This is a genomic window from Methylobacterium amylolyticum (genome assembly GCF_030700245.1).
Classification (GTDB): domain Bacteria; phylum Pseudomonadota; class Alphaproteobacteria; order Rhizobiales; family Beijerinckiaceae; genus Methylobacterium.
This window is the reverse complement of the sequence record NZ_JAUYZI010000032.1, coordinates 1-55,191: the sequence shown is the minus strand read 5'-3', so window position 1 is coordinate 55,191 and position 55,191 is coordinate 1. Positions and strand designations below refer to the sequence as shown.

Below are 55,191 nucleotides of genomic sequence, written 5' to 3'. Positions count from 1 at the left end.
GGCCGGCGGAGCCGAGCGTGGCGGTGAGGCGCGTCATGGCTTGAGAACGGCCGGCCAAGCTGTCCGTTCCGAAATCCTGTGGAGCGCGGGTGCGGGCGGGTTGCGCGGGCGGCCGGGGCCGGCCGGGCGCCGCCGTCACGGCAGCCGCGGCAGAGGCTTGACCGTGATGAACAGCGCCGTCGGCGCCGTATCGTAATTCCAGATCGTGCGGACATGCGCCCCGCGTCCATCGGGCGTCGGCATCAATCCGTCGTAGGCGAGCCTCCGCTCGCTGATCCGTCCCGCCTGGTACGCGAAGGTGTGCGCCGTGCGCGGTTGCTGCATCAGGGCGCGGGCCAGCTCTTCGGGTCTCTCGACGGTGAAGCCGAACGCCGTGAAGAACCTGTATCTGCCCTTGTTGTCCCGGGCGTCGGATTTCAGGAGAAAATCCGTGATCTTCCGGCTGTCGCACGACCACGTCTTCACGTCGGGGCGCGCGTCGCTCACGCCGCGGCGTCGCCCACCGACCGGAGTTCGTGAGGCAGGAGCGTCGCCAGCCCGTCGACGGGCTCCGAGAACTCCACCGCGTAGGCGGCCCCGCGCTTGATGACGTCGACGACTGTGCCCTCCGAGCCGGCCGGGATCGTCTCGCCGGCGTCGGTCACGGCCGCGCAGGTGGTCGCGACCCGCTCCAGGTCCCGGAACCGGGTCAGCGGCTCGCTCTCCTCGACGTAGCGGAATGCTTCGCGCGACATGGCTTCAATATGCGCGGGCGGGGCGGCGTTGCAATCCGGAGCCTGCGCGTGCAGGGGGCTGCCCTACCCCGCGACCAGCGCCCGCGCCGCCCGGACGAGCAGCCCGTCCGGCCGGCGCAGGGCGTCGAGGACGGAGAAGTGCTCGGCCCCCGGCACCGGCAGCAGGGCGCCCGGGGCGTGGGCGGCGGCGCGCAGGGCGTGGAGGTTGCGCGCGTCGCGCACCAGGGCCGGCAGCTCGCGGCTGCCGTAGGCGATGCAGAGCGGCTTCTCCACCACCGGCAGGCGCAGGGGCGAGAGGCCGGCGATCTCCGCTTCCGTCAGCCGCAACTTGGCGTCGAGATAGGTGTCGCGGATCGGCGCGAGGTCGTAGACCCCGGAGATCGCGAGCCCCGCCGCCACCGCGGGGTGGCCGAGATGCAGCGCCGCGAGGTGCCCGCCCGCCGACCAGCCCGACAGCACCACCGGGCCACTGATCCCGTGCGCCGGCCCCTCCGCCGCGATCCAGTCGAGCGCCGCGCCGATCTCCGCGGCGATCTCCGTCAGGCTCGCCTCCGGGGCGAGCGTGTAGCCCGGCAGCGCCACCGACCAGCCGGCGGCGTTCAGCCCCTCCGCGACGCAGGCGAAGGCTTCCCGGGCGTTGCGCTGCCAGTAGCCGCCGTGGACGAAGACGAAGCAAGGGGCGCCAGGTCTCGCGCCGGGCCGCGCGCCGGGAAAGAGGTCGAGGGCGTTGCGGGGGCGCGGGCCGTAGCGGAGGTCGAGCGTCTGCGGCCGCGCGGCGCGGTAGGCCGCCGAGGCGGCGTCGCGGGCGGCGATCTGCGCGGCGCTGTCGGCCACCGCCCGGGTGTTGTCGTAGGCCGCGTCCCGGGCGTCCGGGTCGAGCCGGGCCCAGTCCCGGCGCGGGTCGGGCGGGGTCGGGTCGTCGATGCGAAAGCTCACGTCCATCCCGGGTCAGGCTCCTGCGCGGCGGGCCCGAGCATGGCAGGGGCGGGGGGCGGGGTCGAGACGCGCGCGGGGTGCCGTCACAGCGCCGCGAGCAGGTCGCGCAGGGTGGTGATGGTCGAGGCGTCGGCCACGCCGTCGACCCGGGCCTGCCGGAAATGGCGCTGGAAGGCGGTGACCACCGCCCGGGTCCGCGCGTCGAACCGGCCGGTCACGGGCAGGTCGTAGCCGTAGAGGGCGAACAGGGACTGGAGCGCCTCGATCGGCTGGCCGGCATCGCCCTCGGCAAAGAACCGGCCGTCGGAGAGGGGGGCGGGCGGCACGTGGTGGCCGACGCCCGCGCGCGCCAACGCCGCCCACGGAAAAGTCTCGCCCGGGTCCTCCTTGCGCTCCGGGGCGATGTCGGAATGGCCGAGCACCCGCTCCGGCGGGATCGCCCAGCGCCCGCACACGTCCCGCGCCAGCGCGATCACCGCGGCGACCTGCGCGGGCGGGTAGGGGGGTAGGTCGGCGTGAGGGCCGGCACGATGGCCGGGATGGACGATCTCGATCCCGACCGAGCGGGAGTTGACGTCGGTGACGCCCTTCCAGGCGCCGGCGCCCGCGTGCCACGCCCGGCGCGCCTCGGGCACCATCTGCACCGTCTCCCCGTCCTCGAACACGAGGTAGTGGGCCGAGACCTCGGAGAGCGGGTCGCGCAGCCGCGCCAGCGCCGCCGCGCCGCTCTCCATGCCGGTGTAGTGCAGGATCAGCATGTCGGGCCGCGCCGCCCGCCGCGCGCCGTGGTTCGGCGAGGGGGCGACGCGGCGGGCCAGCGGCGTGTCGGGCGTGAGGCTGGGCGGGCTCATGCCGCCTCATGCCACGGATCGCGGCCCCGCGCGCGGGGCCGCGGGCGGCTCCTTCCGGCGGCTACTTGCTGCCGCCGCTGCCGGTGGAGCCCATGCGCGAGGGCTGGCCCTCGTTGCCGGCGGCGGCCGAGTCGACCGCGATCCCGTCCGCAGCGCGGCCGGTGGGCGAGTAGGTGCCGGCGCCCTCGGCGCCGGTCGAGCCGGCCTGCCGGGTCACGACGCCCGGGGCGCCCGGGGGCACGACGACGGCCGTGGCGGTGGGCGTCTCGATCACCGCCTGCGCCAGGGCGGGGGTCGCGAGGCCAGTCGCGAGGCCGGTGGCGAGGCAAGCGGCGAGAGCTGCGGCGCGCGCCGTCGCCGGAACGGTCTTGGTCATCGGGTACACCCTTGTCGGATCGATCGGGCAGGATACTCCTGGTTGCAGATCAACACCGATTGCGCGCAAGCGATCCAGCTCCGACGCAAGTGCGAACCGCGGTGTGCGGCAGCGCACAACGCCGGGTGCGATCGATCCGGCCCGCCGAACGTGCGGCGGCGCGGCGGGCGTCGCAGACCTGGACGTCCGGGGGGCGGCGGGCCGGGGGGGCTCGTCAGTGCTCGTGGCCGCAACCGCAACCCGGGCCGTGGTGGTGGTGGCCGTGCGCGTGCGCGTTCGCGTGCTCATGGCCGTGCTCATGGCCGTGACCATGCTCGTGCTGGTCGTGCTGGTCGTGCGCGTGGTGGTCGTGCGACCCGTGCGCATGGTCGTGATGGTCGTGCTCGTGGTGGGCGTGACCTTGGTGGGCATGGTCGTGATGGGCGTGGCCGTGCCCGTGGTCGTGCCCGCAGGTGCTGTGGTCGTGGGCCGCCCGCTCGGGCCGGAACGGGCGGGTGACGGGGCTCGCGGTGCAGCCCTGGCCGCGGACCAGCTCGGCGGTGGCGGGCGAGGCCGGGACGTGGAGCGCGTCGGCGCCGATCTCGGCGGGGACGTGGCTGCCGCCGAGCTGCCAGGCGAGCCGCATCAGCCGGGCCGGGTTCTCGGCGCGGACCTCCAGCAGCGCCTCCGGCGCCGCCCGCACCGCCACGAGTCGGCCGTCGTCGAGGCGCAGGGCGTCGCCGTCCTCCAGCGCCGCGGCCTTGGTCAGCGCCACGTCGAAGCCGAGGCCGCCCGCGGCGACCAGGGGGCCCGCGGCCGCGGCCCGGCCGGCATGGTCGAGCTCCACCGTGTCGGCGACGCGGTCGGGGCGCACCGCCGCCCGGCGGACGATCGTGGTGGCTGTCGGCATGGGATGGGGTCCCCTGATGGACGTCGCGGGAGGCGCCGCGCCGGCCGCGGCGCCGCTGGCATAGGGCCGGAGGGGCGCGGGGCGCAACTCGGGCGCCGCCGGGCGCGGAACCTTGGCCTTACGGCCGGCGTTGTTTTGCTGTTAAGCTTGGGGACCGCTCCGGACACAGAAGCAGCCCGGCCCGGGCCGGAACCGGACGCACGAGGGAGTGACGAGATCATGAAGAAGCTGACCCTGGCCGCCGTGGCCGGCCTCACCGCGCTGTCGCTCGGCGCCTGCAACACGCCCCAGGACCGGGCGCTCGGCGGCGCCGGCCTCGGCGCGCTGACCGGCGCGGCGATCGGCGCGGCCGCCACCGGCCGGGCGGGCGGCGCGCTCGCCGGCGCGGCGATCGGCGGCGCGGGCGGGGCCATCGTCGGCGCCGCCACCGCCCCGGCCTGCCCCTACGGCACCTACCGCGACGCCTACGGCAACGTGTACTGCCGCTAGTCCCGGGTTTCGAAAGGGCGAGCCCTTTCGCGGGCTGCGGGGCAGCGCCCCGCAGCCTTCGGGGCTCCGCCCCGAGACCCCGCCGAAGGGACCCGTCCCTTCGGGATCCCCGTTCCTCACTGCGGGACCGGCCGGGGCGCGACGCCCCGGCCCTTCCGCGGGCGGGGCGGAGCGGCTATCCCGGCGCTCCGCCGCCCGACCGGCGCACGACCCCCGCGCCGATGACCGCTGAGCCCACAGGATCCACCCCCTCCACCACCGGCGCGCGCCGGGCGAGCCCGGGCATCTGGGGCAAGATCGGCGGCGCCGGGTTCGGCCTCGCGGTCGGGGGGCCGCTCGGCGCGTTGATCGGCGGGGTCGCCGGCCACTTCCTCGTCGACCGGGTCGGCGCCCTGTTCGGACCGACCCCGCGGGAGGTGGTGTTCACCACCGGCCTCGTGGCGCTCGCCGCCAAGATGGCGAAGTCCGACGGCGTGGTGCACCCCTCCGAGGTCGAGGTGTTCGGCCGCGTCGTGCGGGTCGAGCCGGCCGAGCGGCCGGGGGTGGAGCGCCTGTTCGACCTCGCCAAGAAGACCACCGACGGGTTCGAGGCCTACGCCCGCCAGCTCGCGGCGACCTTCGGCGACGAGCCGGCGCTCCTGGAGGACGTGCTCGACGGCCTGTTCCAGATCGCCGGCGCCGACGGGGCGCTGCACGAGGCCGAGGAGCGGTATCTCCGCGCCGTCTCCGGCATCTTCGGCTTCGACGAGGCCGCCTTCGCGCGCATCGCCGCCCGGCACGTGCGGCTGCCGGACGACCCCTACGGCGTCCTCGGCCTCGACCGGGACGCCGACGACGCGGCGGTGAAGGCCCGCCACCGGGCGCTCGTGGCCGAGCACCACCCCGACCGGGCGCTCGCCCGCGGCCTGCCCGCCGAGGCGGTGGCGATCGCCACGCAGCGCCTCGCCGCGATCAACGCCGCCTACGACCGGGTCGCCGGGGAGCGGGGGCTGCGGTAGGGGCGGCCGGTCTCGACCCAGCGCAGACCATAGGAACGTCTGCGTGCCGGCCTCCGGTGACGCGGCGTCGGGCCACCGGACCGGGTGGTTTCGCGATGGTCCGCTTCGCGCCGGCAGAGCAGTAGAGCCGACGTCCAAGAAGCCGAATGCCCTGGCGGGGGGCTCGTCATCGTGACGAAGCTTGGTCTAAAGCTGCATCCGGGTCGGCGTCCGACTGAAGGCGCTGCAGAGTGTACGGGGAGCCAACTTGGCCGACGACGCAACGCTGCGCCTGCTGCTTGCTGGGATCGGCCGCGGGGAGGCGGACAGGCTTGCCGAACTCTACGACCTGACGAGCCCGAAACTTTTCGGTCTGATCCTGCGTATCCAACGCGACCGGGGCTTGGCCGAGGACGTGCTCCAGGACGTCTACATGCGGATCTGGCAGGCGGCGGGCACCTACAGGCCGGAGGCCGGGCCGCCGATGCCCTGGCTCGTGACCGTCGCGCGCCATCGCGCCATCGACAGCGTGCGCCGGAAGACCGAGGCGCAGGGACCGGAGTCGGAGCGTGGCGAGGATTGGGTGGCACGGCTGATCGATCCGCGTGACGGGGCGGCGGCGCTCATGGACCGCGAGGCTCTCCTGGCCTGCCTCGGCCGGCTCGACCCCGCGCACCGGGACTGCGTGGTGCTCGCCTATTGCGAGGGTCTCTCGCGGGAAGAGCTGGCCGCGCGCTTCGGCCGGCCGGTCAACACGATCAAGACCTGGCTGCACAGGGCGCTGGCGGGTCTCAAGACCTGCCTGGAGACCGTGTCGTGAGCGGCGGTGATCCCGGCCCGACGCCGGACCCGGATCTGCGCGCGGCCGAGTACGTTCTCGGCACCCTCGAAGCCGGGGAGCGGGCGGTGATGGCCCGGGAAGCGGAGCGGGACCCCGCGCTGGACGGGCGTATCCGGGCCTGGGAGGCGCGTCTCGCGCCTCTGGCGGCGGCCGTCGCCCCGGTGGCGCCGCCGACGCGGGTCCGCGATGCGCTCCTGCAATCCCTGCGCGGCCGGCGCGAGGGCGCACCGGACCCGGTCGGCCGTCTCCGGCGGCAGGTCCGGCGCTGGCAGGGGATCGCGGCGGGTGCCGGGCTGCTGGCCGCGGGACTCGCACTCTTCATAACCGTCGGGCCGTCGACGGGGCCGGGCGATGGCCGCTACATCGCCGTGGTCCAGGGCGGGGGCGCTCTGCCGGCGCTGATCGTGCGCGTCGATACCCGCAGCGGCACCGCGCAGGTCAGACCGGTCGGCGCCGATGCGCCCGCGGGCCGGAGCCTGGAACTGTGGTATGTCGGGGCGGCGGGGGCGAAGCCCCTCGGGCTCGTGGGCACAACCCCGAGCCGGGTGACGCTGCCACCGGGGGCATCGCAGGACGGTGTGATCGCCGTCTCGGTCGAGCCACCGGGCGGCTCGCCCAGCGGCCAGCCGACGGGACCGGTGATCTACACGGGCAAGCTGATCGCCGAGTGACCGGCCGGTCGTTCCCCGCGGGACACCCGGACGGGCCTGGCCCGCGGCCGCACCTGGACCGCGGGCCAGGCCCTGATCGGATCAGGGCATCAGCACGCCGTTGACGACGTGGATGACACCGTTCGACTGCATCACGTTCGGGATCGTCACCGTGGCCGTGTTGCCCTTCACATCGGTCACGAACACCTTCTTGCCCTGCACCTCGACGGCCAGCGGCTGGCCCGCGACGGTGGTGAGCGTGGCCGAACCGCCGCCCTGCTTGGCGAGGGCGGTCAGATCCTTGGCGGTGTAGAGGCCCGGGACGACGTGATAGGTCAGGATCTTGGTCAGCGTCGCCTTGTTCGCGGGCTGGACGAGGCTCTCCACCGTGCCCGGCGGCAGCTTGGCGAAGGCGGCGTTGGTGGGCGCGAAGACCGTGAACGGGCCCGGACCGTTCAGCGTGTCGACGAGGCCGGCCGCTTTCACGGCGGCCACCAGGGTGGTGTGATCCTTCGAGTTGACCGCATTCTCGACGATCGTCTTGTTGGCGTACATCGGCGCACCGCCGACCATCGGATTCTTGGCGTAGGCAGCGCCGCTCGCGCCGAGGCCGAGCGCGAGGGTCAGGGCGAGCGCCTTGGCCGTGCGGCGGCCGGTGTTCATGGAGAGCATCGTGTTTCCTTCCGTCCGAACCCCGACGAGCGGGGCAGCGCGGGCCCTTACGAGGCCATCGGAGAGAAAGTTTCGTCGGGCCGACGCGAATGCGCCGAGGCGCGACGGCCGCTGCACGCATCACGTCTGAACTGACGCGGCATCGCGACGGGCTGCCCTGGTTTCGACGTCCGCGTTCGAGCGCGGCTCGAACGCGACGTTCCGACGGAGTCGGGTCGGAGGCGGAACGTCCGGTTTCGGCCGTGGGGTCGAAAACCGCGCCCCACTCCCGTCAGCCGGCGGCGAACGGGGTCAGGCTCCAGTAGGTCGGATCGCCCTGCAGGTAGCTTCTCAGGTTCTTGGGCAGGGTCCGCTTCGCGTCGAGCTTGATGAAGTGCCGGTCGCCTTCCGCCTCGCAGGCGAGCTGGTAGGTGAGGACCACGGCTTCCGAACAGACGACGTTCTTCAGGACCTGCTGATCCAGGGTCATCCGCGAGCGGTACTTGGCCAGCCGTTCCCGCGCGCCGTCGGTGAAGCTGTTCGATCCGAAGCCGGTGACGAAGAAGGCGCGCGTCGTGCCGTAGCTCGTACCGGCCTGAAAGATCCTCTCGGCCACCGTGTGGAGCTTGTCGCGAAGCTCGGGCTTGAGATCCTTGGGCCGATAGACGTCGGCCTTCAGCGACCAATCCCCCATGTCGTCGATCTTCATGCCGGCCGACGTCGCGTGGAAGATCCGCAGCCGCGGCATCTTGCTCTTGTCGTTGCCGATCACGATCGCGCAGTGCGAGACGACGTTCGAGCTCTTCGTGATCAGGATGTCACCGATCTCAGCATTCTGTCTGTTGTAGCTGGTCATGACATCGTCCCCGGTCGCACGGTGTTCTGAAATCGATCGTCATGCGAACACGCGAGGCTATCGACGTCAATTGAATCTCGGAAGAGCGGTAAATTACCGATCCGGCCGGAGATTCGGAAACACATCTGTGCTCACCGTCTCGGAGACGGGGCAATCCCGGGCCGCGCCCGTGACCGGTGACGGCGATGGTGATCGATCGGTGACGAGGATCCGTGTCCTCGCGAAGCTGCGGGCGGCCGCCGCGCGGCCCGCGGGGCGGCGCGTGCCGGATCCCGTCTCCGAGCCCGGCGCTCCGGACGTCCGGCCGCGTCAGGCCTTGCCGCGTCAGGCCTTCGCGTCAGGCCTTCGCGTCAGGCCTTGCCGAGTTCCGCCGCGACCGCCGCGATCACCCGCGGGTCGGCCGGCTCGACCGACGTGCCGAAGGCCGCCGCGAGGCTGCCGTCGCGGGCGACGAGGTACTTGTGGAAGTTCCAGCGCGGCGTCTCGGCCGGCTTCTGCTCGGCCGCCCAGGCGTAGAACGGGTGGGCGCGCGGCATCTTCACGCGGGTCTTGGCGGTCAGCGGGAAGGTGACGCCGTGATTCCGGCGCGCCGCCTCGGCGATGGCCGGCCCGTCGAGCGGCTCCTGGTTGCCGAAATCCGGCGAGGGCACGCCGATCACGGCGAGGCCGCGATCCTCGAACCGGGTCCACAGCGCCTGCAAGCCGTTGAGCTGCCCGGCGAAGCCGCAGGCGGTGGCCGTGTTGACGATCAGCATCGGCCGGCCCGCGAAGGCGGACAGCGGCATCGGGCCGCCCTCGGGCGTCTCGAAGGCGAACGCGGTGGCGGTCCCGGTCGCGGCCCGGGCGCCTCCGATCCCGGCGCCCGCGGCCAGGGCCGCGCCGATCCGGACGAGAGCCTCGCGGCGCGCAACACTCATGGCAGAACTCCCGGCATGGCTCCTGGCCTGGCTCCCGGACGGCGAACGCGCGGTTCGCGACGTGCTCCGCCGGGATGTAGCGCCGCCGCGGTCGCAGTCCACGCGGCGGCGCGCGCGGGCCCGGTCCCGGGCGGGTTCGGTCCCGGGCCGTCAGGGGCCGTCCTCCGGCTCGCGCACCCGCCCGACCCACACGCCGCGCTTGGCCAGATCGGTGGCGATCGTCACGATCATCTCCCCCGCCACCCGGGCGGCGCGGCTGACCGGCCGGTCGGCGGGGTAGGCGACCACGAGTTCGCGCGTCGGCGCCGGGTCGGTGAGCGGCGTCGCCGACAGGTCCCCCGCCTCGACCAGCGCGTGGATCGGGGCCAGCGGCAGGATCGTCGCGCCCGCGCCCGCGCGCACGAGGCTGATCAGCGTCTGGAAGGAATCGGCCTCGATCGGGGTCCGCAGCCGGATCCCGGCGCGCTGCGCGCAGGCGTCGGCGATGTCGCGCAGCATGTGGCCGGGGCTCGGCAGCACCAGGTCCGCCTGCGCCAGCGCGGCGAAGGGCACGCTGCCCCCCGCGGCCCGGCGTTCCGCGGTCACGAGGAGCAGGCTCTCCAGCATGATCGGCACGCTGCGCACGGTGTGGAGCGGCGGCGGGTTGTAGGTCACCGCGAGGTCGATCTGGCCGCGGTGCAGCCAGTCGAGCAGGTGGCCGCTATAGGCCGAGGACAGGCGCAGGGTCAGGTCGGGGTGCAGCGCCCGCATCCGCGTCGCCAGGGGCACGGTGACGATCTCGGCCACCGTCGGCGTCGTGCCGATCGCCAGAGCGCCGCGCAGCGCCGTGTGCCCCGCGGCCGCCGCGTCGCGGATCGCGTCCATCTCCGCCAGGATCCGGGCGGCGTGGGCGAGGATCTCGCGGCCGAGATCGGTCACCACCATGCCGCGGCCGTGGCGCGCGAACAGCGCCGCGCCGAGTTCCTGCTCGAGCGCGCGGATCTGCCGGCTGAGCGCCGGCTGGGCGACGTTCAGCCGGTCGGCCGCCCGGCTGACGCTGCCGAGCTCGGCGACGTGGATCAGGGTCCTGAGCTGGGCGATGTCCACGGCGCGTCCCCGTCCGGATGGAGCGGGGACCATAGAGCGCGCGCCGCCGAAGTGGATGCCGGTTCGGCGTCAGCGCGCGCGGCCTTCAGAAGCGCGCGCGCCGCCGAAGTGGATGCCGGTTCGGCGTCGGCGCGCGCGGCGTCTCGGAAGGTCGCGCGCCGCCGAAGGGGATGCCGGGTCGCTGGACGCGCGCGTCAGAACGGCCGCATCAGCGCCGAGGCGATCATCAGGGTGGCGCTGCCGCTGGCCTTGTTGACCGTGCACTCGACGCGCAGGACCTTCGTCTCGACGGTGGCGCTCTCCTCCGGGTCGCGCCGGGCGGCGGCGGCGCAGCGCTGGGCGGCGGCGCGGATCACGGGCGGTTTCAGGTCGAGGGTCGCGGCGGCCGCCGTCGCGGCGAGGGCGAAGTAGGCCGGCGGCGGGGCCGCGCCCGCGTAGGACACGAACACGCCGGGGCCCTTGCGCGGGTTCGGGCTGCGGCATTGCAGGGCGAAGTCCAGGGCGTCCGGGTGGCTGAAGTGGACGTACACGTCGCTGCCGACCGTGCGCCGCACGATCGTCGCCCCCGTCGCCTCGGCGATCCGCCGCCCGACGTCGCCGCACCCGTCGGCGCGGGCGGGGGCCGGCGGCAGCGGGGCCGTCGCCGGCAGCAGGGCGAGCGCCGCGATCCACCGCCTCATCCCTCACATCCCCCGCCTCGCGTCGGCGGCGGTGATAGGGCATCGGGCGCGTAGGCGGAACCCGCCTCGGGGCCGGCCGATCGCCAAGTCCCCCGAGATTGCCGAGAGCGCCGAAGATTGCCAAGTCCGCCGGATCGGTCCCAGGATGCGCCCCCGGGGCGCGATCCCCGGGTGCGATTTCAGGCGCGGGACGGCGGTGCGAGGCGGCGATGTCGGGTGCGGTGACGGAAGAGGTGCGGCGGCGCAACGCGCAGGCCTCGGCCGACAAGGTCCTCGACGCCCTCGGCTCCGCCCTGCGCGACGCCCTCGACGCGCTGGCCGAGAGCCGCGGGGACGCGGCGCTCGACGCGTTCCTCGACCGGCGCCTCGCGATGGTCGAGTCCCTGCGCGCCGCGCGGTCCTGGGAGCCCGCCGCGCTGGCGACGGCCCGCGCCCGGGACGCGGCCGCCGTCGAGGCCGCCCTGCGGGCGGTGGTTCAGGCCGTGCGGGACGACCGGGCCGACGCGCGGGGCTGAGGCGGCTCGGACTCGCTCCGGCGCGGGCGTCCGCGGGTGCGGGGCCGGTAGCGGGCCTGCCGCAGGATCGGGTCGCGCAACGCCGCGCGGCAGACCATCGCCACGGGCGCCGGCACCGGGTGTGTGCCGGCCTTGTAGGTGTTCCAGGCGCTGAGCGAGATGCCCAGGAACTCCGCCGCCTCCTGGTTGGAGAGCCCGAGTTCGGCCTGCCACGCGGCGAGGTCGCCGCAACTGAAGGCGCGCTGCTCGGCCGCGATCCACCACAGGTGCGTCGCCTCGATGGCGAGGTCCCCCCAGGTCACGCGGGCCCCGTTCCCCTCGACCCGCGCCGCGGCGAACAGGCGGCGGTCCTTCAGGGGCTCCAGGGCCCCCCCGCCGCTGGCGATCCAGCCGGCGAGTTCGACGCAGACGCACCGGCCGTCCCGCCACGTCACGGCGAGACTGGTGCGGCCGATGCAACTCACACAGGCGATGGCGGCAGGCTCTGGCATCGGATGTCCCCTCGCTCGACCGGCGGGCCTCGGCGCCGCCGTCATGCCCCCGTGTTAAGTCCGTCCGCGGACTGCACGGGTGCGGGCGGACACGCCGATCCGGGCTCCGCGGCCCCGGGCGGCGGGTGCGGGTGCGGACCCGCACGGGGAGGCCGGTCCGGCCCGGGACGCGCCCCGCCGGGACGCCCCCGCTCCGGGCTCGGGACGAGCGGGGACACGAAGACTTAACCCTGTGCAGCGCCCCGGGGGTGGCCGGGGATCCAAGTCGGCCGGCGCGCCCGCGAAGATCCGGTCCGCGCCTTGCGCCGCGCAAGCGAGTCTTGTGCCGCCGCGACGGCCGCCGAAATCTGTCGTCGATCGCGCGGATCGGGCGGCGAAAAGCGCTGGCGCGGATCCGGGTCTTTCCCTAACCTGACTCGTCTGCGATGGGGATGGCGAGGCGCGGGTGGATTGGCGTCCGATGCTGATCGGCACGGCGGCGAGCGTGTCGTTCATGACCCTGGCCCTGGCCGGGGCCTTCGCGATGGTCGGCCTGTCGCCGCCCGCCCGCCCGCTTCAGCCGCCCGTGCGGGCGCTTCCCCCCGTGCCCGCGCCGGTCCGGCTCGACGCGCAGGTGCCGGAGGCGGTGCGGACCGTGCCGGCCGAACCGGCACCGCAGGTCTCCCTGCCGATCTCCCTGCCGATCGCCTCGGCGATCCCGCCGCCCGCTCCCGTCACGGCCCGCCCGGCGCCGCCCGCCGCCGAGCGCCCGAGACGGGAGGCGCCGGTGCGGGTCGCCGCCCTGGCCCCGGTTCACACGCCGGCGCACGCTCCGGCCCCCGTCGCCCGCCCCGAGGTGCGGCCGCAGCCGGCGGTGCTCGCCGCGCCGCGGATCCGCCCCGAGCGCGAGGGCGCGGCCGAGGGGGTGGTGACGTCCGGGCGTCTGCGCCGGTTCCGCGCCGCCCTGCGCCTCACCCCCGAGCAGGAGCCGCTGTGGCGCCCGGTCGAGCAGGCGCTGCGCCGGATCGGCGACGAGCAGGCGGCGCTGATCCGGGCCGGGCAGGACCCGCGCGACGCCTTCGGGTTCGTCGCCGCGATGCGCATCTACGCGGTCGCCCGCCCGTTCCTCGACGCCCTGCGCGAGGACCAGCGCGGTCAGGTCCGCGCGCATGCCCGCGGCATGGGCTTCGGCTCGGTCGCCGCGCAGATCTGACGGCCGCCCGGCGGCGCCTCCGGGCCGCTGCCGGTAGACGCCGCCGTTGCCTTGGCCGCGCCGGGCTGTACAGCTCGGGGCCGCACCCCGTGCCGTGCGACCGGACCCGCGTGCCGCCCCGTCCGGGCGGCGCCCGCGCCCCGGAGGGAGCGTTTCAGGATGTCGAGCCTCAGCGAGCGCACCGCACGCAACCAGCGGCTGATGGGCCCGCTGCTCTGCGTCTCGATCCTGCTCGGGCTGGCCGGCCTGCCGCTCGCCGCCTGGCTCGACCTGCGCAACCTCTCCGAGCGGATGCTGGAGGCCCAGGCCCGGGAGACCGGCCGTGTCATCGACCAGATGCGCAGCCTCTACGCCAGCGACGTGGTGCAGGCGGTCAACACCGCCACCGGCCGGATCGTGACGCGGCACGACTACAAGGGCATCCCGAACGCGATCCCGATCCCGGCGACGCTCTCCCTCGAACTCGGCGAGCGGATCGGCGGCGAGGACGGCGCGATCAAGTACCGCTTCATCTCCGACCTGCCGTTCAAGGACCGCAAGGCGCACGATCTCGACGCGTTCGAGCGCACCGCGCTCGCCGGGCTGCGGGCCGACCCGCGGGCGGGCTCGGCGCTCGACGTCAGCGGCTCGATCTTCGACCGGCAGGTGCGCATCGCCGCCCCGATCGTCATGGAATCGGCCTGCGTGCGCTGCCACAACAGCCACCCCCTGAGCCCGAAGACCGACTGGAAGGTCGGGGACGTGCGCGGCATCCAGGAGATCGTGCTCCATCAGGCGATCGCCGCCAACGTCTTCGCCTTCAAGTACCTGATGGGCTACTTCGTCCTCGCCGCGCTCGCCGGGACCACGCTGCTGGTCCTCCAGGGCCGCCAGACCCGCCTCATCGACCGCATGAACCGCGAGCTGACCGAGTCGAACGGCTTCCTCGCCTCGATCTCGGTGCAGATCGCCAAGTACATCTCGCCGCAGGTCTACAAGAGCATCTTCAGCGGCGAGCGGGACGTCTCCGTGGCGACCGAGCGCAAGAAGCTGACGATCTTCTTCTCGGACATCAAGGACTTCACCGCGACGACCGAGCGGTTGCAGCCGGAGGAGCTGACGGCGCTGCTCAACGAGTACCTGACCGAGATGACCGCCATCGCCCACCGCCACGGCGGGACGGTCGACAAGTATATCGGCGACGCGATCCTGGTGTTCTTCGGCGATCCGGAGACGAAGGGCGTGCGCGAGGACGCGGCGGCCTGCGTGCGCATGGCCGTGGCCATGCAGCGCCGCCTCGCCGAGCTCAACGCCCGCTGGCGCCGCGCCGGCATCGAGCGCCCGTTCCAGGCGCGCATGGGCATCAACACCGGCTACTGCAACGTCGGCAATTTCGGCTCGGACGAGCGGCTGGACTACACGATCATCGGGGCCGAGGCGAACCTCGCCGCCCGCCTGCAATCGAGCGCGACGCCGGGCGGGATCATGATGAGCTACGAGACCTACGCGCTCGTCGGCGACATCGTGCAGGCGAGCCCGCAGGACCCCATCCGGATGAAGGGCATCAGCCGGGAGGTGGTGCCCTACGCGGTCGAGGGAAACCTCGACGCGGCGGTGCCGGAATCGGTGTTCTGCGAGCACGGGCGCGGCATCGACTTCTACATCGACGTGGACGCCCTGGAGGCCGAGGGCGCCGCGCGCCTGCGCAAGCGCCTCGCCGAGGCGCTCGCGGCGGTCGAGCGCCGCGCGAAGACGGCGCCCGCCGTCCCGAGCGACAGCCTCGTCCGGCTCTGACGGCCGTGCGCCCGGGGACGGGGGCCGGGGGGCCCGGCGGTCCGTCCGCAGGTGGGTCCGTCGCCCCGCACGAAGCCTCGCACGACCTGCCCCTTGCGGATCTGCCCCCCGAGGACCTGCGCCGGGCCGAGGCGGCCGGCTGCCGGCTGACCGGCCTGCGCGCGGCCTCGCGCCACGCCCGCGTCCACGGCGCCCGGGCCGGCGGCCGCCCGGCGGTGCTCAAGGTGCGCGCCGGGGCCGACGACCCGGTCGGGCGCGCCCGCTTCGCCCGGGAGGGCCGCGCCGGCCTCGCCCTGCGCCACCCGGGCCTCGTCGAGACCCTGCGCTGCGGCCCGGACTGGATCCTGCTCGGCGATCTCGGCGTGGCGGGCGGCCCGGCCGAGAGCCTGCACGACCGAGTGCGCGCGGCGGGGCCGGACCCGGCCTGGGCGGGGCGGCTCGGCGGCGTCGCCGCGGCGCTGGCGCACCTGCACGCCCGCGGGATCGTCCACCGGGACGTGAAGCCCGGCAACGTCCTGCTCGGCCCGGACGGGCCGGTGCTGATCGACCTCGGCGCCGCGGGGTTCGCGGCCGGCGACGACCTCGGCGCCGGGGAGATTGTCGGCTCCCCGGCCTGGATGGCGCCCGAGCAGATCCGCGGCCACCCGCCCCGGGCGAGCGCCGACGTCTGGTCCTTCGCCCTGGTCCTCGTCCACGCCGCGTCCGGGGTCCCGGCCTTCGCCGGGGGCGCCGATGCCGTGCTCGCGCATCGCCGGGGCGGCGGGGCGCCGGGGGCCGGGTTCCTGGGGGCCGGGTTCCTGGGGGCGGTCGAGGGTCTCGACCCGGGCCTGCGGCGCCTCGTCCGGGCGGCGCTGTCCGAGGACCCCGCGGGGCGCCCGCCGGTGGAGGCCTTCGCGCGGCCCGCCGCCGCACCGCGCCTGCAACCTTGACGCCCGCTCGGGAAACGGCACAGGAGGCGGGCGCACGAGCCCGCATGGGAGAGCCGGAGCCGACATGAGCGAGGCAGGGAGCGAGACGCGGAGCGACACGGGGGCGCCCGGCCCGCTGACCGATCTGGTCCGCTCCCACCCGGCCTTCGCCCCCCTCGACGGCGGGGCGCTCGACGTCCTCCTCGCCGACAGCCGGGTGGTCTGGTTCTCCGCGGGCGAGACCCTGGTCCACCAGGGCGACGAGAGCGACTGCGCGCTGGTGCTGCTGGAGGGCACGGTCGCCGTCGTGGCCCAGACCGAGTTCGGCCTCGCGACCCTGTCCGAGCTGTCGGGCGTGCAACTCCTCGGCGAGGTCGGCGTCTATGCCGGGCTCCCGCGCTCGGCGACGCTGCTCGCGCGCACGCCGGCCCGGGCGCTGCGCATCGGCCGGGCGGCGATGATGCGCCTGTGCTACGACGCCCCCGAGATCCCACTGCACGTGATCCAGCAGCTCGGCGCCCGGCTCAACGCCTTCAACCAGGCGATCGCCACCTACGCCGACGCGCTGGCCGCCCTCGACGCGGACCAGGGCGATCCCGCGATCGTCGAGACGCTGCTCAACCCGCCGCCGGAGCTGACCAACTTCGCCACCGCCTTCCGCAAGATGGCGCAGTTCATCGCCCAGCAGCGCCAGCAGCGCGAGGAGATGGCGAGCGCCGCCGCGATCCAGACCGCGCTGCTGCCGTTCCCGCTCCCGGTGGACCCGCGCGGGCGCTTCCGCCTCGACGCGCAGATCAAGCCGGCCCGGCACGTGGGCGGCGACTTCTTCGACGCGCTCATGGTCGAGCCCGACGCCGTGGTGGTGACGATGGGCGACGTCTCGGGCAAGGGCGTGCCGGCCTCGCTGTTTGCCACCGTCTGCCAGATGGTGATGCGCCTCGTGCTCGCCGACGGCGCGGATCTCGGCGCCGCGCTCACCCGGGCCAACGCCCTGATCGCCTCGGCCAACCGCGAGGGCATGTTCGCGACCTTCTTCGTCGCGCGCCTCGACCTCGCCACCGGCGAGCTGCGGTTCTGCAACGCCGGCCACGTCTGGCCGACGCTCCAGCGCGCCGACGGCACCTGCGAGGAATTGCGCGGCAACGACCTGCCGCTGGCCGTGCTGGACGATGCCGCCTACGGCGAGCGCCGGGCGCGGCTGGAGCCCGGCGACCGGCTGATCCTGTGCACCGACGGCGTCACCGAGGCGATCGACGCCGCGGGCGAAGAGTTCGGGCAGGCCCGGCTGGTGGCGGCCCTCGACGCCCTGCACGGCCGGGCGGACGACCCCGCGGCGGCGATCGTCGCGGCCGTGGACGCCTTCTCGGAGGGCCTGGAGCCGTTCGACGACACCGCCTGCCTCGTCCTGCACCGCTGCGCGTGAGGGCGGGCCCGGGCGAGCGGCCGCTCGTGTGCGAGGCTCGCGATCGACCCGGGCGGGAGCCGGTCCGGCACGACGGTTGAATTCAATGATAGATACAACTTCAGAGATGAATTATTATAAATCGGGAGCGATGGGGCCGTATTAAGCCGTCATCAATCGACGGACAGTATGGATGTGCCATGCAATCGGCGTTCCTCCGGCCTTTCGCGGGACGCCCGCCTCAGCGTCGCGCGCCGGAGGCGCCTCTCCGGGGGGCGGGCGCTTCGCGAGGCGCTCACGGGTCCCCATCGAGGTGTTCCGCGCATGAGTTCGTTCTTCCGGCGCAGAGCCGCCTCGCCCGCACCGCTCACGGCGCTGTTCGATGCCGCGGCTGCGGAGCGCGGGGATCGGGAGGCAGAGGTGATCGCCTGCCTCGACAGGCTGAAGGCGGGGGACCTGACGGCGCGCACGGGGCGTGACGATCCGCTGTCGCGCGCCGTCGACGCGCTGGCCGAGCGCTTGGCCGCGGACGCATCCCGTGACCTGGACCGCGCCGTATCGCTCAGCATCCAGAGCAGCGAGACGGCGATCACCGCGGCCAGGATGATCAAGGCCGCTCAGGAGATCGACGAGCGCACGCACCTGCTCTCGGACACCGGGACGTCGCTGACGGGCTCGATCGCCCAGGTCAGCGACGCGGCGACCGCGACGACCGCCGATGCGGCCGAGATGCGGGCGTCCGTCGCGGCGGGCAGCACGTCGGTCGGCGTCGCGGTCGCGGCGATGTCCGAGATCGCGGCGTCGGTCGCGGCCGTGTCCGCCCGCATCGTCGGGCTCAAGGCGGAATCGGACACCATCGACGTCATCGTCGGCTCGATCGACGCCGTCGCGCGCCAGACCAACCTGCTCGCGCTCAACGCCACCATCGAGGCGGCCCGGGCCGGGGAGGCGGGCCGCGGCTTCGCGGTGGTCGCGGCCGAGGTCAAGAGCCTCGCGCAGCAGACCGGACAGGCGACGGACGACATCCGCCAGCGGATCGGCCGCTTGCAGGCGGAGATCGACGGCATCGTCGGCCTCGTCGCGGGGGGCGAGACCGCGTCCCGGAACGGCTTGCGGATGATCGAGGATTTGGGCGACCGGATGCGGGCCGTCACGCGCTGCGTGGACCACGTCGCCACCCGGATGGACAGCCTGTCGCGGATCGTCGCGGAACAGACGGAGTCCGCGCGCAGGATGTCGGAGGGCACCGGCGACATCACCGAGGTGACGGCGCGGAACGCGGCCGAGGTGCGGACCCTCTCCGACCTCATGGACCGGGGGCAGGCCCTGGTGGGCGAGCAGCTCCAGACCCTCTCGCTGGCGACCTTCACCGACAAGGTCCCGCGCCTCGCCAAAGCCGACCACGTGACGTGGAAGAAGCGTCTGGCCGACATGGCGGTCGGCCGCATCGCCCTGAACGCGGACGAGCTGAGCGACCACCATTCCTGCCGTCTCGGCAAGTGGTACTACGGTGACGCCTCGTTGCCGTACCGCGACAATCCCGCCTTCCAGGCCCTCGATGCGCCGCACGAGCGCGTGCACGTGCACGGGAAGGAGGCGGCCCGCCTGTTCGCCGCGGGCGACCTGCGCGGCGCCCTCCAGGCGATCGGCCGCGTGGACGAGGCCTCCCGGCAGGTGCTCGGCCTCCTCGACGATCTCACCGCGCGGGGGTGACCCGGCCGGCAGGGTTCGGATCGGGCGGGATCACGGATCCGGCACGAACTCGTCGGGCTTCGGATTGTTGGTGAGGCTCTCGCGGGTGAACCACGCGGTCTTGGGGCGGGCGGTGTTCGTGCCGACGATGCGCATCTCGTAGACCTGCGTCATCATCTCGGGGGTGTCGACGAGCTGGACGCGGGTCGCCACCGGCAGGCGCAGGCAGTCCGAGAAGAACCCGCCGCCCGCCCGCGCGGCGGCGGCGCTGCCGCAGGCCAGCCCGCCCTTGCGGGCCCAGACCTTGCTGCCGAGCACGTCCACGAACTCGTCGGCCCGCGCCGGGGCGGCGAGGGCGAGGAGGACGAGCGCCGCGCGCAGCCGGGCTCCGGGCATCAGAACTCCGGACACTTGAAGCTCGTCATCTGCCGCAGGTCGAAGGGGTTCTTCAGGGTCGGGGTCGTCACCTTCAGGCGGACCCCCCGGCGCCCGACCTCGAAGGCGAGCAGCATCGCGTCGCCCGACGGCGCGAACCGCCCCTGCGCGACGAGGCGGAACAGCCCCCAGGGCCCGTCGCCGACCAGGGCGTTGACCGTCCCGTCCATCTCCGGCCGCAGCGACAGGGTGGCGGGGGCGTTGGGGATCGGCGGCGGCCACTGGCCGGTGAACGGCACCTCCGGCCCGTGCGCGTAGGTCAGGCTCGCGCCGCCGATGTCGAACTGCATCGTGTCGGCCTTCGGGTCGAGGCGCACCGGCTCCAGGGTGAACCGCACCGCGGGCCGGTCGCCCTCGGCGAAGAAGGCGGCGGTGATCGCCTCCGCCTGCTCGAACATCGCCAGCGTCGGGTCCGGCGGGTCGGAGGGCAGGGCGCGGCCCTCGCGCCAGCGCCAGGGCCGGCTGCTGGTGTCGACGAGGTTGGCGAGCTGGGTCCGGCGGAAGCCGGCGATCAGCCCGTTGGGGGAGAACAGGCGGGTGAAGTCGGCGAGCGGCACCTCGGCCTTGGCCCTGAGGTCGAACGGGAACGCCTTCGTCACGATCGCCTGGCAGGCGGGGCGGACGTTGGCCGCCCAGGCCTGGGCGGCGCGCCCGCGCACGTCGTACTTCACCAGGGCGGCGGCGTCGGCGGCGAGCCGGGTAAAGTAGGGGCGGATCGCGACCGGCAGGCGGTTGATCGCCGCCTGGGTCATCACCGCCCCCGGCGGAGCGATCGGCGCGTCCGGCTGGGACGCCCCGGCCGCGACGATCAGGAGCTGCTTGTAGAGCGGGTCGAGGCTCTTGAGCACCGCGTCGACCTCCGAGTCCTGGCCCTCCTTCGGCCGGGTCACCGCCTCGCGCAAGGGCGCGAACTGGCGGGAGATGAGCTGGCGCGGGCCGGTCATCAGCGCGGCGACCGAGGTCTTCGGCAGCAGGGCCGCGGTGATCGGCGAGGTGGCGATCGGTGACGCGGCCAGCGACGAGGCCCCGGCCTGGAGCTTGATGCCCTGGATCACCCCGTCGCTCACCTCCCGGTCGAGGCTGGTCTCGGCGACCACGGCGGTGAGGAGCTGCACGATCGGCGAGGCGGGGCCGTTGAGGATCGCGAGCAGGTCGGCGGCGGCGGCCGCCGTCGGCAGCGGCGGCACCGTCAGGTCGGCGAGCAGCGTCTCCCAGGCGCGGACGTAGTCGGCCCGGTAGAGGTCGAGGATGCCGGACTGGATCGCCCGCGGGGCGAGGTTCGGCTGGTCGGCGGCCTCCGGCCCGAACACCCAGGCATCGGCGGCGAGCGCCTCGCCGATGGCGCCCGCGGCGGGGCTCGCCTCCGACAGGCCGGCGGCGGTGTAGAGGCCGCGCACGCCCTCGGCCAGCGAGGCGCCCGACGCCCGGGCGACCGCGCGGGGCCCGAGGCTGCCGGCGTGGTCCACCGGGCGCCAGGGCCGCAGCGCCCGCAAGGCGGGCTGCTGGCGCAGGATCTCGTAGCCGATCTGCGCCACCGTGGTCCCGGTCAGGCGGCGGCGCGTCTGTGCGACGAGGGCGTCATCGATCGCCTGGGGCGGCACGGACACGTCGGACAGGGCGACGAGGTGGCCGACGGCGCGCTGGAGCGACACCGGATCCTCGGCCGGTCCCAGCCAGTCGCCGGCCAGCACCGGTCCGAGTTCGGCCATCAGCGCGGCCGGCGGGCGGCGGCCGGCGCCGAGCAGCAGGTAGAGCTTCAGGCACTGGAAGCGCAGGGCGGCCGGGCTCGCCGGGTCGGTGAGCCGCGCCTCCAGGGCGCGCAAGGTCAGGGGCACGAGCAGGCGCGTCAGCCCGCCGCGATAGGCTTCGGCCGCCGCCGGACGGATCTCGGCGACGTTGACGAGGCTGTCCGGCGCGGGGGCGGCGGCGGCCGCGTCGAGGCCGCCGAGGTCGTTCAGCGCCGCGAGCGTCGGCGCGAAGCCGGCGGCCGGCTGCGGCGCCTTGGCCCCGGGGCTGAGCCGGGCGAGGCTCGCCCGCGACAGGTCGGCGGCGGCGATCACCTGCGTGACGTAGAAGCCCGCATCCTGGTAGGCCGACCAGAGCAGCAGGCCGCCCGCGGTGACGATGCCGGCCGCCGCGGCGCGCACGCCGTAGGTCCGCAGGCGCAGGGCGAGGCGCGCGCGGCGCGACAGGCCGCCGCTGCCGGCCTCGCCGGGGATGATTTCGCCGAACAGGCGCTTGAGGAAGTAGCCGCGCCGCCGCATCCGGGCCTCGCCCGGCCGCGCGGCGATCGCGGCCGGGGACACGGCGAAGGCCTGCGCCAGCGGCCCGCCGATCGCGTCGACGGCCGCGCCGTCCTGGAGGGCGCTCGACAGGAACACGCCGCGCAGCAGCGGCGGCTCGTCGAAGCGGTTCTGCCGGGCCAGATCCTCCAGGAACGCGGTCAGCCGGTCGCGCAGGCTGGCGAGCTGGGCCGGGAACTCGAAGGCCAGGGTCCGGCGCAGCGCGTCCGGCTCGGCGTGGAGGAAGCTGAGCTGGCGGGTCGCGGCGCGCCGCACGAGGTCGTCGAAATCGTGCCCGAAGCGCACCCGCGCCGCCTCCCGCGCGGAGACCGCGTCGAGGGGCTTCAGGGCCACGCCCCAGATCTGGGCCCGCTCCTCGGCGCCGAGGTTCTCGAAGAACTCCGCGAAGCCGGGCACACGGTCGAGCTTCGACAGGAGCACGTAGACGGGCGTGCGCACGCGCAGGCGGTGGGTGACCTCGTCGAGGCGGGCGCGCAGCGCCCGGGCGAGCTCCGCCCGCTCCTCGTCGCCCAGCGCCGCCAGCTCGGTGGCCGAGATCACGAGGAGCACCCCGTTGACCGGCTGCCCCGGCCGGGCGGCGCGCAGCAGGTCGAGGAGCCGCGGCCACAGCCCCGCCCAGGCCGGCCGGGCGCCGAGCACGAGGTCGCCCGCCGCGTCCACGAACACCGCGCCGTCGCTGACGAGGAAGCGGCAGGGGGGATCGCCCGCCTCCAGCTCCGCCGCGCGGGCGTCGTAGGGCAGGTTGAGGTCGGCCGCCGCCAGCATGCTGGACTTGCCCGAGCCGGGCGGACCGATCACGAGGTAGCGCGGCAGCGCCCGCCGCCGCCCGAGCAGGATATCGGCGAGCCGGCGCCCGCGCAGGCGCCGCAGCGCCCGCCTCGCGGCGAGGCGGATCTCGGCGAAGGCCGCCTCCGAGGCCTGCTTGTCGGCGTCGACCCGGACGCGGGCCTCGAACTCCTGCCGGTCGAGGGCGTCGAGGCGCGCCTGGTCGGCGCTGTTGCGGCCCGCGCGCAGCAGCGCGTTGAGCACGCCCCAGCCGACGACGATCAGCAGGATCACGACGAGCCGCGCGGCCTCCCCCTCGAACGGGCGGAAGCCGCCGAAGGCGACGAGCGGCAGCACGAACCACGCGAGCAGGGCGAGGCCCACGGCCGACAGCGCCGAGAGGACGAGGATCAGGACGAGCCAGCGGGGATCGCTGCGGCCGAAGGTCAGGAGGCTCATCGCGCCGGCGTCCTGCTCTCCAGCACGGCCCGCGCGTAGTCCGCGTAGGCGGTCTCGACCCCCGGGACGGCGCCGAGCCGCAGGGCCGCCTCGCCGTGCCGCAGGAGCGGCGCTTGCGCCTCCACGGCCAAGCCCTCGGCCTCGCCGCGCAGCCACCGCCGGTAGGCGTCGGCGTCCGTCCGTCCCGCCGTGGCCGCCAGCGCCCCGCGCAGGGCCGCGTCGGAGGCCTGGGTCCGGACGAGGTCGCGGGCCAGCCGCTGGTTGAGGTGGGGGGCGAGGCTGACCGTGAGCCCCTGCCCGTAGAGCCCCTCGCCGCCCTCGGCGATCAGCGCCTCGGCGTAGCGGTCCAGCGGCAGGACCGGGGGCGGGAAGGCGGCGGCGCCGGGGCCGCGCAGGGCGTCGAGGGTGTCCAGGCCGGACAGGACGACGGGCAGCTCGGCCGGGTCGCTCGCCGAGAGCTTCGGGCCCAGCGCGGCGGCCGCCTCGTTGACGCCGGCGATGCGCGCGATGCCGTCCTGGTAGGAGAGGGCGCAGGCGAGGCCGAGGCCGGCGCAGGCCACCACCGTCGCGGCGGTCAGCGCCCAGCCGCGGATCGCCGCGCGCCGCGCGCCCCGGTGGCCCCGCTGGGCGAGCCCCGCCTCGGGCAGGATCACCCGCCGGACCGTGCCGGCCACGAAGTAGCCGAGGGTCTCGTCGTCGCGCCCGAGGTCGGGCGGCATCGTGCCGGTGCGCGGCAGGCCGAAGCGCTTGGCCATGTCCGGCAGCAGCGCGTCGATCGCCAGGGCGTCCTGCTGCGTGCTGGTGAGGTAGACCCCGCGCAGCCACGCCCCCGCCCAGCGCCGGTCGTCGGCGGGCATCAGCGGCTCGACGATCGGCTTCAGGATCGCCTCCAGCGCCGCGACCTGCGCGCCGAAGCCGACGATGCGGGCGCTCTGGACGGGATCGGTCTCCGGGGAGATCCACTGGGTGACGCGGGCGCGGATCGCGTCGAGGAGCCGGCGGAAGCCCGCCCGGTAGGCCGCCGCGAGGTCGCCCGGCTCCCGCCCGGCCGGCTCCGGCGCCCGCGGCGCCTCCGGGTCTCCGCGCCCCGAAGCTCCGCGTCCCACATCTCCGCGTCCCGTGCCGTCCTCCGGCTCGGGACGCGCGGGCGCCACCGCGGGGCGCGGGGCCTCCAGCCCGGGCCCGAGATCGACCGGCAGGGTGAAGCCCCAGGGCTGCTCGCGCTCGGCCGGCTCCAGCCGGTCGAAGAACTCGGAGAAGCCCGGCGTCAGGTCGAGCTTCGACACCACGACGTAGAGCGGCGGCGCGTAGCCGAACCGGGCCTCGAACGCCTGGAGGAAGCGGCTGACGGCGGCGCTCATCTCGGTGCGCTCGGCCACGTCGGCCAGGGTGAGGTCGGCGGGGCTGAGGACGAGGATGATCCCGCTCACCGGGATCGCCGGCCGCAGGGCGCGCAGCAGCGGCAGGACCGGGTGGCCGCCGTCGGGGCCGGGCTCCTGCTGCACCACCTCGACGAACAGGGCGTCCTCGCCGATCCACCAGCTCGACGAGGCGAGCTCCAGCGGCCGGTCGAGGGCGAGGCCGGAGCGCCGCAGCAGCTCGGACTTGCCCATCCCGGGGGGGCCGACCACGAGGTAGGCGGGGATCCGGTCGCGGGCGCGCCTCCGGTGCAGGCGCCGGTAGCGCAGGGCGGCGAGCACCTGGGCGGCCTCACCGGGTCCGTCCCCGCCGGACCGGCCGATGCGCAGGCCCCGGATCACGGCCGTCCCGCTCCGGCGGGCGCCGCCCCCGCCGGAGCGGGGGCGGGGGCGGGGGCCGTCGCGGGGGCCGGGGGCATCGCCGGCGCGGAGGCCGGGGCGCCGCGGCCGATCAGGGTCTCCTCGGCGGGGATCTGGATCTCCACGCGCCGGTTGCGCGCCCGGCCCTCGGCGGTGGCGTTCGAGGCGATCGGATCCGCGTCGCCGCGCCCGACGACCTCGACCCGGCTCGGGTCGTTGAGGAAGGCTTGCAGCGTCGCGGCCACCGAGGCGGCGCGCGCCCTGGACAGGTCGACGTTGGTGCGGAACGTGCCGGTGGCGGCGATCGGCACGTTGTCGGTGTAGCCGGTCACCCGGATCGACCCCGGCTCGCGGTTGAGGGCGGTGGCGATGCGCTCGATCAGCGGCGTGTCGGAGGCCGGCAGCGCGGCGCTCGCCGAGGCGAACGAGGCGGTGGGCAGGCGCACCGCGACGATCGTCGGCGTGCCCACCACCTCGACGCGGTGCTCGGCGATCTCGCGCTGGAGCACCGCGGAGATGCGCTGCACCTGGGTCAGCGCCGCGGGCTTGCGCGGGGCGGGGGGGATGTCGGGCTTCGCCACGGGGATCGGCGCGGCCGGCACCAGGGCGGCGATGCGCTGCATCGCGATGTCGACCCGGTTGGCGAGGCTCAGGCGCAGCACGAGGTAGAACCCGGCGAGCATCAGCAGCGCGCACAGGATCGGCACCCAGAAGCGCAGGGCGCTCGGGGGCGCCCGGTAGGGCACCGCCGCCCCCTGCCACGCGGGGGCGAGGTCGCGCTCGTAGGAGCCGCGCACCCGGCGGATGATCCGGTAGAGTTCGGCGCGCAGGCGGTTGAGGAGGTTCTGGCCGTCCTCCATCACCCGGTACTTGCCGACGAAGCCGATCGCGAGGCACACCGCCTGGAGTTCGAGGACGTCGATGTTCTCGTCCGGCGCGTGGACGAGCTGCTGGAGCAGTTCGAAGAAGCGCTCGCCGCCCCAGGTCTCGCCGTAGAGCAGGCTGACGAGGCTGCCGGTGGCCCAATGGGCGTGGCCCGCCCAGGCGGTGTTCAGGATGATGTCGTCGATCGTCGCGCACAGGGCGTAGCGGGCCACCAGCATCGCGCGGTTCGGCACGCCCTTGGCCATGGCCGCCGCCTCGAAGCGCCGGATCTCGTCGAGGATCCGGTCGCGGAAGGTGCGCACGTCGGCGGGGGCGGCGCTCTCGTTGAGCCGGGCGGCGAGCCACAGCAGCGGCGAGGCCACGCTCACCAGCGGGTTCAGCGCGGCGGCGTCGAAGGCCGCGTCGACGAAGGCGTCGGCGCGCCGGGCCGCCGGGCTCAGGGCGTCGGGCCGGCGCGCGCCGGGCTCCGGGGCGAGCACCGCGGCGAGGTCGGCCAGCGGACCGCTGCCCCCCGCCCCTCCGAATCCGCCGCGGCCGAACGCCTCCTGCCCGAAACCGCCCTGCCCGAAGCCGCCCTGTCCGAGGCCGCCCTGTCCGAGGCCGCCTTGTCCGAGCCCGCCCCGGCCGAACGCGTCCGGCTCGAAGCCCCCGTGCCCGAGCGGGCTCGGGCCGAGGCCGGCTTGTCCCAGCCCCGTTTGCCCCAGTCCCGCTTGCCCCAGACCGCCCTGTCCAAGCCCCCCCTGTCCCAACCCGGTTTGCCCGAAGCCGCCCTGTCTCGGCCCGCCCCCGCCGAGCGGCGCCCCGGGGCCCCGCCCGAACGGGCCCGGGTCGCCCGCCCCCGGGGCGCCGTGGGGGCTCCCGCCGCCGAGCGGGCCGCCGAGGATGTCGAACGGGTCGGCCGGCGCCGCGCGGTCGTCGCGCCGCGGCCGGCCGCCGACCGGCGGGACGCCCTGGAGGGGCCGCCGGACGGTGTCGTTCGCACCCTCGTCCCGGTCGGGGAGGGGGTTGATCCTCTGCATGGCGCGGGCCCCGTATCCGTCCCCGATCAGTCCTTGATCGCCCAGAGTTCGAGTTCGAGGCCGGGAAACTCGCCCGCGACCTGAATCGCGAGGCCGCTCGATGCGGCGATATGCTTCCACGACCCGTCGTTGCGGTCGAGTTCGAAGTAGGCTTTCCCGGTGTGGAACGGGATCTGACGGGGTGCCACGGGCAGGCTGCGCACCGGGATGCCCGGCAGCGCCGAGTTGATCAGCTCGTGGATCTGCTCGACCGAGCCGACCTTGGTCTGGGCCGGCAGGGAGCGGGTGAGCAGCGAGGCGGGCACGCCGGCCTTCACCGCCAGGAAGAAGTTGTAGCGGGTGAAGATCGACCGGTCGGGCACCTGCGCGACGCGGATGCCGTAGCGGTGCTCGGTCATCGGGATGATCATCGCGCCGCGGTCGAGCACGGCGTTGAGCGCCTGCCGCAGGGCGGCGGCCACGGGCACGTAGCAGAGCTGGAGGTCGTCGTGCTTGTAGGTGGGGAAGGATTGCGGGCGCCGCCCCGCCGTCGTGAAGGTGGCGAGTTCCCCCGCCAGGGCGACCAGGAACCGGTAGACGTCCTCGGCGTGGACGGTGGCGGCGCCCGCGAGGTGCTCGCAGAGCGGCTGCGCGCGGTTGATCGCCTGGAGCATCATCAGGTCGGTGAGGTCGCCCGCCGTGCCGGTGTCGCCGGCCGAGAGCCGGGCGGCGATCGCCGCGCCCCGGTGGTTGAGCAGGCCGACGAGCTCGGTGAGCAGGCCCGCCACGAACGGCGAGATCCGCACGTCGAGCGCGGGCGGGATGTAGTTGTCGTCGAGCACGACGCTGTTGTCGGAGCGGACCTCGACGATCCGGGCGAGGCCGATGCAGAGCAGCCCGCGCCGGTCGGCGGTCTCCAGCACGTAGCGCAGGCGCAGGCGCCCGACGGTGATCGCGGCGGTGCTCGCCTGCCCGAGATTGGCGTCGGGCACGTCGAAGTCGGAGGCGACGTAGCGCGTGGCCGCCCCGGGCTCGGATCCGCCGACCGTGTCGTCCCCGGGCTGGTAGACGGACAGGGCGAGGTAGACGACGCAGTCGCGCAGGTTCTGGCCGAGTTCGAGGGGCGGCGGGTGGTCGGCGGAGTCCGGCAGGGCGAAGGGCGTGCCGTCCTCGAACGCGCCGACCGCGCGCTCCAGCGCGAAGCGCCCGGTGGCGAGCAGGCCGCGGTTGAGCCGCAGCTCCGTCAGCCCCCAGGCGTTGCCGCGCAGGCCCGCGATGCGGTTGCGCAACAGGTGCTCGAAATATCGCGCTTCCTGCTGGAAGTGCTGGGGACGGATGAACATCCCCTCCGTCCAGACGACGCGATCGTCGAAGGCCATCGTGGCAATCCCGTAGAGTCCAGGCCGTCCGGCTATTCCTGCGGAACCACGGCCACCGATTTCGTCGTGATCTGGACTTTGACTTTGAGCGTCCGGTCGCCGACGAAGGGGACGAGAGCACGCCACTTGGCGGCGCGATAGTCCCGGAAACCCACAGTCACGCCGATCAGCGCGGTCCCGTCGACCAGCTTGGCGGCGATGTGCCGGACGCCGCTCGGTGGCAGCACGGTCTCGTAGCGGCTGAGCGAGGCGGAGCCGAGCGTCGCCTCGTCCTTTTCCCAGAGCTGGAAGAAGTTGGCGTTCACGAACGCGGTCTGCGAGGCGAGCAGGTAGATCCGCACCACCACCGGGGCGGGGTTGTTCTCCGCGTCGGGATTGATCAGCGGCGAGGCCTCGATCAGGAAATCGACCGTCTGGCCGGCCGCCGGCTTGATGTCGATCTCGAGCGGCGGCGGCTCCTTCTTCTCCATGCAGGAGGTCAGCAGGGTTCCGAGCCCGGCCATGCCGACCAGCAGTTCCCGTCTCCTGATCAGACCGGTCCGCACGATTCCACCGCGATCGTTAAGCACATGTTGACCAGTCGGTTAGATGGGAGTCTTGGTTAACAGGATGCTAATTTTCTCGTGAAGCTCCTGCCGGACCTGCGGGCCCAGGGCCGGTCCCGCGGCGTCGAGGGCGGCATCGAGCGCGGCGGCAAGGCGGCGGGCGGAGAGGTCGGGCCGCGCCTCGACCAGGGCCACGAGGCTGGGCGCCTGCGGGCCGGGCACCGCGCGCAGGTGCGGGGCGGGGTCCGCGGGCCCGGCCTCCCCGAGGGCGGGCACCCCCGGCCGCAGCGGCAGGACCACCGACGCCGCCCGGTCCTGGTGGTTGTCCTGATAGCCCTCTTGCCGGTTCTCTTGCCGGCTCTCCTGGCGCGGCGCGAACGGCGCCTCGGCCGGTGCCGCGACGGGCTCGTTCATCCAGTTCGCGTCGATGAGCCCCCGCGCAGCCGGTGCCGGGGCCGCGGGGAGGGCGGCGGCGGGGAGGGGAGCGGACAGGCCCGCCCCCGGACCGGCCGTGCCCGAGGGGCTACCGATGGGGACGCCGATCGGGCCACCGATGGAGCCACCGAACGGGCCGCCGAACGGGTCGCGCGACGCGGCCGGCGCCGCGATCTGGGCGGCGAAGGCGTCCGCGTCGAGGGCGAAGCGCCCGCCCGCGGCGGCGCCGGCCGTGGGCGCCCCGGCGGCCGGCTGGCCGGCCTCGACCGTCACGGCGATCTGCGCCTCGCCGATCCGCAGCCGGTCGCCGTCGCGCAGGCTGACCGAGGCGCCGTAGCCGACCGGCTCGTCGCTGCCGTTCACGTAGACGCCGTTGGCGGAGGTGTCGGTCAGGACGAAGGCCCCGTGGCTCGCGTCGACGCGCAGGTGCAGGCGCGAGATCAGCCGGTCGGTGTCCGAGATCGTCCAGTCGGCCTCCGGGGAGCGCCCGACCGAGAGGCTGCCGGCGCGCAGTTCGACCCGCTGCCGGGCGCCCATCAGGCGCGGTGGGCCGAGGAGGTCGAGGACGAGCTTCATGCCGGCGCCTGCGCGGGGGATCGCTCGGGGTCGGCGCGGCGGCGCGCGACGGCGAGATGGGCGCGATAGCAGACGCGCGCGCGCTCGTGCAGGCGCACGTGCCACGGCACCTCGCCGGTGCGGACTTCGTGCAACGCGCCGCTCTCCGCCATGAGCCGCGCCAGGGCGGGCTCGGGCTCGCTCTCGCCGCGGGAGCGGCCGCCGAGCCACGCCGCGTGGGGGGTCACGTTGCCCGACCAGTCGAAGGGCGTGCACAGCACCGCCCCGCCCCCGGGGGCCAGGGCGGCGGTGATCGCGGCGAGCCCGGCCCGGGGGTCGGTGAGGCAGTCGACGACGTTGAGGCCCGCGGCCAGCGCGAAGGTCCCCGGCCGGAAGGGCAGGGCGAGGAGGTCGCACAGCCAGACGTCGGCGGCGCCCTCGGGCCAGGACAATCCCCCGGGCTGCCCGATCGCGAACCGGCGGCGGTCGTAGGCGAGACCGACCCGGCGGCGGTCGTAAGCGATCCGCCGCGCGAGGAGGGCGCCCCGGGCGAAGCGGGCCAGGGGCACGGACAGGTCGATGCCCAGCACCGGGCGCCCGGTGCGCGCGGCGAGTTCGGCCACCGAGCGGCCGGTGCCGCAGCCGAGGTCGAGCACCGGCCCGTCGGGCAGGTCCGGCCCGAGCAGGTCGAAGCCGGCCGCGAGCGCCCGGGCCACGGCCCCCGGCCGGCCGTCCCCGTCCTCTCCGGCACGGCCCTCGGCGGGATCGTGGTCGCCCCAATGGTCCCAGACGTAGGTGGAGAGGTGCTGCCGGATCGCGTCGAAGGCGGTGCCCGGGCCGGTCGCGTCCCCGATCAGCCCCGCGACGGCGGCCGGGATCTCGGGCCGGGCGAGCAGGTAGAACAGGTTGTCGCCCGCGTAGCGCGGGAGGTCGGGCACGATGACCGGCAGGCCGTCGAGGATCGGGTACTCGGCGCCGCAGCCCCCGCAGGCGAGGATCCCCGCCTCGACGTCGCCGCCGCGCTCGGCCTCGACCACCGCCAGCGCCAGGGGCGTCTCCGTCCCCGCGGCCCGGCAGGCGGGGCAGACGGGGGCGAGCCGCTCGAAATGGCCGATCAGCACGGGGGGGCCCAAGCCGGACGGGCGATGGCGCCGCGCACGCTCAGCCCCCGATCATCACGGTGGTGCAGCAGGGCGGCAGGATCTTGCCCGTCGGCGCGGGGATCGGCGCGACGCAGGCGGGGTGCGAGGTCATGTCGCCCATCCGCGCCGCGGGCAGGGCGCCGACCAGCACCGTGGCCGAGCCCATCGCGATCATCCCCGGGCCGCCGGGCACGCAGGCCGCCAGCACGCAGGGCTGCGACAGGTCCGTGACACGGGCCGCCGGCAGGCCGCCGATCAGCACGTTCGGCTGGCCCTTGACGATGGCCAGCGGCATCGCCGGGTGGGCCGAGGGCGTCGGCACCGGCGCGGCCGGGTGGATGGGGGCGTGGCAATGGGGGTTGTCCTGGAGGATCAGGTCGGTGACGCGCGCGGCGGGCTTCATCGGGTCTCCCTCGCGATCATCCGGGACTCGGGCCGGGACTCGGGCTCGGGCGCCGACGCGCGCGACAGCGTCAGCACGTTCCAGCCCCGGGCGCGGCTGTAGGCCACGGTGTCGAACAGCGTGCGCACGAAGTGCAGGCCCAGCCCGCCGATCGGCCGGTCGTCGAGATCGGCGTCGAGGGCGGCGGGCGCCGCGGCCGCGGTCGGATCGAAGGGCAGACCGTCGTCCCGGACCTCCACCGTCAGGCCGGTCCGGTCCGCCTCGACCCGGACGACGATCTCGTGCGCCTGGCCATCCCCGTACGCGTAGAGGACGATATTCGTGAGCACCTCGTCGAGCGCCACGTCCAGGCCGGCCAGCGCCTCCGGCCGCACGCCCTCGGCGAGGAGGTACTCCTCGACCTCCGCGAGCAGCGGGCCGATCTCGGCGACGTCGTTGGACAGCACGAAGACCCGACCGCGCGCCGGGCGCAGGTCCCGCAGCGCGACCGCCGCCGCGACCGCGCCGGCCCGGCCGGCGAGCGCCGCGCGCACCCTGTCCGCCGCGTCCCGGTCCCCGTCGCCGACGGGGCGGGGGCAATCGCCGATCGAGAGCCAGCACAGGTCGCCGACGGCGAGCTGCGCCCGGGGCCCCGCCCCCCGCTCCGCGCCCTCCGCCTCGAGGTGCAGCGCCAGCCCCGCGCCGTGCGCGGCGAGCATCGCCGCGCCGGTGCCCGGGGACAGGCAGGTCACGGCGGCGTCGACGGGCGCCTCGGACCCCGTCTCGCGGAAGGCGCGCAGGCTGAGATCGAGGGCCCGGTCGGCCGGGTAGACCCGCAGGGCGGCCCGCAGCAGCGCGCGCAGCGCGTGGGCGCCGAGCCGGCCCCGGGTGCCCCCGCCGATCCGGACGACGAAGCAGGCGAAACGGTCGCGCCGCGCCCAGAAGGCGTCGTGGAACAGGGTGGCGTCCGGGCCGGCGGAGGGGCCGAGGCAGGCGAAATCGATGTCGCGCCGCGGCGGAAACTGGGCCGGGATCAGGCCCCGCTGCGTGGCCCGGACGAGGCGTCTGATCTCCGCTGCCTCGGACGCCATATCACAAGCTCTCGACCGCGACCGAAATCTGCCATGAAATCTGCCATGGCGGTCCGTCAACGGTCGAGCTATAGCGCGTCTCCGTCCCTTCGCAAGAGCCCGGCGATGCAGATTCAGGAAACACGGCAGGACGGATATCTAGTCGTCGAACCGGTGGGCCGGCTCGACAGCGGCACCTCGCGAATCCTCGATCGCAGCCTGACCAGCGCTGTCCAGCGCGGGGACGTGCGGATCATCTTGGACATGGGCCGGCTCGACTACATCGGTAGTATGGGCTTGTCGGCGTTGCTTGCCGCGGCCAAGCGAATCAAGGCTGCGCAGGGGGAGCTCCTGCTCCGCGGCATGAACGAGCGTGTAAAACTCGTCTTCGAGATGAGCGGCTTTTTGCGGCTATTCAACATCCGCGACGCGTGAGTGCGCAGCCTGCTTGACAGTATGCGGGCAGCAGCCTTAGACGAGATGCCGCCCGCTACCTCAGACAACGCGGTCGGCCGGACAGAATTAACAAGATGCGATAAGCACAATAATAAATTAGATTGTCCTTAACCTGAAGGTTGGGACAAAGAAGATCTGTGAATCTTCACGTGGGGGTGGGGCGTGGTCGCTGGTGAGCTGCAAACCCTGATCGGCCGCCTCAATCCGAGCTGCCGTCAGGCGCTCGAGGGTGCCGTCGCGCTGACGCTGAGCCGCCAGCACTACAACGTCGAGATCGAGCACTGGCTGCTGAAGCTCGCGGAGGCGCCAAACAACGACGTCGCGGCGATCCTGCGGCACTTCTCCGCCGATCCCGCGCGGCTCGTGGCCGACCTGACCCGGGTGCTCGACCGGTTCAAGACCGGCAACAGCCGCACCCCGGCGCTCGCCCCGAACGTCACGCGGCTGGTGCGCGAGGCGTGGCTGTTCGCCTCGATCCAGTGCGGCGAGGCCGCGGTGCGCAGCGGCCACCTGCTCGCGGCCTTCCTGACCGACGACTCGCTCGGCGCCATCGCCCGCGAGGATTCCCGCCAGCTCGGCCACATCAAGGGCGACGAGCTGCGCGCCAAGTTCGCCGAGGCGACGGCGGGCAGCACCGAGGCGGGCGGCGGCGCGGCGGCGTCGGCCGGCTCCGCCGAGGCCGGCCGGGCCGAGGGGGGCGCCCCCGCCCCCGGCGCCCCGTCGGGCAAGTCGGCCCTCGACCAGTTCACCACCAACCTGACCCAGCGCGCCCGCGACGGCCACATCGACCCGGTGCTCGGCCGCGACGCCGAGATCCGCCAGATCGTCGACGTGCTGACCCGGCGGCGCCAGAACAACCCGATCCTCACCGGCGAGGCCGGCGTCGGCAAGACCGCCGTGGTCGAGGGCTTCGCCCTCAAGGTCGCCCAGGGCGACGTGCCGGCGATGCTGAAGGACGTCGAGATCCTCTCCCTCGACCTCGGCCTGCTCCAGGCCGGCGCCTCGATGAAGGGCGAGTTCGAGGGCCGGCTCAAGGCGGTGATCGACGCGGTGAAATCCTCGCCGAAGCCGATCATCACCTTCATCGACGAGGCCCACACGCTGATCGGCGCGGGCGGGGCGGCCGGCACGGGGGATGCCGCCAACCTCCTCAAGCCGGCGCTGGCGCGGGGCGAGATGCGCACCATCGCCGCCACGACCTGGGCCGAGTACAAGAAGTACTTCGAGAAGGACCCGGCGCTGACCCGCCGCTTCCAGGTGGTCAAGGTCGAGGAGCCGGGCGACGAGGCGGCCATCGCGATGATGCGCGGGGTGGTGCCGTCGCTGGAGAAGCACCACGGCGTGCGCATCCTCGCCGAGGCGGCGGAGGAGGCGGTGCGCCTGTCCCGGCGCTACATCCCGAGCCGGCAGCTCCCCGACAAGGCGGTGAGCCTGCTCGACACCGCCGCCGGCCGCGTCGCGGTCGGCCACCAGGCGACGCCCGCGATGGTCGAGGACCGGCAGCGGCGCATCGAACTCCTCGACCACCGCCTCGGCGTGTTCGAGCGCGAGGGGAAGGCGGGGGGCGACTACGCCGAGCGCATCGCCGAGACGCGCGAGGAGCGCGAGCGGGTCGCGGCCGAGCTCGCCGAGCTGGAGACGCAGTGGGCGGCCGAGCGCGACCTCGTCGACCGGCTGCGGGCGTTGCGCGCCGAGGCGGAGGCCGACGCCCCCTCTGACGGGCAGCCGGCGCCCCGGGACGCGGCGGAGATCCGGGCCGAGTTCGCCAAGCTCGACCGGGAACTCGTCGATCTCCAGGGCGACCGGCCGCTGATGCGGGTGGCGGTCGACGGTCAGGCCATCGCCGAGGTCGTGGCCAACTGGACCGGCATCCCGGTCGGGCGGATGCAGTCCGACCAGATCAAGACGATGATGAACCTGGAGGACCAGCTCCGGAAGCGGGTCATCGGCCAGCCGCAGGCGCTCGCCGCGCTCGCCGAGACGGTGCGGACGTCGCGCGCCAAGCTCGCCGACCCGCGCAAGCCGATCGGCGTGTTCCTGATGGTCGGCACGTCGGGCGTCGGCAAGACCGAGACGGCGCTGGCGCTCGCCGAACTGCTCTACGGCGGCGAGCAGAACATGACCGTCATCAACATGTCGGAGTTCAAGGAGGAGCATAAGGTCAGCACCCTGATGGGCTCGCCGCCCGGCTACGTCGGCTACGGCGAGGGCGGCGTGCTGACCGAGGCGGTGCGGCGGCGGCCCTACTCGGTGGTGCTGCTCGACGAGGTCGAGAAGGCCCATCCCGGCGTCCAGGACGTGTTCTACCAAGTGTTCGACAAGGGCATGCTCCGCGACGGCGAGGGCCGCGACATCGACTTCAAGAACACGATCGTGATCCTGACCTCGAACGCCGGCACCGACCTGATCCACCGCCTGTGCAAGGACGAGGCGACCCGGCCGAGCCCGGAGGCGCTGGCCGAGGCGCTGCGGCCGGAGCTGCTCAAGTCGTTCAAGCCGGCCTTCCTCGGGCGCTGCTCGGTGGTGCCGTACTTCCCGCTCTCCGATACCGTCATCCGCCAGATCGTCGAATTGCAGCTCAACCGCATCCGCACGCGGTTCCGCGACAACTACAAGGCGGAGCTGAGCTGGGGACCGGACCTCGTCGAGGCGATCGCCGCGCGCTGCACCGAGGTGGAGAGCGGGGCGCGCAACATCGAGTACATCCTCTCGCACAGCCTCTTGCCCGACCTCTCGGGCCAGATCCTGCGCCGTCTCGCCGACGGCGAGACCATCCCGAGCCTGACGATCGGCCTCGGGGAGGGCGGCGCCTTCCGCATCAGCGACACAGCTCCGGTTACCTCCCCGTCGGGCGCGGGAGAGGATCTCGCCGCCGCCGGGTGAGCGGCGCGACAGGACCAAGCCCGCTCACCCCAACCGTTCAGCCACCCAGAGAAGGACTGAGACATGTCGATCTTCGTGAAGTTCGAGGGCATCGATGGCGATGCCACCGAGGACGGCCACAAGAAGTGGATCGCCGTCGACTCCTTCCAGTTCGGCGTCGGTCGCGGCATCAGCACGCCGGTGGGCGACGCGGCCCGCCGCGAGACCAGCAAGCCCAGCATCTCGGAGGTCGTGTTCACGAAGCGGATGGATGCCGCCTCGCTCAAGCTGTGGGAATCCTCGCTGGTCGAGAACAAGGGCAAGAAGGTCGAGGTCCACTTCACCCGCACCGGCGATTCGGGCAAGCTCGACGTCTACGCGCAGTACGAGCTGACCAACTCCCTGATCTCCGGCTACTCGGTGTCGTCGGGCGGCGAGTCCCCGAGCGAGTCGGTTAGCCTCAACTTCACGAAGGTCATGTACAAGTGGGTCGGCGCGGGCGCCGACAACACCGACGGCTCGGGCGGGAGCAACACCTTCGACCTCGCCTCGGCCAAGATGGGCTGACGCGCGCGGCGTCGCGAGGGCGGACCGGTCGCATGCAGGACGATGATCCCGAGCGGCGGGCGACGGCCGGCACGGCCGGGCGCTGGTTCGACTTCGAGACGCCGCTCGGCAAGGACGCCCTCGTCGCCACCGCCATGGTCGGCGAGGAGGGCGTCTCCCGCCTGTTCCGCTTCGAGGTCACGGCCGTGTCCGCGCGGCAGAGCATCGCCCCCGAGGATCTCCTGGGCAAATCCGTCACGCTGTCGCTCGACTGCGACGCGGGCGGGACGAACGTGGTCTCGGACCGTCGGGACGAGCCCGACGACGGGCGCGACCGCGACCGGGAGCGGGAGACCTCCGGCGGCGGCGGCGGCGGGGGCGAGCCCCGGCGCTACGTCCACGGCCTCGTCACCCGCTTCTGGTCGGGCCGGATCCTCCAGCAGGGCCTGCGCGAGTACCGTGTCGAGATCGCCCCGAAGCTGTGGGTTCTCCAGCGCACCGCGCGCTACAAGGTCTATCAGGCGCAGAGCGCCAAGGACATCGTCCTCCAACTCCTCAAGGACGCCAACGTCGAGTATCAGTCCAAGCTGACGCTCACCTACACGGCGCGCGAGTACTGCGTTCAGTACGGGGAGACCGATTTCGACTTCATGTCCCGGCTCATGCACGAGGAAGGGATCTTCTACACCTTCGAGCATGCGAAGGACAAACACACCCTGATGCTGTACGACAGCAAGACCTGGTCGTCGGCGCAGCCGAAATCCATCGCCTACCATCCCGGGAACCAGCAATTCTCGGACACGGTGAACACGTTCGAGTACGGTCCGGAGCTGACCGACTACAAGTGGCTCGCCACCGATTACGAGTTCAAGACGGCGGACACGGTCGTCGAGAGCACGCAGACCTCGAGCAAGCCGCCCTCGTCGGTCAAGTCGGCGTGGCAGCAGCACGTCCACGGGATGGGCCTCGTCAAGTCGAACGGCGACGACAGCAAGATCGAGACGGCGAGCGTCGAGCGGACCGCCAAGATCGGCGCGGACCACGCGGACGGGGCTTACGAGACCGGCCGCGGCAACGCCTCGGATCCGCGCTTCGTGCCGGGCCTGACCTTCAAGGTCCAGGGGCACGCCGACACGGCGCTGGCCGACCGCAGCTTCGTGCTGACCGAGGTCCGGCACGACGCGATCGAGCCGCCGATCCACACGCAGCCCGGCGAGACCGTCCGGCGCGATCCCTACCGCAGCACCTTCGTCTGCGTGCCGGCCGAGGTGCCGATCCCGCTGCCGCCGCCGCCGCAGAAGCCGATCGCCCGGGGCCCGGTGACCGGCCTCGTCGTCGGCCCGAGCGGCTCCGAGATCCACACCGACAAGCACGGCCGCGTCCGGGTGCAGTTCTACTGGGACCGGATCGGGACCAAGGACGAGAAGAGTTCCTGCTTCATCCGCGTCGCCCAGGCCTGGGCCGGCAAGAGCTGGGGCGCCGTGTTCATCCCGCGGGTGGGGATGGAGGTGGTGGTGCAGTTCCTCGACGGCGACCCGGACCGGCCGCTCGTCACCGGGACGGTCTACAACGGCACCAACACGCCGCCCTGGACCCTGCCCGACAAGATGACGAAGAGCGGCATCCTCACCCGCTCGACCAAGAGCGGCGCGGTCGCCGACGCCAACGAGATCTCCTTCGAGGACGACAAGGGCAAGGAGATCCTGCTGATCCACGCCCAGCGCGACCTGACCCGCGAGGTCGAGAACGACGAGAAGATCACCGTCGACCACGACCAGATCACCGAGGTGAAGAACGACCGCACCACCACGGTGAAGGAGGGCAACGACACCCTGACCGTCAAGCAGGGCAACCAGACCCACGAGGTGACGCAGGGCAACCGCACCCACACGATCAAGACCGGCAACGACAGCCTGGAGGTCAGCACCGGCAACCGCACCGTGACGATCAAGACCGGCAACCACGACGTCAAGGTCAACACCGGCAACGCCAGCCTGACCTGCAGCATCGGCAAGATCGAGATGACGGCGGCGCAGTCGATCAAGCTGACCTGCGGCGGCAGTTCGGTCGAGCTGACGCCGGCCGGCATCACGCTCAAGGCGCCGACGATCTCGATCAAGGCCGACGCGATGCTGGAGGAGAAGGCGCCGATGGTGACGATCAAGGGCGACGGGATGACCACGATCGAGGGCGGCCTTGTCAAGATCAACTGATCCCGTCCCCGCCGGCCCGCTGGCCAAGGTCGCGGCGGAGCGGGCCGCCGCGATCTGCGCGCGGGTCGAACTGTCGGCGGAGGGGATGGCCGGCCTGCTGCCCGGCCTGTCGCCGCAGGGGTTTCTCTCGGTGCTGATCGGCGGCCGGCACTTCGCCGACGCGATCCGCTTCCTCGCCCACGCCCTGCCGGCCCGGGAGGGGGTGTGGTGGGCCTGCGTCGTGGCCGGCCGCGCCCCGCTCTCGGAGGGCGAGGGGGTGTGCCTCGACCGGGCGGAGGCCTGGGTCTACGAGCCGACCGACGCCCGGCGCCGGGTCTGCCTGCCGGCGGCCGAGGCGCTGGCCTTCAAGGGCGCGGCGGCCTACGCGGCGCTCGCCGCCTTCTGGTCGGGCGGCAGCCTCGCCCCCGAGGGCATGGCCGAGGTGCCCCCGCACCCGGACCTCGCCGCGATCGGCGTCGGGGCGAGCCTGCTGCTCGCCGCCGCCGCGGGCGATCCCCTGCGGGCGGACGACACCTTCCGGGAGATCCTCGTGCGCGGCATCGACATCGCCGGCGGCGGCAACGGCCGCCTCGCCGGGGACCGTTCCCGGACCGCCGCGGGAGGCGCCGCGTGAGCCTGCCCCCGGTCATCGACATCGAGGCGATCCTCGCCCCCATCGCGGAGGACCGGCCCGCCGGGACCGACCCGCGCGAGAACGCCTCGAACGTCTCGCCCTATTACCGCCTGAAGGACGCCCGGGCCGCCGCGCGCGCCGAGGAGCGGGCCGCGATCGACGCGGACGCGCCGGTGCCCGAGGCGTGGAGCACTGTGATCGACCTCGCGGTCGCCCTGCTCGCGTCCCAGGCCAAGGACCTGGAGGCGGCGACCTGGCTCACCGAGGCGCTGATCCGCGTGGAGGGCTTCGCCGGCCTGCGCGACGGGATCACCGTGCTCGCCCGCCTGTCCCAGACCTTCTGGGACGACCTCTACCCGCAGCCCGACGAGGACGGGCTGGAGATCCGGATCTCGCCGGTGGCGGGGCTGGCGGGCTCCGGCGCCACCGGCACCCTCGACCGGCCGATCCGCAACACGCCGCTCACCGACGGCGGGGCGGGGCGCTTCTCGTTCTGGCATTTCGAGCAGGCCAACGACCTCGAGAAGATCGCCGATCCCGACCGCCGCGAGGCGCGCATCGCGGCCGGGACGATCAGCCTGGAGACCTTCCGCAAGAGCGTCGCGGAGACGCCGATCGAGATCCTGCGGGACACCCTGCTGACCCTCGGGGAGTGCGAGACGGCGGTCGCCCTCCTCTCGGACACCCTGGACCAGGCCGCCGGCCTCGACGCGCCCTCGTTCACGCCGCTTCAGGAACTGCTCGCCGCCGTGGCGGGCTGCCTGCGCTACGTGGCGGCCGACCGGCTGGCCGCGAGCGCCGAGGTGGAGGCCGTCGCCGCGGCGGACGCCGCCCCGGCGGCGGACGGTTCCGCTGCGCCCGGCGCCGTCGCAGTCGGCGGTTCGGCCGTGCGCAGGCCGGGCGAATTCGAGAACCGCGAAGAGGCGTTAACGGTTTTGAGCCAGATCGGTGCGTATTTCCGTCGGACCGAGCCGCACTCACCGATTTCCTACACAATCGAGCACGCCGTCAGGCGCGGTCGAATGTCCCTGCCGGAGTTGCTGAAAGAGCTTGCACGCGACCCTGATCACGTGCAACACATCCTTTCAGTTGCCGGTATCAAGTCTAGCCAGGATGATGAGTGAGCGCCGAGGCAGGGTTTGTCTCGCGTGATCTAGCATCGTTTCGCGTTCTTGTGTCGACAGCGGAGGTTTGACCATGGCAGAGAGCGTACAGCACAAGCTCAACAGGGTGCGCAAACCGCGCGTCCACATCACCTACGACGTCGAGACCGAGGGCGCCGAGGTCCAGCGCGAGCTGCCCTTCGTCGTCGGCGTGATGGGCGATTTCTCGGGCAAGTCCTACGAGCCGCTGAAGCCGCTCAAGGACCGCAAGTTCACGCAGATCGACCGCGACAACTTCGACGACGTTCTGGCGCGCATGACCCCCGGCGCGCAGTTCAAGGTCGACAACACCCTGACGGGCGACGGGTCGCAGCTCGCCGTCGACCTGAAGTTCAAGTCGATGGACGATTTCGAGCCGGGCGCGATCGTCGATCAGGTCGAGCCGCTGCGCAAGCTGCTCGCGGCGCGCAACAAGCTGCGCGACCTGATGTCGAAGGTCGATCGCTCGGAAGACCTCGAGCGCCTGCTCGAGGACGTCCTCCAGAACACCGCCAAGCTCCAGACGCTCTCCACCGAGCTCGACGGGGCGTCCGACAAGGGAGCCGAGTGATGAGCGCGGGCACGCAGACCGAGGCCGCCCCCGAGGCGGGCGCCGCCGTCGCCGAGGGCTCCCTGAGCCTCCTCGACCAGGCGATCGGCGCGACCAAGACCTCCGATCCCAACGAGGTCCGCGACCTCCTGCACAACCTCACGCAGGAGGCGATGGCCGGCACGGTCACGTTCGACAAGAACCTGACCCTGACGATCAGCAAGGCGATCCAGGCGATCGACGAGAAGCTGTCGCAGCAGCTCTCGGCGATCATGCACCACGGCGACTTCCAGAAGCTGGAGGGGAGCTGGCGCGGCCTGAACTACCTCGTGAAGAACTCCGAGACGAGCTCGACCCTGAAGATCCGGGTCATGAACGTCTCGAAGAAGGACCTTCACAAGGACCTGACCAAGGCGGTCGAGTTCGACCAGAGCCAGGTCTTCAAGAAGATCTACGAGGCCGAGTTCGGCGTGGCCGGCGGCGAGCCGATCGGCGCGCTGATCGGCGACTACGAGTTCGGCTCGGGCGCCGAGGACATGGAGGTGCTCCAGGGCATGTCCAACGTCGCGGCGGCCTCCTTCGCGCCGTTCGTCGCCGCCGCCAACTCCCGGATGTTCGGTCTCGAGAGCTTCAACGAGCTGTCGAAGCCGCGCGATCTCGAGAAGATCTTCGCCAGCCCCGAATACATCAAGTGGCGCAGCTTCCGCGACAGCGAGGACAGCCGCTTCGTGTCGCTGGTGATGCCGCGCGTGCTCGCCCGGACCCCCTACGGCTCCACCGGCCGGACCATCGAGGAGTTCAACTTCGAGGAAGCGCCGATCAACGCCGACGGCGTCGTCTCGGGCATGACCTCGGACAAGTTCACCTGGATGAACGCGTCCTACGCGCTCGGCCAGCGGCTCACCAACGCCTTCGCCCAGTACGGCTGGTGCACGGCGATCCGCGGCGCGGAGGGCGGCGGCAAGGTCGAGAACCTGCCGAGCTTCACCTTCACCAGCGACGACGGCGACATGGATCAGCAGTGCCCGACGGAGATCGGCATCACCGATCGCCGCGAGGCGGAGCTGTCCAAGCTCGGCTTCCTGCCGCTCTGCCACTACAAGAACACCGACTACGCGGTGTTCTTCGGCGCGCAGACGACGCAGAAGCCCAAGAAGTACGACAACCCCGACGCCACCAGCAACGCGGCGATCTCGGCGCGGCTGCCCTACATGATGGCCTCCTCGCGCTTCGCGCACTACCTGAAGGTGATGGGGCGCGACAAGGTCGGCTCCTTCATGGAGGTGTCGGACTGCGCGGCCTGGCTGAACCGCTGGATCCGAAACTACGTCAACGGCAACGCCGCCGCCGGCCCGGAGACCAAGGCCCGGTTCCCGCTCGCGGAGGCGCAGGTGACCGTCAAGGAGGTGCCCGGCGCGCCCGGCTCCTACAACGCCGTCGCCCACCTGCGGCCCTGGCTCCAGATGGAGGAGCTGACGACCTCGCTGCGGATGGTCGCCCGCATCCCGAAGGTGGGGTGAGGCCGCACCCATGTGCCGGATCCTGATTCGGCCCGGCCGTGCTCGACTCTGACGCGCGGCCTGAAGACCGGGACGGCGAAGGCCGCCCCGGTCCCGGCGTTCGGGGGGAGGGCGAGGCCCCCGCCCGGTCGACGATCGTGCGGGCGGTCCTGGACGAACCCGCCGACGGCGCGCACGCCCGCTTCACCGCCGCGGCCGACCCGGGGGCCGCGCTGCTGGCGTGGTTCGGGCCGGACGCGCTGGCCAATGTCGTCCAGGGCGGCCCGCTGAGCCTGCGCCACCGCCTCGACCGCGACATCGCCGAACTTGACGCGCTGATCGCCCGGCAGCTCGACGCGATCCTGCGCCACCCCGACCTGCAAGCGCTCGAAGCCGCGTGGCGGGGCGTGGCCTACCTGCTGGAGGCCGCCGACGACGACCCGCAGGTCAAGGTCCGGATCCTCTCGGCCACGTGGTCCGAGATCGCCCGCGACTTCGACAAGGCGCTGGAATTCGACCAGAGCGCGCTGTTCGCGAAGGTGTACAGCGAGGAATTCGGCATGCCCGGCGGGCTGCCCTACGGGCTTCTGCTGTGCGACCACGCCGTGCGCCACAAGCGGGACGCGACCTACCGGATCGACGACGTCGGCGTCCTGGCCGGGCTGTCGCAGGTCGCCGCCGCCGCCTTCGTGCCCTGCCTCGTCGGGGCCGCCCCGCAACTGCTCGGCGTCGAGAACGTCGCCGACCTCGCGATCGCCCAGGACATCACCTCGGTGTTCCGCTCGGCCGAGTACCAGCGCTGGCAGGCGCTTCAGCGCCGGGACGACGCGCGCTTCCTCGGCGTGGTGATGCCGCGCGTCCTCCTGCGCGGCGCCTGGGGCGACGACGGGGCCCGGTTCGACGGCTTCCGCTACCGGGAGGGCGCCCACGGCCTGGACACCGGCACGTGGCTCTGGGGCAACGGCGTCTACGCGGTGGGCGCGGTCACCATCCGCGCCTTCCGCGACTGGGGCTGGTTCGCCGACATCCGCGGCACCCGGATCGACCTCGAGGAGGCCGGGCTCGTCACCGGCCTGCCGAACCCGCCCTTCTCCACCGGCGAGGCCGGCGCCTACCGCCGCCCCGTCGAGATCGAGTTCACCGACCGCAAGCAGCGGGCGCTGGAGGATGCCGGCCTGATCGCGCTCAGCCCGTGCCGGCAGACCGCGTACCTCGCGGTGCTCGGCGCGCCCTCGCTGCGCGTGCCCGAGGGGGCGCTCAACGCGGTGGTCGACGCCAACGAGCGGCTCTCGGCGATGCTGCACTACATCCTCTGCGCGAGCCGGTTCGCGCATTACATCAAGGTGATGGTCCGCGACCGGGTCGGCACCGTGACGACCAGCGAGGAGCTGCAGCGGGAGTTGCAGGACTGGCTCGGGCGCTACGTCACCGGCAACCCCGACGCGAGCTTCGCGACCAAGGCGCGCTACCCGCTCAGGCAGGGCCGCGTCACGGTGAGCGAGATCCCGGGTCGGCCGGGCAGCTTCACCAGCCTCATCCACATCACCCCGCATTTCCAGGTCGACCAGATCGTCGCCGCCTTCCGGTTCCAGACGGAGATCCGGGCGGCGCGGTCGACCTGAGGGACGCGCCGGAGAGCCCCATGCCCCGCAGCCCCGCGCGCCCCGAGAAGGCGCCGCAGATCTCCGTCCTCGACCGGCTCCTGCTCGGCGGCGAGGCCGAGCCGGAGGGCCGCAACGCCCTGGCGCGGCGGCTGCGCGAGGCCGTGCGCCGCGACCTCGAAGCCCTGTTCAACACCCGGCCCCTGTGCCGCTCCTGGCCCCGGGACCTGCGCGAGCTGGACCGCTCGATCCTGTCCTACGGGCTGCCCGACCTCCAGAGCCGCACGGTGATCACCGACGAGCAGCGCGAGGGGCTGCGCCGGGAGGTCGAGGCGGTGATCCGCCGCTTCGAGCCGCGGCTGCACGAGCCGGTGGTGGAGTACGCCGCCTCGGCCAACCCCCTCGACCGCTCCCTGCGCTTCCGCATCCACGGCCGCCTCGTGCTGGAGGCGGGGGGCGACGCCGTCGTGTACGACACCCGGATCGACCCGGCCTCCCGCGAGATCCGGATCCTGCCGGCCGAGCGCGACCGCGACACGGGTGAGGCGTGATGAACGACGCGTTTCTCGGCCACTACAACGACGAGCTGGCGAGCATCCGCGCCGCCGCGGCGGCCTTCGCCGCCGACCACCCGCGCATCGCCGGCCGGCTGCGCGTCTCCGAGGACGCGGTCGAGGACCCCTTCGTCGAGCGCCTGATCGAGAGCTTCGCCTTCCTCACCGCCCGGGTCCGGCAGAAGCTCGACGACGACTTCCCCGAGCTGACCGACGCGCTGCTCGGCATCCTCTATCCCCACTACCAGAACCCGATCCCGTCGATGGCGATCGTGCAGATGGAGGCGCGGCCCGAGCTCGCCGAGCCGAGCCGCGTCCCGGCGGGCACCTTGCTCGACACCGAGCCGGTCGACGGCGAGCGCTGCCGCTACCGCACCGCCTACCCGGTGGCGATCCACCCGCTGCGGGTGCGCGAGGCGATGCTCGCCCGGCGGCCGTTCCAGGCGCCCCCCGGCGTGCCCGCGCCCGCCGCCACCGCCTGCCTGCGGCTGACCCTCGAGACCACCGCGCCCGAGCTGGAGATGGCCGCGGCGGCGCCCGGCACCCTGCGCCTGTTCCTGCGCGGACAGCCGAGCCTCAGCTACGGGCTCTACGAGACGCTCCTGAACGACGCGGTGGCGGTGGCCTTCGCCGCCGACGCCGCCGACCCGCGCGCCGTGGTCGCCGGCCCCGACTGCATCGCCGCGGTCGGCTTCGAGCCGGAGGAGGGGCTGCTGCCCTACCCGGACACGGCGCACATCGCCTACCGGCTGCTGACCGAGTACTTCACGCTGCCGGAGAAATTCCTGTTCCTCGACCTGCGCCTGCCGGAGCCCGGGCGGCTGCCGCCGGGGCGGCGGCTCGACGTGTTCGTCTACCTGCGCCAGTCCCCCGCCGACCTGGAGCGCACCGTCTCCGCCGAGGCGTTCGCGCTCAACTGCACGCCGATCGTCAACCTGTTCCCGCAGATCGCCGAGCCGATCGCCCTGAACCAGACCACGGCCGACTACCGGGTCGTCCCCGACAGCCGGCGTGTGCGGGCGCTCGAAGTCTACGGGGTGGAGCGGGCCACGATCATGGGCGACGACGGCGAGCGCCGCCCGGCCCTGCCGTTCTACGCCATCCGCCACGCCGACCTCGACACGCTCGGGGCGCGGGGCGCCCAGGCCCCGACCTGGTGGCTCGCCCGCCGGGAGCCCGCGGGCTCGGCCAACGCGGGCAGCGAGACCCACCTCGCGCTGGTCGACCTGACGCGGGCGCCGAGCGCACCCACCGACGAGGTGCTGTCCCTCGACCTGACCTGCCTCAACCGCGACCTGCCCCAGCGCCTGCCCTTCGGCGGCGGCCACCCCTATCTCAGCCCCACCGAGCCCCTGCCGAGCGTGGCCCAGGTCCGGGCCCTGACCGCGCCGACGCCGACCCTGCGCCCCGCCTTCCGGGGCGGGCGCTGGCAGCTCGTCTCGCACCTCGCCCTGAACCACCTGTCGCTCGCCGGACCCGAGGGTCTCGCCGCCCTGCGCGAGATCCTGCTGCTCTACGACCTGCGGGAATCGGCCGAGACGCGGGCCCTCGTCGACGGCGTCGTCGGCCTGAGCGCCCGCCCCGGCACGGCCCGGGTCCGGGGGCGGGGCGGCACCGCCGTGTGCCGCGGCATCGACATCGAGATCGTCCTCGACCCCACCAAGTTCTCCGGCAACGGCGCCTTCCTGATGGCGAGCGTGCTGGAGCGCTTCCTCGGCCTCTACGTCTCCGTGAACTCCTTCACGCGGCTGACCGCCACCCTGATCGGCCGCACCGGAATCCTGCGCACATGGCCCCCACGGTCCGGCGACCGCGTCCTGCTCTGATCGACCACCTGTTCGCGCAGCCGCGCGCCTACACCCTGTTCCAGGCGATCCGCCTCGTGGAGCGGGCCGGGGCGGCGGCGGCGCGGGCCTCCGGCCGCGAGCCGCCGGACCCGGTCGGGCGCGGCATCGACCCGCGCCGCGCCGCGGTGGCGATCCGCGCCGGGGTGCCGCTCGCCTTCGCCGCGGCCGAGGTCACGGCCCTCAACCGGCGGGAGGACGGGCCGCCGGAGCTGACCCAGACGGTGATCGGGCTGACCGGCCCCCAGGGCGTGCTGCCGCACGTCTTCAGCGAGATCGTCCAGGCGAGCATCCGCGAGCGCGAGTTCGGCCTGCGCGCCTTCCTCGACCTGTTCAACAACCGGGCCGCCGGCCTCCTCTACGAGGCCTGGGCCAAGCACCGCCTCGTGATCGAGCGCGAGCGGCGGGACCTGCCCGGCACCCGCGCGCCGATCGACGGGGTGGTCGCCGCGGTGATCGGCCTCGGCCAGCCGGCGCTCAAGGACCGGATGTCGGTGCCCGACGCGACGCCCGCCCATTTCAGCGGGCTGTTCGGGCAGCGCGTCCGCTCGGCCCGGGCGGCGGACCAGATCCTCAGCGGCGCGCTGGGCTACCCGATCCGCGTCGAGCAGTTCCACGGCACGTGGCTGGCGATGGCGCCGGAGGACTGCACCCGGCTCCCCGACGCCGCGCGGCCCGAGGGCGCCTTCTGCCGGCTCGGCGGCGAGGCGATCGCCGGCGCCCGGGTCTGGGACGTGCAGGGCAGCGTCTGCCTCGTGGTCGGGCCGCTGGACTACCGGGCGTTCCTCGCCTTCCTGCCGGGCGGCCCGCTCGCGGCCTACCTCGCCGACCTCGCGGCCCTGGCGCTCGGCCCCGAGATCGCGGTCTACACCCACCTCATCCTCCGGGCGGAGGAGGTGCCCCCCGGCCGGCTCGGCGCCGACCCGCGCGCGACCCCGGACGGGCGGCTCGGCCTCAACACCTGGCTCGGCTGGGACGGCGTCCGCACCCGGCCCGGGGAGGTCGAGCTGCGCCCGGCCTCGCCGCTGCGATGACACCCCGGGACATCCCCGGCGCCCGCCGGCCCCCGCCTCAGACCCTGGAGAGCGCCCCGTGACAGAGTGGAACGACGGTTACGTCTCGGACATCGCTTATAGCGGCGCCGTCTACCGGGAGCAGATGCCCGCCCATCTCGACGTCGCCTGCCTCGCCGCCGGCGCCGCACCGCCCGTCGAGCCGGGGGCCGCCTTCAGCTACTGCGAGCTGGGCTGCGGGCTCGGCGACACGGCGATGAGCGTGGCGGCCGCCTACCCGGACGCGCGGGTCTGGGGCTTCGACTTCAACCCGGCCCACATCGCCGACGGGGCGCACCGGGCGGCGCGGGCCGGCCTCGACAACCTCGTCCTGGCCGAGCACGCCTTCGAGGAGCTGGCCTCGGGCGCCGTCGCGCTGCCGCCCTTCGACTACGTGACGATGCACGGGGTCTGGTCCTGGGTCAGCGCGGCGAACAAGGCCCACATCGTCGCCTTCCTGCGCCGCTACCTGCGGCCGGGCGGCCTGTTCTGCATCACCTACAACGCCATGCCGGGCTGGGCGCCGATGGTCCCCCTCCAGCACCTGCTCCTCAACGCCGGCCGCGCAGTCGGGGGCACGAGCGACCGCCGGATCGGCGAGGCGGTCGGGCTCGCCCGGCGCGTGCTCGACATGGGCAGCCCGTCCATCCCGGCCGCGACGCTGGAGGGCGTCGAACGCGCGCTCAAGGCCGGCCAAGTCCCCTACCTCTCGCACGAGTATCTCAACGAGCACTGGCAGCCGGCCTTCTTCGCCGACGTGGCCGCCGCCCTGGCGCCCGCCAAGCTGAGCTACGTGGCCTCGGCCAACATCCTGGAGAACTTCCCGGCGCTCTGCATGACGCCCGAGCAGCGCGCCTTCGTGGACCGCCTCTCGCCCGAGCTGCGGCAGACCGTGGCGGATTATTTCTGCCCGCGCAGCTTCCGGCGCGACATCTTCGTGCGCGGCCCGCGCCGCCCGCCGGCCCGGGCCTACGACGCGCGCCTCGCCGCCCAGGGGCTCGCCCTCGGCCTGCCGGCGGGCGCCGTCCGCCTCACCCTCGACGTCCCGGTCGGTCAGGCGACGCTCAGCGCGCCGTTCTACGGGCCGGTCCTCGAGCGGCTGAAGCGGGGCAACGCCACCGTGGGCCAGCTCGTCGCCGCGGCCGATCCCGAGACCGTGCCCGCCCTGAACGAGATCGCGGCGATGCTGGTCGGCGGCCGGCAGGTGCTCCCGGCGATCCGCGAGGCCGGGCCGGCGGAGCTGGAGCGGGTGCGCCGCTACAACCGCGCGCAGGCCGAGATCACCTGCGAGGCGGGTCAGCCGGGGGGCTGGCTCGTCGGCGCCAATATCGGCACCGTGATCCGGGTCGGTGTGCTCGAACTGCTCGCCTACGAGGCGATCCTCGACGCGGAGGCGGCGACCGGGGCTCCCGCGACGGAGGCGGACGCCCCGGCGGTGCGCGACCGCATCCGGACGCTGCTCGACGTCCGGCGCATCGCGCTGCGCCAGAGGCCGGGCGGGGAGCCGGAGAAGGCCGCCGAGGCCGAGCCCCTCGACCTCGACGCCGAGCTCCCCGAGATCCTGACGGAGTTCCTCCCGGTGTGGCGGCGCCTGGGCGTGCTGTGACCGGTTCCGGGACCGCGTGCGGGCGCGGCCCTGGACTTCCGGGGGGCGGATCCCCATGGTCCGGCCTCTTTACAGTCGCGCGGCGCGCGCGGGGCCCCCTCGGGGCTCCGCGCCATCGGCGGGACGGCGCGCGGTGAGGAGCAGGTGTCCGGGGTGACGAGAACGGCGTTGTCCGCCGACGCGATGCGGTTCTCCATCGCGCCGATGATGGACTGGACGGACCGGCATTGCCGGGCCTTCCACCGGGGCCTCACGGCCCGCGCCCGGCTCTACACCGAGATGGTGACGACCGGCGCGGTGCTGCACGGGCCCCGCGCGCGCCTGCTCGGCTTTTCCGCCGCCGAGCACCCGGTGGCGGTGCAACTCGGCGGCTCGGACCCCGGCGAACTGGCGCAGGCGGCGCGGATCGCCGCGGATTTCGGCTACGACGAGGTCAACCTCAACGTCGGCTGCCCCTCCGACCGGGTGCAGGAGGGCCGGTTCGGCGCCTGCCTGATGCGCGAGCCGGCGCTCGTCGGCGACTGCGTGGCGGCGATGCGGGCGGCGGTGTCGGTGCCGGTGACGGTCAAGTGCCGCATCGGCGTCGATGACCAGGACCCGGAGGCGGCCCTCGACGCGCTCGCCGGGGCGGTCGTCGCGGCCGGGGTCGACGGGCTGATCGTCCACGCCCGCAAGGCCTGGCTCCAGGGGCTGTCGCCCAAGGAGAACCGCGACGTGCCGCCCCTCGATTACGATCGCGTCGCCCGGCTGAAGCGGGCGCGTCCCGGCCTGCCGATCGCCGTCAACGGCGGCCTGCGCGACCTCGACGCGGTGCGCGCGCGCCTCGGCGAGGTCGACGGCGCCATGCTCGGCCGCGCCGCCTACACCGAGCCGGCGCTGCTGCTCGCCGTCGATCCCGCCCTGTTCGGGGTGCCTGCCCCGGCCCCCGACCCGTTCGCGGCGGTGGCGGCGTTCGAGCCCACCATCGCCGCCGTGCTCGCGGGGGGCGAGCGCCTGCACGCGGTGACGCGCCACATGCTCGGCCTGTTCAACGGCCGGCCCGGCGCCCGGGCCTATCGCCGCCACCTCTCGACCCACGGCATGCGGCCCGACGCCGACCTCGGCACCCTGCGCGCCGCGGTCGCCCTGGTCTCCCGGGACCTGCCCGAGACCCGCGCGGCCTGAAACGGGGTGTCGAGAGGGCTGCGCCCTCTCGCGGGGGGCGGGGGCGGAGCCCCGCGCTGGAGCCGCTCCCGATCGCGTTGCGATCGGGAGCGGCTCTCAGTCCTTGGTTTGACGCGCTCTCTTTCACCGAACCGGCATCCACTTCGGCGGAGAGCGCTCTACGGCGGGCTGAGGATCAGCCGGTCGCCGCGCACCTCGTAGCCCGACAGGCGGCTCAGGAAGCTCTGGCCCAGCAGGTTGCCGGAGAGGGCGCCGGGCTTGGCCACCATCGCGTTCACCCGCCGCTCGGTGATCGTGCCGACGCTCAGCGCGTCGAGCTGGACCGGCGCGGCGAAGGCGATGCCGTTGGCGGTGGAGACCCGGGCGGTGAAGTCGGAGGCGGCGGGGCGCAGCCCGAGCGCGGCGGCGTTCTCGGCGGTGAGCACGACGCTGCTCGCGCCGGTGTCGAAGGTGAAGGCTTGAGTCCGGCCGTTCATCTCGGCATCGACCCGGAACGTGCCGTCGGCGCGCCGGGTGACGGTCACGGTGCCGCCGGCCCCGGGCACGGCCGTGCCGGGCCGCAGGTCGCCGAGCACCCGGGAGCTGACCCCCTGGATCCGGTCGCGGTAGCTGTAGCCGAGCACCAGCGCGAGGGCGATCAGGACCCAGGCGGCGAGCATCTGCAGGTGCCGGCCCGGGGCCGACCGGAACTGGCGCCAGAACCCCGCCACCACGAGCGCCAGGATGCCCCCCGTCCAGGCGAGGTTCGCCAGCGTGTCGGGCTCGACCACGCCGCCGACGCTGTCGCTGCCGTCCGTGAGGACGAGCACCGCGACGACGAGGCCGATGGCCGCGAGCCCGAGATAGATCATGACGCCGGCCGGTCCTCCGCCGGGAGAAGATAGGCGGCCCGCAGCCGCGCTTCGAGCCCCGCCATGACCGCGCGCCTGGCTGCCTCGGTCATCGAGCCCCAGGCGGCGATCTCGGCCCGGGTGCGCCCGCAGCCGCGGCACAGGCCGACCGCGTCGTCGAGGACGCAGACCTTGGTGCAGGGGCTGGAGGGTTTCTGGGCGAGGGGGGCCGCGAGCATGCGCCGGTTGAGCCGGGGGATCGTGGCTTGGTCAAGGCCGGTGATGAAAAGCAGCACGAGAGACGCAGGAAAACTCGTGCGTCCTTCTGATGCCGAGGTAGACTGCCCTTTTTGCGCCCTGATGCAACAAATTTGCGAGTTGTGTCGCGATTTATGAGTCCGGCTCGAATTTTATTGACGGCATGATTGATGTCGATATCACAATCTCAATGAGAAATTTAAAACAAATCATAAATTATGTCAATATTCCGACACTCTTCGAGCAATAAACGTGCTTATGGCTCTGATAAATCACTCTTCTATTGTAACACTTAAGCATTTCTATATTATTTCGTATGAATGTTACATTGATCTGGGCGTGAGGACGACGCCTCCAAGATGCAGAGGCCTGTGCAATGAAGGCCGGCGCGGCTTTGCCTTGAACGAGAGCCTCAGGATCAGCGAAAATATAATCGATGAAGGCAGTGGCACAAAGATTGAAGGAAAAAGACAAATGTATGGTGCTTTCAATAGGTTGGCTAAAAGCTCTGTCGGATAGCAAGCAACAGTCGTTATCGTACTCCCATACAAACACACCAGCATATAAATTTTTGTCCTCAAAAAGTGATTTTATAGTTTCCTCGAAAAAATTCAGCGAATTTTGCCTCATGGGACTCAATAGCATAAAAATTATGCGAAGCCATTCTGCATATTGGACATCAGTTATTCCGAGCTGTTTACACAGATGGATCTGATGAGGTCTTTTACCATTTAGTATGACTTGATAATCGGCAAGCAGCGATGGATCTGTTGGGCTGTGTTTCGCCAGCAAAGAAAACGTGTTAATCACTTTCTGAACAGAGTATGGATTTCTTATAAATCCAAGTAACTTTGATGAGAATAAGGCGATGATTTCATTCTTTATATCTCCATCTTGTGAATTTAATTTGCTCAATAGATTCTTCGTATTTTCGGCTACGGAGATTTCGTACTTGTGAAACAAAGCCTCAAAATTGCGCCTTAGCTGGGTCCTGTCGAGAATATCAAAACTGAATAGGTCGAACATCGACAGATTATTAACGATAGACCGGGCGGCGCTGCCTTCAAGTGTCACTTTATAATCGTCTCGATTGACGATATTGAAGACATATATCTTTGATTTATGTGAAGCAGCCGTTGGGTTGGACGCATTCAGGCGTTGTTCTGCTTGGCTTATAAAATGTTGATTGCGCGTTTCATTATATTCACTGCCCACAAACGATGCTCCATCATCTATAGTGCTATTTATAATAATATCTAAATCAATTTGCCGAAAAATCTATTACGTGAAGTATCTCACTCCGCTCTCGGATGGGCCAGATCCCGGGCGGTGAGTTCGAGCACCCGGACGACGTCATCGCGGTTCAGGGTCTCGTAGCTGTCGAGGATCTCGGCCAGCGACAGGCCGTCGGCCAGATTCTCGAACAGGACCTCCACGGGCACCCGCGTGCCCCGGAAGACCCGGCGCCCGCCCATGACCTCGGGATGCGCGGTGACCAGCTCGTCCAGGGTCGGCCCGTTCGAGGGCCGGCTCGTCGTCCCGTGCGTCATGGCGCGCTGTCCTGCCGGTGCCCCTTATGCCGCACCGGCCGCTCGACCTCAAACGCCACCGCCCCTCACGGCGCTGTCGCCGCCACCAGCCCGAGCAGCGCGGCGATCTCGGCGGCCTGCTGGCAGGCGCCGATTACGTCCCCGGTCTGGCCGCCGATCTTTTGCGCCGCGAGCCGGGTCAGGCCGAGGGCGGCCAGGGACGACAGGAGGATCATCAGGACGACCCCGGACCAGGGCAGGCCGAGCGGCAGGGCGAGGAGCGCCAGGACGAGGCCGGTGCCGCCCGCCGCCGCGAGCGTCCCGGCTCCTGGGCGCCCGACCCCCGCCGAGAGCCCGTCGGCCCGGGCCGGCGGCAGCAGGGCCATCGGCGCCAGTGCCGCCACCCGCGACAGGGCGGCGGCGAGCAGGAGGGCCGCCGCGGCGGCGGGGCCGGTGCGGTCGAGGAGGGTGGCCAGCGCGCCGATGCGCAGCGCGGTCGCCAGGATCAGCGCCAGCCCCCCGTAGGCGCCGATGCGGCTGTCACGCATGATCTCCAGGCGCCGCTCCCGGGTCGTCCCGCCGAAGAACCCGTCGGCGACGTCGGCGAGCCCGTCCTCGTGCAGGGCCCCGGTCATCGCGGCCAGCGTCGCCACCGCGAGCGTCGCGGCGAGGAACGGCCCGAGGCCGAGCCCCCAGGCCCCGGCGAGCACCAGAGCGGCGGGGAGGGCGAGGATCAGGCCGGCCAGCGGCAGCATCCGCGGCAGGCGGGTGAAATCCGGCGCCCGGTGCGGGTCGGGCTCGCCGGGCAGTTGCGGCACGGGCAGGCGGGAGTAGAAGCGCAGGCACAGGGCGAGGTCGTGAAGGGCGTCGCGCCCGGGCCAGTCGGCCTCGCCGCCGGTCTGCCTGTCCATCGCCGTCACCCTGGGTCCGCGCCCGGGTTCGAGGGCAGGGGCGCGGCGCCATCATAGAGCGCTCCGTGCGAAATGGGACGCCGGTTCGGCGCCGACGCGCGACACGACGACCACAGCCCGGGCCGGGCTCCCCCCGGCGCGCCCGCACACAGGACCACGGCATGCCCGGCCCCTTCGACGACATCCGCAACCTCATCGCCGCCATGCCCGGCCCCGACGCGGAGGCGGCGGCCGCGGTCGCGGCCCGGGACGCGAGCCTGACCAAGCCCGCCGGGTCGCTCGGGCGGCTGGAGGAGATCGTCGCGTGGCTCGCCGCGTGGCAGGGCAAGGCGCCGCCCAGCTTCGACCGGCCGCTGGTCTGCGTCTTCGCCGGCAGCCACGGGGTGACGCGCCGCGGCGTCTCGGCCTTCCCCGACGCGGTCAACCGGCAGATGCTCGACAACTTCGCCGCCGGGGGCGCCGCGATCAACCAGATCTGCGCCGCCTACGGGCTCGGCTTCAAGGTGTTCGACCTCGCCCTCGACGTGCCGACCGGCGACATCGCGGAGGGGCCGGCGCTGGACGAGCGGGCCTGCGTCGCGACCATGGCCTTCGGCATGGAGGCGGTGGCCGCGGGCACCGACTGCCTGGGGGTGGGCGAGATGGGCATCGGCAACACCACGGTGGCCGCCGCCCTCTACGCCGCCCTGTTCGGGGGCGAGCCAGCCCACTGGGTCGGGCGCGGCACCGGCGTCGACGCGGCGGGCCTCGGGCGCAAGGTCGCGGCGGTGGAGGCGGCGCTCAGTCACCATGCCGGTCACCTGGGCGACCCGCTGGAGACGCTCGCCCGGCTCGGCGGCCGCGAGGTCGCGGCGATGGCCGGCGCCATCCTCGCCGCCCGCCTCCAGCAGGTGCCGGTGGTGCTCGACGGCTACGTCTCCACCGCGGCGGCGGCGGTGCTGCACGCGCTGGACCCATCGGCCCTCGACCATTGCGTGGCCGGCCACGTCTCGGCGGAGGGCGTCCACGCCGAGGTGCTGGAGCGGCTCGGCCTGCGGCCGCTGCTCGGCCTCGGCCTGCGGCTCGGCGAGGGCTCGGGGGCGGGGCTGGCGATGGGCCTGATCAAGGGCGCGCTCGCCTGCCACACCGGCATGGCGACCTTCGCGCAGGCGGGGGTCTCGGGCCGCAGCGCGGGGTAGCGGCGGCGGGGCGGTGTCATGATATAGCGCCCCACCGACCTCCCGAGAGTCCGGGTTCCCAAAGGGCGGGCCCTGTGGCGGGTTTTCAGGGCGGAGCCCTGAAGTGCGCGGGGCTCTGCCCCGCACCCCGCGAAAGGACTCGTCCTTTCGAAACCCGGATCTCAGGCGCTGCGCCCGCGGGCGGTCGATCCGAGACGACCAAAGCGAACCGATGAAGATCACCCAGGCCTTCACCTTCGAGGCGGCCCACCGGCTGCCCAACGTGCCCGAGACGCACCGCTGCCACCGGATGCACGGGCATTCCTACCGCGTCGAGCTGACGGTGGCGGGCGCGGTCGACTTGCATACCGGGTGGGTGATCGACTTCTACGAGATCGAGAGCCTGTTCGGGCCGCTGCTCGCGCGGCTCGACCACCACTGCCTCAACGAGATCGAGGGGCTGGAGAACCCGACCGCCGAGAACATCGCGGCCTGGATCTGGCATCGGCTGCGCCCGGACCTGCCGGGGCTCGTCCGCGTGCGGGTCGCGGAGACCCCGATGTCCTGGGCGGAGTACGATGGCGACTGACCCGAGAGCGCTCTCCGCCGAGGTGGACGCCGGCTCGGCGCAAGAGAGCGCGTCACAACAATGCGTTGGCTGGGGCGTGTGAGACGATATGGCTGTCGCGATCTCTTTAGATGAGCTCACTGGTTCTGGCGCTGTGAAGCGCTGGGATCGATTGTGAGGCTCCGTCTGAGATTGTGAT

At 73.0% G+C, this 55,191-nt stretch carries 54 protein-coding genes (1 of these 54 only partly in view); 26 read left to right on the top strand and 28 right to left on the bottom strand.

The features are described from left to right. The 7 genes from Q8W71_RS21260 to Q8W71_RS21230 form a co-directional block, all read right to left on the bottom strand. A protein-coding gene (locus Q8W71_RS21260) for a hypothetical protein (RefSeq protein ID WP_305527405.1) crosses the window boundary here: on the bottom strand, positions 1-37 show its beginning. It extends 419 nt beyond the left edge of the window; the window shows 37 of its 456 coding nt (coding positions 1-37); its start codon is at positions 35-37; the stop codon falls past the left edge of the window. A gap of 98 nt (positions 38-135) precedes the next feature. After that, entirely contained in the window at positions 136-486 is a 351-nt protein-coding gene (locus Q8W71_RS21255) for a DUF6883 domain-containing protein (RefSeq protein WP_305527404.1), read from the bottom strand. After that, entirely contained in the window at positions 483-734 is a 252-nt protein-coding gene (locus Q8W71_RS21250) for a DUF4926 domain-containing protein (RefSeq protein WP_305527403.1), read from the bottom strand. The genes Q8W71_RS21255 and Q8W71_RS21250 overlap by 4 nt, the downstream gene beginning before the upstream one ends. A gap of 63 nt (positions 735-797) precedes the next feature. After that, a complete protein-coding gene (locus Q8W71_RS21245; RefSeq protein WP_305527402.1) occupies positions 798-1,676 on the bottom strand; it encodes an alpha/beta hydrolase in 879 nt (292 codons plus the stop codon). A 77-nt stretch (positions 1,677-1,753) separates the two neighbouring features. Then, positions 1,754-2,521, bottom strand: coding sequence for an N-acetylmuramoyl-L-alanine amidase (locus Q8W71_RS21240; RefSeq protein WP_305527401.1), 768 nt, complete (start codon positions 2,519-2,521; stop codon positions 1,754-1,756). A 61-nt stretch (positions 2,522-2,582) separates the two neighbouring features. Continuing rightward, the gene (locus Q8W71_RS21235; RefSeq protein ID WP_305527400.1) at positions 2,583-2,897 is read right to left on the bottom strand and encodes a hypothetical protein; all 315 of its coding nucleotides are present in this window, start codon (positions 2,895-2,897) and stop codon (positions 2,583-2,585) included. A gap of 214 nt (positions 2,898-3,111) precedes the next feature. After that, entirely contained in the window at positions 3,112-3,786 is a 675-nt protein-coding gene (locus Q8W71_RS21230) for an urease accessory protein UreE (protein ID WP_305527399.1), read from the bottom strand. Positions 3,787-4,005: 219 nt separating this feature from the next. Here Q8W71_RS21230 and Q8W71_RS21225 point away from each other — a divergent pair, with 219 nt between their 5' ends. From Q8W71_RS21225 to Q8W71_RS21210, 4 genes are all read left to right on the top strand, one after another. Further along, entirely contained in the window at positions 4,006-4,275 is a 270-nt protein-coding gene (locus tag Q8W71_RS21225; protein WP_305527398.1) for a hypothetical protein, read from the top strand. Between the two features lie 221 nt (positions 4,276-4,496). Then, positions 4,497-5,273: a TerB family tellurite resistance protein gene (locus Q8W71_RS21220; RefSeq protein WP_305527397.1), complete on the top strand. Its 777-nt coding sequence runs from the start codon at positions 4,497-4,499 to the stop codon at positions 5,271-5,273. Between the two features lie 247 nt (positions 5,274-5,520). Next, on the top strand, positions 5,521-6,072 hold the full coding sequence (locus tag Q8W71_RS21215; RefSeq protein ID WP_305527396.1) for an RNA polymerase sigma factor: 552 nt from the start codon (positions 5,521-5,523) through the stop codon (positions 6,070-6,072). Beyond that, positions 6,069-6,764 carry an anti-sigma factor gene (locus tag Q8W71_RS21210; RefSeq protein WP_305527395.1) on the top strand — a complete coding sequence of 232 codons (696 nt, stop codon included), beginning with the start codon at positions 6,069-6,071 and terminating at the stop codon, positions 6,762-6,764. Before Q8W71_RS21215 ends, Q8W71_RS21210 begins: the two co-directional genes overlap by 4 nt. Positions 6,765-6,845: 81 nt before the next feature. Here Q8W71_RS21210 and Q8W71_RS21205 read toward each other — a convergent pair whose 3' ends face one another. From Q8W71_RS21205 to Q8W71_RS21185, 5 genes are all read right to left on the bottom strand, one after another. Beyond that, entirely contained in the window at positions 6,846-7,415 is a 570-nt protein-coding gene (locus tag Q8W71_RS21205) for a fasciclin domain-containing protein (protein ID WP_305527394.1), read from the bottom strand. Positions 7,416-7,686: 271 nt separating this feature from the next. Then, the gene (locus Q8W71_RS21200) at positions 7,687-8,250 is read right to left on the bottom strand and encodes an NlpC/P60 family protein (RefSeq protein ID WP_305527393.1); all 564 of its coding nucleotides are present in this window, start codon (positions 8,248-8,250) and stop codon (positions 7,687-7,689) included. 350 nt (positions 8,251-8,600) lie between these two features. Further along, positions 8,601-9,167, bottom strand: a complete 567-nt coding sequence (locus Q8W71_RS21195) for a glutathione peroxidase (RefSeq protein WP_305527392.1) — start codon at positions 9,165-9,167, stop codon at positions 8,601-8,603. A gap of 150 nt (positions 9,168-9,317) precedes the next feature. Beyond that, a complete protein-coding gene (locus Q8W71_RS21190; protein WP_305527391.1) occupies positions 9,318-10,253 on the bottom strand; it encodes a LysR family transcriptional regulator in 936 nt (311 codons plus the stop codon). Between the two features lie 194 nt (positions 10,254-10,447). Then, complete coding sequence (locus Q8W71_RS21185; protein ID WP_305527390.1) at positions 10,448-10,933, bottom strand: hypothetical protein; 486 nt, start codon at positions 10,931-10,933, stop codon at positions 10,448-10,450. Between the two features lie 209 nt (positions 10,934-11,142). Between Q8W71_RS21185 and Q8W71_RS21180 the strand changes: the two genes are divergently transcribed. After that, the gene (locus Q8W71_RS21180) at positions 11,143-11,448 is read left to right on the top strand and encodes a hypothetical protein (protein WP_305527389.1); all 306 of its coding nucleotides are present in this window, start codon (positions 11,143-11,145) and stop codon (positions 11,446-11,448) included. On the opposite strand, the gene Q8W71_RS21175 is transcribed toward Q8W71_RS21180, so the two are convergent. Then, positions 11,409-11,939: a DUF2442 domain-containing protein gene (locus Q8W71_RS21175; protein ID WP_305527388.1), complete on the bottom strand. Its 531-nt coding sequence runs from the start codon at positions 11,937-11,939 to the stop codon at positions 11,409-11,411. The two genes, Q8W71_RS21180 and Q8W71_RS21175, sit on opposite strands and share 40 nt — an antisense overlap. Positions 11,940-12,384: 445 nt before the next feature. On the opposite strand from Q8W71_RS21175, the gene Q8W71_RS21170 reads away from it, so the two are divergent. The 5 genes from Q8W71_RS21170 to Q8W71_RS21150 all read left to right on the top strand — a co-directional run bounded on the left by Q8W71_RS21170 (position 12,385) and on the right by Q8W71_RS21150 (position 18,927). Continuing rightward, positions 12,385-13,131 carry a hypothetical protein gene (locus tag Q8W71_RS21170; RefSeq protein ID WP_305527387.1) on the top strand — a complete coding sequence of 249 codons (747 nt, stop codon included), beginning with the start codon at positions 12,385-12,387 and terminating at the stop codon, positions 13,129-13,131. 159 nt (positions 13,132-13,290) lie between these two features. After that, on the top strand, positions 13,291-14,904 hold the full coding sequence (locus tag Q8W71_RS21165; protein ID WP_305527386.1) for an adenylate/guanylate cyclase domain-containing protein: 1,614 nt from the start codon (positions 13,291-13,293) through the stop codon (positions 14,902-14,904). A gap of 5 nt (positions 14,905-14,909) precedes the next feature. After that, a complete protein-coding gene (locus Q8W71_RS21160) occupies positions 14,910-15,833 on the top strand; it encodes a protein kinase domain-containing protein (RefSeq protein ID WP_305527385.1) in 924 nt (307 codons plus the stop codon). A gap of 64 nt (positions 15,834-15,897) precedes the next feature. Then, on the top strand, positions 15,898-17,235 hold the full coding sequence (locus tag Q8W71_RS21155; RefSeq protein WP_305527384.1) for a PP2C family protein-serine/threonine phosphatase: 1,338 nt from the start codon (positions 15,898-15,900) through the stop codon (positions 17,233-17,235). A gap of 303 nt (positions 17,236-17,538) precedes the next feature. After that, on the top strand, positions 17,539-18,927 hold the full coding sequence (locus Q8W71_RS21150; protein ID WP_305527383.1) for a methyl-accepting chemotaxis protein: 1,389 nt from the start codon (positions 17,539-17,541) through the stop codon (positions 18,925-18,927). Positions 18,928-18,957: 30 nt separating this feature from the next. Here Q8W71_RS21150 and Q8W71_RS21145 read toward each other — a convergent pair whose 3' ends face one another. The 10 genes from Q8W71_RS21145 to Q8W71_RS21100 are packed head-to-tail and all read right to left on the bottom strand — an operon-like array spanning position 18,958 to position 32,058. Beyond that, a complete protein-coding gene (locus tag Q8W71_RS21145; RefSeq protein WP_305527382.1) occupies positions 18,958-19,302 on the bottom strand; it encodes a hypothetical protein in 345 nt (114 codons plus the stop codon). Further along, positions 19,302-22,868 carry a type VI secretion system membrane subunit TssM gene (gene tssM / locus Q8W71_RS21140; RefSeq protein WP_305527381.1) on the bottom strand — a complete coding sequence of 1,189 codons (3,567 nt, stop codon included), beginning with the start codon at positions 22,866-22,868 and terminating at the stop codon, positions 19,302-19,304. The genes Q8W71_RS21145 and tssM overlap by 1 nt, the downstream gene beginning before the upstream one ends. Further along, a complete protein-coding gene (locus tag Q8W71_RS21135) occupies positions 22,865-24,628 on the bottom strand; it encodes a type VI secretion protein IcmF/TssM N-terminal domain-containing protein (protein WP_305527380.1) in 1,764 nt (587 codons plus the stop codon). Before Q8W71_RS21135 ends, tssM begins: the two co-directional genes overlap by 4 nt. After that, positions 24,625-26,550, bottom strand: a complete 1,926-nt coding sequence (gene icmH / locus Q8W71_RS21130; protein ID WP_305527379.1) for a type IVB secretion system protein IcmH/DotU — start codon at positions 26,548-26,550, stop codon at positions 24,625-24,627. The genes Q8W71_RS21135 and icmH overlap by 4 nt, the downstream gene beginning before the upstream one ends. A gap of 26 nt (positions 26,551-26,576) precedes the next feature. Beyond that, positions 26,577-27,908, bottom strand: coding sequence for a type VI secretion system baseplate subunit TssK (tssK, locus tag Q8W71_RS21125; protein WP_305527378.1), 1,332 nt, complete (start codon positions 27,906-27,908; stop codon positions 26,577-26,579). 32 nt (positions 27,909-27,940) lie between these two features. Further along, the gene (tssJ, locus tag Q8W71_RS21120) at positions 27,941-28,453 is read right to left on the bottom strand and encodes a type VI secretion system lipoprotein TssJ (RefSeq protein ID WP_305527377.1); all 513 of its coding nucleotides are present in this window, start codon (positions 28,451-28,453) and stop codon (positions 27,941-27,943) included. Between the two features lie 39 nt (positions 28,454-28,492). Beyond that, positions 28,493-29,464: an FHA domain-containing protein gene (locus tag Q8W71_RS21115; RefSeq protein WP_305527376.1), complete on the bottom strand. Its 972-nt coding sequence runs from the start codon at positions 29,462-29,464 to the stop codon at positions 28,493-28,495. Then, positions 29,461-30,564 carry a class I SAM-dependent methyltransferase gene (locus Q8W71_RS21110; RefSeq protein WP_305527375.1) on the bottom strand — a complete coding sequence of 368 codons (1,104 nt, stop codon included), beginning with the start codon at positions 30,562-30,564 and terminating at the stop codon, positions 29,461-29,463. Before Q8W71_RS21110 ends, Q8W71_RS21115 begins: the two co-directional genes overlap by 4 nt. Positions 30,565-30,604: 40 nt before the next feature. Next, positions 30,605-30,988 carry a PAAR domain-containing protein gene (locus Q8W71_RS21105; RefSeq protein WP_305527374.1) on the bottom strand — a complete coding sequence of 128 codons (384 nt, stop codon included), beginning with the start codon at positions 30,986-30,988 and terminating at the stop codon, positions 30,605-30,607. Continuing rightward, positions 30,985-32,058, bottom strand: coding sequence for an ATP-binding protein (locus Q8W71_RS21100; protein ID WP_305527373.1), 1,074 nt, complete (start codon positions 32,056-32,058; stop codon positions 30,985-30,987). The genes Q8W71_RS21105 and Q8W71_RS21100 overlap by 4 nt, the downstream gene beginning before the upstream one ends. A gap of 105 nt (positions 32,059-32,163) precedes the next feature. Here Q8W71_RS21100 and Q8W71_RS21095 point away from each other — a divergent pair, with 105 nt between their 5' ends. From Q8W71_RS21095 to dusA, 14 genes are all read left to right on the top strand, one after another. Next, entirely contained in the window at positions 32,164-32,472 is a 309-nt protein-coding gene (locus tag Q8W71_RS21095) for an STAS domain-containing protein (protein ID WP_305527372.1), read from the top strand. A gap of 183 nt (positions 32,473-32,655) precedes the next feature. Next, positions 32,656-35,376: a type VI secretion system ATPase TssH gene (tssH, locus tag Q8W71_RS21090; protein WP_305527371.1), complete on the top strand. Its 2,721-nt coding sequence runs from the start codon at positions 32,656-32,658 to the stop codon at positions 35,374-35,376. A 63-nt stretch (positions 35,377-35,439) separates the two neighbouring features. Next, positions 35,440-35,922, top strand: a complete 483-nt coding sequence (locus Q8W71_RS21085; RefSeq protein ID WP_305527370.1) for an Hcp family type VI secretion system effector — start codon at positions 35,440-35,442, stop codon at positions 35,920-35,922. A 32-nt stretch (positions 35,923-35,954) separates the two neighbouring features. Beyond that, a complete protein-coding gene (locus tag Q8W71_RS21080; protein ID WP_305527369.1) occupies positions 35,955-38,114 on the top strand; it encodes a type VI secretion system Vgr family protein in 2,160 nt (719 codons plus the stop codon). Next, positions 38,098-38,727 carry a DUF6931 family protein gene (locus Q8W71_RS21075; protein ID WP_305527368.1) on the top strand — a complete coding sequence of 210 codons (630 nt, stop codon included), beginning with the start codon at positions 38,098-38,100 and terminating at the stop codon, positions 38,725-38,727. The genes Q8W71_RS21080 and Q8W71_RS21075 overlap by 17 nt, the downstream gene beginning before the upstream one ends. Then, positions 38,724-39,851 (top strand): type VI secretion system protein TssA, encoded by a 1,128-nt coding sequence (gene tssA, locus Q8W71_RS21070; RefSeq protein ID WP_305527367.1) that lies wholly within the window; start codon positions 38,724-38,726, stop codon positions 39,849-39,851. Before Q8W71_RS21075 ends, tssA begins: the two co-directional genes overlap by 4 nt. Before the next feature lie 73 nt (positions 39,852-39,924). Then, positions 39,925-40,440 (top strand): type VI secretion system contractile sheath small subunit, encoded by a 516-nt coding sequence (tssB, locus tag Q8W71_RS21065; protein WP_305527366.1) that lies wholly within the window; start codon positions 39,925-39,927, stop codon positions 40,438-40,440. Beyond that, positions 40,440-41,939: a type VI secretion system contractile sheath large subunit gene (gene tssC / locus Q8W71_RS21060; protein WP_305527365.1), complete on the top strand. Its 1,500-nt coding sequence runs from the start codon at positions 40,440-40,442 to the stop codon at positions 41,937-41,939. Before tssB ends, tssC (Q8W71_RS21060) begins: the two co-directional genes overlap by 1 nt. A gap of 137 nt (positions 41,940-42,076) precedes the next feature. Continuing rightward, entirely contained in the window at positions 42,077-43,540 is a 1,464-nt protein-coding gene (tssC, locus tag Q8W71_RS21055; protein ID WP_305527364.1) for a type VI secretion system contractile sheath large subunit, read from the top strand. Between the two features lie 20 nt (positions 43,541-43,560). Then, complete coding sequence (gene tssE, locus Q8W71_RS21050; protein WP_305527363.1) at positions 43,561-44,070, top strand: type VI secretion system baseplate subunit TssE; 510 nt, start codon at positions 43,561-43,563, stop codon at positions 44,068-44,070. Beyond that, complete coding sequence (gene tssF / locus Q8W71_RS21045) at positions 44,070-45,899, top strand: type VI secretion system baseplate subunit TssF (RefSeq protein WP_305527362.1); 1,830 nt, start codon at positions 44,070-44,072, stop codon at positions 45,897-45,899. Before tssE ends, tssF begins: the two co-directional genes overlap by 1 nt. Continuing rightward, on the top strand, positions 45,863-46,951 hold the full coding sequence (gene tssG, locus Q8W71_RS21040; protein ID WP_305527361.1) for a type VI secretion system baseplate subunit TssG: 1,089 nt from the start codon (positions 45,863-45,865) through the stop codon (positions 46,949-46,951). The genes tssF and tssG overlap by 37 nt, the downstream gene beginning before the upstream one ends. Before the next feature lie 58 nt (positions 46,952-47,009). After that, complete coding sequence (locus Q8W71_RS21035) at positions 47,010-48,575, top strand: class I SAM-dependent methyltransferase (RefSeq protein WP_305527360.1); 1,566 nt, start codon at positions 47,010-47,012, stop codon at positions 48,573-48,575. A gap of 183 nt (positions 48,576-48,758) precedes the next feature. Further along, positions 48,759-49,739 carry a tRNA dihydrouridine(20/20a) synthase DusA gene (gene dusA, locus Q8W71_RS21030; protein WP_305527427.1) on the top strand — a complete coding sequence of 327 codons (981 nt, stop codon included), beginning with the start codon at positions 48,759-48,761 and terminating at the stop codon, positions 49,737-49,739. A 158-nt stretch (positions 49,740-49,897) separates the two neighbouring features. On the opposite strand, the gene Q8W71_RS21025 is transcribed toward dusA, so the two are convergent. From Q8W71_RS21025 to cobS, 5 genes are all read right to left on the bottom strand, one after another. Continuing rightward, complete coding sequence (locus tag Q8W71_RS21025; RefSeq protein ID WP_305527359.1) at positions 49,898-50,590, bottom strand: retropepsin-like aspartic protease family protein; 693 nt, start codon at positions 50,588-50,590, stop codon at positions 49,898-49,900. After that, the gene (locus tag Q8W71_RS21020) at positions 50,587-50,808 is read right to left on the bottom strand and encodes a DUF1289 domain-containing protein (RefSeq protein WP_305527426.1); all 222 of its coding nucleotides are present in this window, start codon (positions 50,806-50,808) and stop codon (positions 50,587-50,589) included. Before Q8W71_RS21020 ends, Q8W71_RS21025 begins: the two co-directional genes overlap by 4 nt. A gap of 235 nt (positions 50,809-51,043) precedes the next feature. Then, positions 51,044-52,042, bottom strand: a complete 999-nt coding sequence (locus tag Q8W71_RS21015; RefSeq protein WP_305527358.1) for a hypothetical protein — start codon at positions 52,040-52,042, stop codon at positions 51,044-51,046. 80 nt (positions 52,043-52,122) lie between these two features. Further along, complete coding sequence (locus tag Q8W71_RS21010) at positions 52,123-52,377, bottom strand: DUF433 domain-containing protein (protein ID WP_305527357.1); 255 nt, start codon at positions 52,375-52,377, stop codon at positions 52,123-52,125. A 65-nt stretch (positions 52,378-52,442) separates the two neighbouring features. Beyond that, complete coding sequence (cobS, locus tag Q8W71_RS21005) at positions 52,443-53,267, bottom strand: adenosylcobinamide-GDP ribazoletransferase (RefSeq protein ID WP_305527356.1); 825 nt, start codon at positions 53,265-53,267, stop codon at positions 52,443-52,445. A gap of 161 nt (positions 53,268-53,428) precedes the next feature. On the opposite strand from cobS, the gene cobT reads away from it, so the two are divergent. Continuing rightward, positions 53,429-54,445, top strand: coding sequence for a nicotinate-nucleotide--dimethylbenzimidazole phosphoribosyltransferase (gene cobT, locus Q8W71_RS21000; RefSeq protein WP_305527355.1), 1,017 nt, complete (start codon positions 53,429-53,431; stop codon positions 54,443-54,445). Positions 54,446-54,656: 211 nt separating this feature from the next. Then, entirely contained in the window at positions 54,657-55,013 is a 357-nt protein-coding gene (gene queD / locus Q8W71_RS20995; RefSeq protein ID WP_305527354.1) for a 6-carboxytetrahydropterin synthase QueD, read from the top strand. Positions 55,014-55,191: the final 178 nt, after the last annotated feature.

What these genes read in the sequence shown, in the direction of transcription:
- Q8W71_RS21250 (WP_305527403.1), bottom strand. Translation starts at nt 734, where the DNA reads ATGTCGCGCGAAGCATTCCGCTACGTCGAGGAGAGCGAGCCGCTGACC.
- Q8W71_RS21245 (WP_305527402.1), bottom strand. Translation starts at nt 1,676, where the DNA reads ATGGACGTGAGCTTTCGCATCGACGACCCGACCCCGCCCGACCCGCGC.
- Q8W71_RS21240 (WP_305527401.1), bottom strand. Translation starts at nt 2,521, where the DNA reads ATGAGCCCGCCCAGCCTCACGCCCGACACGCCGCTGGCCCGCCGCGTC.
- Q8W71_RS21235 (WP_305527400.1), bottom strand. Translation starts at nt 2,897, where the DNA reads ATGACCAAGACCGTTCCGGCGACGGCGCGCGCCGCAGCTCTCGCCGCT.
- Q8W71_RS21230 (WP_305527399.1), bottom strand. Translation starts at nt 3,786, where the DNA reads ATGCCGACAGCCACCACGATCGTCCGCCGGGCGGCGGTGCGCCCCGAC.
- Q8W71_RS21225 (WP_305527398.1), top strand. Translation starts at nt 4,006, where the DNA reads ATGAAGAAGCTGACCCTGGCCGCCGTGGCCGGCCTCACCGCGCTGTCG.
- Q8W71_RS21220 (WP_305527397.1), top strand. Translation starts at nt 4,497, where the DNA reads ATGACCGCTGAGCCCACAGGATCCACCCCCTCCACCACCGGCGCGCGC.
- Q8W71_RS21205 (WP_305527394.1), bottom strand. Translation starts at nt 7,415, where the DNA reads ATGCTCTCCATGAACACCGGCCGCCGCACGGCCAAGGCGCTCGCCCTG.
- Q8W71_RS21200 (WP_305527393.1), bottom strand. Translation starts at nt 8,250, where the DNA reads ATGACCAGCTACAACAGACAGAATGCTGAGATCGGTGACATCCTGATC.
- Q8W71_RS21195 (WP_305527392.1), bottom strand. Translation starts at nt 9,167, where the DNA reads ATGAGTGTTGCGCGCCGCGAGGCTCTCGTCCGGATCGGCGCGGCCCTG.
- Q8W71_RS21185 (WP_305527390.1), bottom strand. Translation starts at nt 10,933, where the DNA reads ATGAGGCGGTGGATCGCGGCGCTCGCCCTGCTGCCGGCGACGGCCCCG.
- Q8W71_RS21180 (WP_305527389.1), top strand. Translation starts at nt 11,143, where the DNA reads ATGTCGGGTGCGGTGACGGAAGAGGTGCGGCGGCGCAACGCGCAGGCC.
- Q8W71_RS21175 (WP_305527388.1), bottom strand. Translation starts at nt 11,939, where the DNA reads ATGCCAGAGCCTGCCGCCATCGCCTGTGTGAGTTGCATCGGCCGCACC.
- Q8W71_RS21165 (WP_305527386.1), top strand. Translation starts at nt 13,291, where the DNA reads ATGTCGAGCCTCAGCGAGCGCACCGCACGCAACCAGCGGCTGATGGGC.
- Q8W71_RS21155 (WP_305527384.1), top strand. Translation starts at nt 15,898, where the DNA reads ATGAGCGAGGCAGGGAGCGAGACGCGGAGCGACACGGGGGCGCCCGGC.
- Q8W71_RS21150 (WP_305527383.1), top strand. Translation starts at nt 17,539, where the DNA reads ATGAGTTCGTTCTTCCGGCGCAGAGCCGCCTCGCCCGCACCGCTCACG.
- Q8W71_RS21145 (WP_305527382.1), bottom strand. Translation starts at nt 19,302, where the DNA reads ATGCCCGGAGCCCGGCTGCGCGCGGCGCTCGTCCTCCTCGCCCTCGCC.
- tssM (WP_305527381.1), bottom strand. Translation starts at nt 22,868, where the DNA reads ATGAGCCTCCTGACCTTCGGCCGCAGCGATCCCCGCTGGCTCGTCCTG.
- icmH (WP_305527379.1), bottom strand. Translation starts at nt 26,550, where the DNA reads ATGCAGAGGATCAACCCCCTCCCCGACCGGGACGAGGGTGCGAACGAC.
- tssK (WP_305527378.1), bottom strand. Translation starts at nt 27,908, where the DNA reads ATGGCCTTCGACGATCGCGTCGTCTGGACGGAGGGGATGTTCATCCGT.
- Q8W71_RS21115 (WP_305527376.1), bottom strand. Translation starts at nt 29,464, where the DNA reads ATGAAGCTCGTCCTCGACCTCCTCGGCCCACCGCGCCTGATGGGCGCC.
- Q8W71_RS21105 (WP_305527374.1), bottom strand. Translation starts at nt 30,988, where the DNA reads ATGAAGCCCGCCGCGCGCGTCACCGACCTGATCCTCCAGGACAACCCC.
- Q8W71_RS21100 (WP_305527373.1), bottom strand. Translation starts at nt 32,058, where the DNA reads ATGGCGTCCGAGGCAGCGGAGATCAGACGCCTCGTCCGGGCCACGCAG.
- Q8W71_RS21095 (WP_305527372.1), top strand. Translation starts at nt 32,164, where the DNA reads ATGCAGATTCAGGAAACACGGCAGGACGGATATCTAGTCGTCGAACCG.
- Q8W71_RS21085 (WP_305527370.1), top strand. Translation starts at nt 35,440, where the DNA reads ATGTCGATCTTCGTGAAGTTCGAGGGCATCGATGGCGATGCCACCGAG.
- Q8W71_RS21080 (WP_305527369.1), top strand. Translation starts at nt 35,955, where the DNA reads ATGCAGGACGATGATCCCGAGCGGCGGGCGACGGCCGGCACGGCCGGG.
- tssB (WP_305527366.1), top strand. Translation starts at nt 39,925, where the DNA reads ATGGCAGAGAGCGTACAGCACAAGCTCAACAGGGTGCGCAAACCGCGC.
- tssC (WP_305527365.1), top strand. Translation starts at nt 40,440, where the DNA reads ATGAGCGCGGGCACGCAGACCGAGGCCGCCCCCGAGGCGGGCGCCGCC.
- tssE (WP_305527363.1), top strand. Translation starts at nt 43,561, where the DNA reads ATGCCCCGCAGCCCCGCGCGCCCCGAGAAGGCGCCGCAGATCTCCGTC.
- tssF (WP_305527362.1), top strand. Translation starts at nt 44,070, where the DNA reads ATGAACGACGCGTTTCTCGGCCACTACAACGACGAGCTGGCGAGCATC.
- tssG (WP_305527361.1), top strand. Translation starts at nt 45,863, where the DNA reads ATGGCCCCCACGGTCCGGCGACCGCGTCCTGCTCTGATCGACCACCTG.
- dusA (WP_305527427.1), top strand. Translation starts at nt 48,759, where the DNA reads ATGCGGTTCTCCATCGCGCCGATGATGGACTGGACGGACCGGCATTGC.
- Q8W71_RS21025 (WP_305527359.1), bottom strand. Translation starts at nt 50,590, where the DNA reads ATGATCTATCTCGGGCTCGCGGCCATCGGCCTCGTCGTCGCGGTGCTC.
- Q8W71_RS21020 (WP_305527426.1), bottom strand. Translation starts at nt 50,808, where the DNA reads ATGCTCGCGGCCCCCCTCGCCCAGAAACCCTCCAGCCCCTGCACCAAG.
- Q8W71_RS21010 (WP_305527357.1), bottom strand. Translation starts at nt 52,377, where the DNA reads ATGACGCACGGGACGACGAGCCGGCCCTCGAACGGGCCGACCCTGGAC.
- cobS (WP_305527356.1), bottom strand. Translation starts at nt 53,267, where the DNA reads ATGGACAGGCAGACCGGCGGCGAGGCCGACTGGCCCGGGCGCGACGCC.
- cobT (WP_305527355.1), top strand. Translation starts at nt 53,429, where the DNA reads ATGCCCGGCCCCTTCGACGACATCCGCAACCTCATCGCCGCCATGCCC.
- queD (WP_305527354.1), top strand. Translation starts at nt 54,657, where the DNA reads ATGAAGATCACCCAGGCCTTCACCTTCGAGGCGGCCCACCGGCTGCCC.